Annotated in this window: 56 protein-coding genes and 1 riboswitch (2 of these 57 cut by a window edge); of the genes, 18 read left to right on the top strand and 38 right to left on the bottom strand. The window is 69.9% G+C overall.

All coding sequences use genetic code 11. The features are described from left to right. Positions 1 to 166 carry the start of a rhodanese-like domain-containing protein gene (locus E1P53_RS08960; RefSeq protein ID WP_131734077.1) on the bottom strand. 293 nt of this gene lie to the left of the window's left edge, so only the first 166 of its 459 coding nucleotides appear in the window; the start codon lies at positions 164 to 166; its stop codon lies off the left edge, out of view. A gap of 155 nt (positions 167 to 321) precedes the next feature. Next, positions 322 to 1,446, bottom strand: a complete 1,125-nt coding sequence (locus E1P53_RS08965; RefSeq protein WP_131734078.1) for an FAD-dependent monooxygenase — start codon at positions 1,444 to 1,446, stop codon at positions 322 to 324. Between the two features lie 62 nt (positions 1,447 to 1,508). Here E1P53_RS08965 and E1P53_RS08970 point away from each other — a divergent pair, with 62 nt between their 5' ends. Further along, positions 1,509 to 2,021 carry a TetR/AcrR family transcriptional regulator gene (locus E1P53_RS08970; protein ID WP_131734079.1) on the top strand — a complete coding sequence of 171 codons (513 nt, stop codon included), beginning with the start codon at positions 1,509 to 1,511 and terminating at the stop codon, positions 2,019 to 2,021. 58 nt (positions 2,022 to 2,079) lie between these two features. Here E1P53_RS08970 and E1P53_RS08975 read toward each other — a convergent pair whose 3' ends face one another. The 13 genes from E1P53_RS08975 to hpt all read right to left on the bottom strand — a co-directional run bounded on the left by E1P53_RS08975 (position 2,080) and on the right by hpt (position 14,084). After that, positions 2,080 to 2,880: a type III pantothenate kinase gene (locus tag E1P53_RS08975; protein ID WP_109238629.1), complete on the bottom strand. Its 801-nt coding sequence runs from the start codon at positions 2,878 to 2,880 to the stop codon at positions 2,080 to 2,082. A gap of 23 nt (positions 2,881 to 2,903) precedes the next feature. Further along, positions 2,904 to 3,341, bottom strand: coding sequence for an aspartate 1-decarboxylase (gene panD / locus E1P53_RS08980; RefSeq protein ID WP_006901654.1), 438 nt, complete (start codon positions 3,339 to 3,341; stop codon positions 2,904 to 2,906). Positions 3,342 to 3,344: 3 nt separating this feature from the next. Further along, complete coding sequence (panC, locus tag E1P53_RS08985; RefSeq protein WP_371830992.1) at positions 3,345 to 4,328, bottom strand: pantoate--beta-alanine ligase; 984 nt, start codon at positions 4,326 to 4,328, stop codon at positions 3,345 to 3,347. Then, on the bottom strand, positions 4,328 to 5,407 hold the full coding sequence (locus tag E1P53_RS08990; RefSeq protein ID WP_131734081.1) for a Rossmann-like and DUF2520 domain-containing protein: 1,080 nt from the start codon (positions 5,405 to 5,407) through the stop codon (positions 4,328 to 4,330). The genes panC and E1P53_RS08990 overlap by 1 nt, the downstream gene beginning before the upstream one ends. A 163-nt stretch (positions 5,408 to 5,570) precedes the next feature. Further along, positions 5,571 to 6,353: a hypothetical protein gene (locus tag E1P53_RS08995; protein ID WP_131734082.1), complete on the bottom strand. Its 783-nt coding sequence runs from the start codon at positions 6,351 to 6,353 to the stop codon at positions 5,571 to 5,573. 281 nt (positions 6,354 to 6,634) lie between these two features. Next, entirely contained in the window at positions 6,635 to 7,831 is a 1,197-nt protein-coding gene (locus tag E1P53_RS09000) for a DUF6779 domain-containing protein (protein WP_131734083.1), read from the bottom strand. Positions 7,832 to 7,995: 164 nt separating this feature from the next. Then, on the bottom strand, positions 7,996 to 8,514 hold the full coding sequence (locus tag E1P53_RS09005) for a DUF3180 domain-containing protein (protein WP_006901649.1): 519 nt from the start codon (positions 8,512 to 8,514) through the stop codon (positions 7,996 to 7,998). Next, positions 8,511 to 9,032: a 2-amino-4-hydroxy-6-hydroxymethyldihydropteridine diphosphokinase gene (folK, locus tag E1P53_RS09010; protein ID WP_131734084.1), complete on the bottom strand. Its 522-nt coding sequence runs from the start codon at positions 9,030 to 9,032 to the stop codon at positions 8,511 to 8,513. Before folK ends, E1P53_RS09005 begins: the two co-directional genes overlap by 4 nt. A 16-nt stretch (positions 9,033 to 9,048) precedes the next feature. Then, the gene (gene folB / locus E1P53_RS09015; RefSeq protein ID WP_131734085.1) at positions 9,049 to 9,420 is read right to left on the bottom strand and encodes a dihydroneopterin aldolase; all 372 of its coding nucleotides are present in this window, start codon (positions 9,418 to 9,420) and stop codon (positions 9,049 to 9,051) included. After that, positions 9,413 to 10,267, bottom strand: coding sequence for a dihydropteroate synthase (gene folP, locus E1P53_RS09020; RefSeq protein ID WP_131734531.1), 855 nt, complete (start codon positions 10,265 to 10,267; stop codon positions 9,413 to 9,415). The genes folB and folP overlap by 8 nt, the downstream gene beginning before the upstream one ends. Positions 10,268 to 10,317: 50 nt before the next feature. Continuing rightward, positions 10,318 to 10,929, bottom strand: a complete 612-nt coding sequence (folE, locus tag E1P53_RS09025) for a GTP cyclohydrolase I FolE (RefSeq protein WP_006902283.1) — start codon at positions 10,927 to 10,929, stop codon at positions 10,318 to 10,320. Between the two features lie 9 nt (positions 10,930 to 10,938). After that, positions 10,939 to 13,371 carry an ATP-dependent zinc metalloprotease FtsH gene (gene ftsH / locus E1P53_RS09030; RefSeq protein WP_131734086.1) on the bottom strand — a complete coding sequence of 811 codons (2,433 nt, stop codon included), beginning with the start codon at positions 13,369 to 13,371 and terminating at the stop codon, positions 10,939 to 10,941. Between the two features lie 149 nt (positions 13,372 to 13,520). Beyond that, complete coding sequence (gene hpt, locus E1P53_RS09035) at positions 13,521 to 14,084, bottom strand: hypoxanthine phosphoribosyltransferase (RefSeq protein ID WP_006902285.1); 564 nt, start codon at positions 14,082 to 14,084, stop codon at positions 13,521 to 13,523. 314 nt (positions 14,085 to 14,398) lie between these two features. Here hpt and E1P53_RS09040 point away from each other — a divergent pair, with 314 nt between their 5' ends. Continuing rightward, on the top strand, positions 14,399 to 15,124 hold the full coding sequence (locus E1P53_RS09040; RefSeq protein WP_131734087.1) for a DUF8020 domain-containing protein: 726 nt from the start codon (positions 14,399 to 14,401) through the stop codon (positions 15,122 to 15,124). Between the two features lie 31 nt (positions 15,125 to 15,155). Here the strand turns inward: E1P53_RS09040 and tilS are convergent, their stop codons facing one another. The 3 genes from tilS to dacB are packed head-to-tail and all read right to left on the bottom strand — an operon-like array spanning position 15,156 to position 18,588. After that, entirely contained in the window at positions 15,156 to 16,088 is a 933-nt protein-coding gene (gene tilS, locus E1P53_RS09045; RefSeq protein WP_131734532.1) for a tRNA lysidine(34) synthetase TilS, read from the bottom strand. Continuing rightward, a complete protein-coding gene (locus tag E1P53_RS09050) occupies positions 16,085 to 17,197 on the bottom strand; it encodes an Rv3626c family coenzyme F420 biosynthesis-associated protein (RefSeq protein ID WP_181954823.1) in 1,113 nt (370 codons plus the stop codon). Before E1P53_RS09050 ends, tilS begins: the two co-directional genes overlap by 4 nt. Further along, entirely contained in the window at positions 17,194 to 18,588 is a 1,395-nt protein-coding gene (dacB, locus tag E1P53_RS09055) for a D-alanyl-D-alanine carboxypeptidase/D-alanyl-D-alanine endopeptidase (RefSeq protein WP_371830993.1), read from the bottom strand. Before dacB ends, E1P53_RS09050 begins: the two co-directional genes overlap by 4 nt. Positions 18,589 to 18,760: 172 nt before the next feature. Here dacB and E1P53_RS09060 point away from each other — a divergent pair, with 172 nt between their 5' ends. Together E1P53_RS09060 and alc are read left to right on the top strand one after the other, a co-directional pair. Further along, complete coding sequence (locus E1P53_RS09060) at positions 18,761 to 19,273, top strand: inorganic diphosphatase (RefSeq protein ID WP_006902290.1); 513 nt, start codon at positions 18,761 to 18,763, stop codon at positions 19,271 to 19,273. A 112-nt stretch (positions 19,274 to 19,385) separates the two neighbouring features. Continuing rightward, on the top strand, positions 19,386 to 20,411 hold the full coding sequence (alc, locus tag E1P53_RS09065) for an allantoicase (protein ID WP_181954840.1): 1,026 nt from the start codon (positions 19,386 to 19,388) through the stop codon (positions 20,409 to 20,411). 37 nt (positions 20,412 to 20,448) lie between these two features. On the opposite strand, the gene E1P53_RS09070 is transcribed toward alc, so the two are convergent. Next, positions 20,449 to 20,928, bottom strand: coding sequence for a hypothetical protein (locus E1P53_RS09070; RefSeq protein WP_210754810.1), 480 nt, complete (start codon positions 20,926 to 20,928; stop codon positions 20,449 to 20,451). Next, the gene (locus E1P53_RS09075; RefSeq protein WP_131734090.1) at positions 20,925 to 22,295 is read right to left on the bottom strand and encodes an aminotransferase class V-fold PLP-dependent enzyme; all 1,371 of its coding nucleotides are present in this window, start codon (positions 22,293 to 22,295) and stop codon (positions 20,925 to 20,927) included. Before E1P53_RS09075 ends, E1P53_RS09070 begins: the two co-directional genes overlap by 4 nt. A gap of 19 nt (positions 22,296 to 22,314) precedes the next feature. Beyond that, positions 22,315 to 22,429, bottom strand: a riboswitch (SAM riboswitch). Between the two features lie 85 nt (positions 22,430 to 22,514). On the opposite strand from E1P53_RS09075, the gene E1P53_RS09080 reads away from it, so the two are divergent. Further along, positions 22,515 to 23,615 (top strand): isochorismate synthase, encoded by a 1,101-nt coding sequence (locus tag E1P53_RS09080; protein ID WP_006902294.1) that lies wholly within the window; start codon positions 22,515 to 22,517, stop codon positions 23,613 to 23,615. Between the two features lie 94 nt (positions 23,616 to 23,709). On the opposite strand, the gene E1P53_RS09085 is transcribed toward E1P53_RS09080, so the two are convergent. From E1P53_RS09085 to E1P53_RS09095, 3 genes are read right to left on the bottom strand one after another with little or no spacing between them, the layout of a single operon-like run. Beyond that, on the bottom strand, positions 23,710 to 24,927 hold the full coding sequence (locus tag E1P53_RS09085) for an O-succinylhomoserine sulfhydrylase (RefSeq protein ID WP_371830994.1): 1,218 nt from the start codon (positions 24,925 to 24,927) through the stop codon (positions 23,710 to 23,712). After that, on the bottom strand, positions 24,924 to 25,337 hold the full coding sequence (locus E1P53_RS09090; protein WP_006902296.1) for a rhodanese-like domain-containing protein: 414 nt from the start codon (positions 25,335 to 25,337) through the stop codon (positions 24,924 to 24,926). Before E1P53_RS09090 ends, E1P53_RS09085 begins: the two co-directional genes overlap by 4 nt. Continuing rightward, complete coding sequence (locus E1P53_RS09095) at positions 25,334 to 25,909, bottom strand: Rv0361 family membrane protein (RefSeq protein ID WP_006902297.1); 576 nt, start codon at positions 25,907 to 25,909, stop codon at positions 25,334 to 25,336. The genes E1P53_RS09090 and E1P53_RS09095 overlap by 4 nt, the downstream gene beginning before the upstream one ends. Before the next feature lie 238 nt (positions 25,910 to 26,147). On the opposite strand from E1P53_RS09095, the gene E1P53_RS09100 reads away from it, so the two are divergent. Both E1P53_RS09100 and E1P53_RS09105 read left to right on the top strand, forming a co-directional pair. After that, positions 26,148 to 27,155, top strand: coding sequence for an ABC transporter substrate-binding protein (locus E1P53_RS09100; RefSeq protein ID WP_131734091.1), 1,008 nt, complete (start codon positions 26,148 to 26,150; stop codon positions 27,153 to 27,155). Positions 27,156 to 27,350: 195 nt separating this feature from the next. Then, a complete protein-coding gene (locus tag E1P53_RS09105) occupies positions 27,351 to 28,748 on the top strand; it encodes an FAD-dependent oxidoreductase (protein WP_006902299.1) in 1,398 nt (465 codons plus the stop codon). 99 nt (positions 28,749 to 28,847) lie between these two features. Here the strand turns inward: E1P53_RS09105 and E1P53_RS09110 are convergent, their stop codons facing one another. Further along, positions 28,848 to 29,354 carry a hypothetical protein gene (locus E1P53_RS09110; protein WP_006902300.1) on the bottom strand — a complete coding sequence of 169 codons (507 nt, stop codon included), beginning with the start codon at positions 29,352 to 29,354 and terminating at the stop codon, positions 28,848 to 28,850. A gap of 177 nt (positions 29,355 to 29,531) precedes the next feature. Between E1P53_RS09110 and E1P53_RS09115 the strand changes: the two genes are divergently transcribed. From E1P53_RS09115 to E1P53_RS09125, 3 genes are read left to right on the top strand one after another with little or no spacing between them, the layout of a single operon-like run. Next, positions 29,532 to 30,575: a FecCD family ABC transporter permease gene (locus E1P53_RS09115; protein WP_006902301.1), complete on the top strand. Its 1,044-nt coding sequence runs from the start codon at positions 29,532 to 29,534 to the stop codon at positions 30,573 to 30,575. A gap of 20 nt (positions 30,576 to 30,595) precedes the next feature. Then, entirely contained in the window at positions 30,596 to 31,669 is a 1,074-nt protein-coding gene (locus E1P53_RS09120; RefSeq protein ID WP_131734092.1) for a FecCD family ABC transporter permease, read from the top strand. Continuing rightward, positions 31,666 to 32,496 (top strand): ABC transporter ATP-binding protein, encoded by an 831-nt coding sequence (locus tag E1P53_RS09125; protein ID WP_006902303.1) that lies wholly within the window; start codon positions 31,666 to 31,668, stop codon positions 32,494 to 32,496. Before E1P53_RS09120 ends, E1P53_RS09125 begins: the two co-directional genes overlap by 4 nt. A gap of 12 nt (positions 32,497 to 32,508) precedes the next feature. Here E1P53_RS09125 and E1P53_RS09130 read toward each other — a convergent pair whose 3' ends face one another. After that, positions 32,509 to 33,972, bottom strand: a complete 1,464-nt coding sequence (locus E1P53_RS09130) for a H(+)/Cl(-) exchange transporter ClcA (protein WP_131734093.1) — start codon at positions 33,970 to 33,972, stop codon at positions 32,509 to 32,511. Between the two features lie 59 nt (positions 33,973 to 34,031). Between E1P53_RS09130 and E1P53_RS09135 the strand changes: the two genes are divergently transcribed. Continuing rightward, the gene (locus E1P53_RS09135) at positions 34,032 to 35,018 is read left to right on the top strand and encodes an FUSC family protein (RefSeq protein ID WP_165484412.1); all 987 of its coding nucleotides are present in this window, start codon (positions 34,032 to 34,034) and stop codon (positions 35,016 to 35,018) included. A 10-nt stretch (positions 35,019 to 35,028) separates the two neighbouring features. Here the strand turns inward: E1P53_RS09135 and E1P53_RS09140 are convergent, their stop codons facing one another. The 4 genes from E1P53_RS09140 to E1P53_RS09155 all read right to left on the bottom strand — a co-directional run bounded on the left by E1P53_RS09140 (position 35,029) and on the right by E1P53_RS09155 (position 38,622). Then, positions 35,029 to 35,931: an LLM class flavin-dependent oxidoreductase gene (locus E1P53_RS09140; protein ID WP_230825336.1), complete on the bottom strand. Its 903-nt coding sequence runs from the start codon at positions 35,929 to 35,931 to the stop codon at positions 35,029 to 35,031. A gap of 61 nt (positions 35,932 to 35,992) precedes the next feature. After that, positions 35,993 to 36,472, bottom strand: coding sequence for a DUF456 domain-containing protein (locus E1P53_RS09145; RefSeq protein WP_006902309.1), 480 nt, complete (start codon positions 36,470 to 36,472; stop codon positions 35,993 to 35,995). Positions 36,473 to 36,487: 15 nt separating this feature from the next. Further along, complete coding sequence (gene purT / locus E1P53_RS09150) at positions 36,488 to 38,182, bottom strand: formate-dependent phosphoribosylglycinamide formyltransferase (protein ID WP_131734095.1); 1,695 nt, start codon at positions 38,180 to 38,182, stop codon at positions 36,488 to 36,490. 71 nt (positions 38,183 to 38,253) lie between these two features. Then, positions 38,254 to 38,622 (bottom strand): UBP-type zinc finger domain-containing protein, encoded by a 369-nt coding sequence (locus E1P53_RS09155; protein ID WP_006902586.1) that lies wholly within the window; start codon positions 38,620 to 38,622, stop codon positions 38,254 to 38,256. Positions 38,623 to 38,657: 35 nt separating this feature from the next. Between E1P53_RS09155 and E1P53_RS09160 the strand changes: the two genes are divergently transcribed. Together E1P53_RS09160 and E1P53_RS09165 are read left to right on the top strand one after the other, a co-directional pair. Next, positions 38,658 to 40,250, top strand: a complete 1,593-nt coding sequence (locus E1P53_RS09160; protein WP_131734096.1) for a Na+/H+ antiporter — start codon at positions 38,658 to 38,660, stop codon at positions 40,248 to 40,250. A gap of 77 nt (positions 40,251 to 40,327) precedes the next feature. Beyond that, the gene (locus tag E1P53_RS09165) at positions 40,328 to 40,723 is read left to right on the top strand and encodes a hypothetical protein (RefSeq protein ID WP_131734097.1); all 396 of its coding nucleotides are present in this window, start codon (positions 40,328 to 40,330) and stop codon (positions 40,721 to 40,723) included. Here the strand turns inward: E1P53_RS09165 and E1P53_RS09170 are convergent. Next, entirely contained in the window at positions 40,720 to 42,303 is a 1,584-nt protein-coding gene (locus E1P53_RS09170; protein WP_131734098.1) for an adenylate/guanylate cyclase domain-containing protein, read from the bottom strand. The two genes, E1P53_RS09165 and E1P53_RS09170, sit on opposite strands and share 4 nt — an antisense overlap. A 163-nt stretch (positions 42,304 to 42,466) precedes the next feature. On the opposite strand from E1P53_RS09170, the gene E1P53_RS09175 reads away from it, so the two are divergent. Then, positions 42,467 to 43,873, top strand: a complete 1,407-nt coding sequence (locus tag E1P53_RS09175) for a carotenoid oxygenase family protein (RefSeq protein ID WP_131734099.1) — start codon at positions 42,467 to 42,469, stop codon at positions 43,871 to 43,873. A gap of 27 nt (positions 43,874 to 43,900) precedes the next feature. On the opposite strand, the gene E1P53_RS09180 is transcribed toward E1P53_RS09175, so the two are convergent. Further along, complete coding sequence (locus tag E1P53_RS09180; RefSeq protein WP_131734100.1) at positions 43,901 to 45,187, bottom strand: adenylosuccinate synthase; 1,287 nt, start codon at positions 45,185 to 45,187, stop codon at positions 43,901 to 43,903. A gap of 91 nt (positions 45,188 to 45,278) precedes the next feature. Between E1P53_RS09180 and E1P53_RS09185 the strand changes: the two genes are divergently transcribed. Then, complete coding sequence (locus tag E1P53_RS09185; protein ID WP_131734101.1) at positions 45,279 to 45,935, top strand: hypothetical protein; 657 nt, start codon at positions 45,279 to 45,281, stop codon at positions 45,933 to 45,935. 27 nt (positions 45,936 to 45,962) lie between these two features. Here E1P53_RS09185 and E1P53_RS09190 read toward each other — a convergent pair whose 3' ends face one another. The 6 genes from E1P53_RS09190 to E1P53_RS09215 all read right to left on the bottom strand — a co-directional run bounded on the left by E1P53_RS09190 (position 45,963) and on the right by E1P53_RS09215 (position 52,082). Continuing rightward, entirely contained in the window at positions 45,963 to 47,387 is a 1,425-nt protein-coding gene (locus E1P53_RS09190; RefSeq protein WP_244941148.1) for an MFS transporter, read from the bottom strand. A 106-nt stretch (positions 47,388 to 47,493) separates the two neighbouring features. Next, positions 47,494 to 48,324 carry a polysaccharide deacetylase family protein gene (locus E1P53_RS09195; RefSeq protein ID WP_131734103.1) on the bottom strand — a complete coding sequence of 277 codons (831 nt, stop codon included), beginning with the start codon at positions 48,322 to 48,324 and terminating at the stop codon, positions 47,494 to 47,496. 49 nt (positions 48,325 to 48,373) lie between these two features. Continuing rightward, positions 48,374 to 49,294 carry a cation diffusion facilitator family transporter gene (locus tag E1P53_RS09200; RefSeq protein WP_131734104.1) on the bottom strand — a complete coding sequence of 307 codons (921 nt, stop codon included), beginning with the start codon at positions 49,292 to 49,294 and terminating at the stop codon, positions 48,374 to 48,376. Positions 49,295 to 49,367: 73 nt separating this feature from the next. Further along, positions 49,368 to 50,486: an FUSC family protein gene (locus E1P53_RS09205; protein WP_109238598.1), complete on the bottom strand. Its 1,119-nt coding sequence runs from the start codon at positions 50,484 to 50,486 to the stop codon at positions 49,368 to 49,370. 18 nt (positions 50,487 to 50,504) lie between these two features. Further along, positions 50,505 to 51,524, bottom strand: coding sequence for an IS481 family transposase (locus tag E1P53_RS09210; RefSeq protein ID WP_131734105.1), 1,020 nt, complete (start codon positions 51,522 to 51,524; stop codon positions 50,505 to 50,507). Positions 51,525 to 51,638: 114 nt separating this feature from the next. Continuing rightward, entirely contained in the window at positions 51,639 to 52,082 is a 444-nt protein-coding gene (locus E1P53_RS09215) for a DUF3151 domain-containing protein (protein ID WP_131734106.1), read from the bottom strand. Positions 52,083 to 52,501: 419 nt separating this feature from the next. Between E1P53_RS09215 and E1P53_RS09220 the strand changes: the two genes are divergently transcribed. From E1P53_RS09220 to E1P53_RS09230, 3 genes are read left to right on the top strand one after another with little or no spacing between them, the layout of a single operon-like run. Continuing rightward, positions 52,502 to 54,334 (top strand): Rv0361 family membrane protein, encoded by a 1,833-nt coding sequence (locus E1P53_RS09220; protein WP_308071154.1) that lies wholly within the window; start codon positions 52,502 to 52,504, stop codon positions 54,332 to 54,334. Continuing rightward, positions 54,331 to 54,648 (top strand): hypothetical protein, encoded by a 318-nt coding sequence (locus tag E1P53_RS09225; RefSeq protein WP_131734108.1) that lies wholly within the window; start codon positions 54,331 to 54,333, stop codon positions 54,646 to 54,648. Before E1P53_RS09220 ends, E1P53_RS09225 begins: the two co-directional genes overlap by 4 nt. A gap of 13 nt (positions 54,649 to 54,661) precedes the next feature. Then, complete coding sequence (locus tag E1P53_RS09230; RefSeq protein ID WP_131734109.1) at positions 54,662 to 55,252, top strand: hemerythrin domain-containing protein; 591 nt, start codon at positions 54,662 to 54,664, stop codon at positions 55,250 to 55,252. A 114-nt stretch (positions 55,253 to 55,366) separates the two neighbouring features. Here the strand turns inward: E1P53_RS09230 and fbaA are convergent, their stop codons facing one another. Further along, a protein-coding gene (gene fbaA / locus E1P53_RS09235) for a class II fructose-bisphosphate aldolase (protein WP_006900405.1) crosses the window boundary here: on the bottom strand, positions 55,367 to 56,043 show its 3' portion. 361 nt of this gene lie beyond the right edge of the window; 677 of the gene's 1,038 nt are visible here — the last part of the coding sequence; the start codon falls outside the window, past its right edge; it ends in the stop codon at positions 55,367 to 55,369.

A 56,043-nucleotide genomic window follows, 5' to 3' on the forward strand; every position in this document is an offset into this window, starting at 1 on the left:
GGCGGCGGTGCGAACGAACGTCGACCGGGATGGCACCGGCGGCGACGGCCTGCGCGTACTCGCTCACCTGAAGCGAGAGCGGGGCGGCCGGGGCGGGTGCGACGGTGGGCTCGGGGGCCGCGAAGACGGTGCCGGACAGGACGGGAGAGAGAACCGAAGCGGTCATGGTGAGGGATTCCTCGAATGATCGAAAACGAGCAGGGAGCGCGAAGGAGGGCTACCGCATAGTGCGGAACTAGCCCTGACAACACTCCTGACAGCTCTTGATCACGGCGACGAGTATGCCACAGGGCGCACCCCCTGACCAGACCGATGTGGGCGTCACCGCATCGGGGGTTGCCAATCCTGAACCCGACGCATCTGCGCGTCGGCCACGGCGTCGGGCACGACCTTCATGGCGGTGTCACGCAGCCACACCGCCGGCGCCGAGCGCCATTGCCCGACGCGCCCGATGGCCGCCGCCCGCCGGGCGATGCGCTGCGTGCGCGGCCGCCGCAACCGGTCGTACTCCCGCAAAGCCTCCTCCACACCGACCCCGGGACGTGCGAGCAGTGCGGTGAGGGTCGCGGCGTCCTCCATGGCCTGGTTCGCGCCCTGCCCCAGGTTCGGTGTCATCGCGTGCGCGGCGTCGCCGACGAGAACTCGGCGGCCGTCGGCGAAGGACCGCAGCGGGCGGGCGAGCTCCTCGATGGGCAGGACGCCGACGGCGACGGGGTCGGTGGCGTCGAGCACTTTCCCGACCGACCGATGCCATCCCGAAAACCGTTGCCGCACTTCGTCGATGCCGCCAGGAACCGCATCGCGCGGATAGTCGGCGGTAGCGAACCAATAGACGTGCCCGTCGGGTAGCGGCGCGATGCCGAAGCGCTGTCCACGACCCATGGACTCCCCCGCCCCGTCGAGCTCGACGGGGCGCGCGGTGATCGCCCGCCAGGCCACGTAGCCGCTGTAGGACGCCCCCGGGTCCTCGGTGACCGCCGGCCGCACCCGACTGCGCAGACCGTCCGCTCCGACGATCAGATCGCAGCCGTCGATCGACGTGCCGTCGTCGAGCACGACACCGCGGGCACCCACCTCGCGCACACCGGCTCCGGTGCGCACCTCGACACCCGATCCGAGCCCGTCCAGCAGCGCCTCGTGGAGGTCGCCACGACGCACCACTCGGAGGTCTGCGAGCGCCTCGGCGGAGAACCGGGAGAGCCAGGTTCCGTCGGCCCGACGGGTTCCACTCACCGTGGGCGAAACCCCGGGCGGGTCCGGCACGACACCACGCAGAAGCCCCAGCGATCCGAGGGCTCGCAACCCGTTGCCGAACAGGCTCAGACCCGAACCGCCGCCGCGGACCTCCGGCGCCCGCTCGAGGAGGATCACGTCCGCGCCGAGCGACTCGAGTCCGGCGGCCGTGCACAGGCCGGCGATACCCGCGCCCACGATGACCACTCTCATGCCCGACCTCCCGGCCTCGTCTTCTCCACTTGGAGAAGACGGTAGCAGATATACTTCTCCATGTGGAGAAATCGTCTACCGGACGTTCGACGCGCGAGGCACTCCTCGACGCCGGGGTCGAGCTGATCGGCGCGCGCGGGGCGCGACAGGCGTCGACGCGGGCCGTCGAGGACGCGGCCGGGGTTCCCCACGGCAGCATCCGCCACCACTTCGGCGGCCAGGCCGGGTTCCTCGCCGCCCTCGTCGAGCACGTCTTCGCCCTCGACGTCCCCGCGCCGGGCGAGTCTCCCCGCGAGGCGATCCGACGCTGGCTCGGCCCCGATCGGACGCGTACGCAGGCTCGTTACGAGCTGCTTTTGCTGGCCACGCGGGACCCCGAGCTGCGGGCGCGGATGGTCGCCGGGCGCGATCGCTTCGTCGCCCGGCTGGTCGACTCCGGGTTGCCGGAAACCGAGGCGCGGCAACTGGTTGCCGCGGTCGACGGTCTGGTCCTCGACGCACTGCTCCGCGACAAGGACGGGACCGGCGACGCATACGACCCCGCGCGGTTATTCGACGCGTTCCCCCGGGCCTGAGCGCCGACCGGCCGGTCGTGCCGTTACTGCGGCGCGGCGAGGTCCGCTGTCCCAGGACCTACTTCCGCCGCGGATTCGCCTTCGCGCGTTCGTACACCAACCGCAGGCCCTCGAGAGTGAGGTGCGGGTGGTGGTCGGTGAGCGACCGGCACTCGTCGAACATCAGCGGTGCCAGGTAGCCGGTGGCGACCACCGTGACGTCGTCGCCGTCGAATCCGGGGACGGTGTCGCAGACGCGGTCGACGAGGGCGTCGACCTGGCCGGCGAAGCCGTACAGGATGCCCGACTGCAGCGCTTCGACGGTGTTCTTGCCGAGCACGCTGCGTGGCGGCATCAACTCGACCTTGCGCACGGTCACGGTGTGCTCCGACAGCGCCTCGACCGCCAGGTTCACGCCGGGCGCGATGGCCCCGCCGAGGAACTCCCCCTTCGCCGACACCGCGTCGACGACGGTCGCGGTGCCGAACGCCACGACGATGCACGGCCCACCGAACTCGTGATGTGCGGCAAGGCAGTTGGAGACGCGGTCGGTGCCGACCTCCTTGGGGTTGTCCACCAGCAGCGGGACCCCGGTGCGCACCCCCGGCTCCAGGAGCACGTGCGGCCCGTCGCCGAAGTAGCGCGGCAGCATGACCCGCAGCTCGCGCAACAGCGACGGCACGGTCGACAGCGCACTGACGCCGGTGACCTGCTCGATGTCGGGGCCGAGCATGCCGCGGAAGACCCACGCCAGTTCGTCGGCGGTGTAGTGCGGGTCGGTGTGGATGCGCCAGTCCTGCACCAGCCGTGCATGATCCCCGGAGCCGGCGAAGGCGCCGATGTGGATGTTGGTGTTGCCGACGTCGACGGTGAGCAACATGGGGTGTCGTGCCTGCCCGTCCGTCAGGCCGTGGCGTCGGCGAGAACCGGCTCGGGATGACGCGGGTCGAGCAGACCCGATCCCTCCGGCGCGTGTGCCGGGTCGTCGCCCGATTCGAGGATGCGGTTGCGCTCGTCGACGAAGACCACGTTCGGCGAGTAGTCCTTCAGCTCCTCCTCGTTCAGCATCCCGTAGGCGATGATGATCACGAGGTCGCCGGGATGGACGAGATGTGCTGCGGCGCCGTTGATCCCGATGACGCCGGTACCGCGCTCGCCGGCGATCGCGTAGGTCACCAGCCGGTTGCCGTTGTCGATGTCGACGATCGTGACCTGCTCGCCCTCGAGGAGGCCCGCGGCGTCGAGGAGGTCCTGGTCGATGGTCACCGAGCCGACGTAGTGCAGGTCCGCCTGGGTCACGGTGGCGCGGTGGATCTTCGAGGTCATCATGGTTCGCAGCATTGACTACTGTCCCTTCTCGGACCCGGAGGCGGTTCCGGAGAGTTCTTCCTGGAGGGCGTCGAGGCCGCCGATCGTGACCCCGACGTTGTCGATGAGGCGTGCGGTGCCGAGCCGCGCGGCCACCAGGAGACGCCCCGGCCCCTTGACCGGAGGCTCTTCCAGGTTGCGTCCGCGCAGCACCAGGTATTCGACCTCGATCTCCGGCACGGTCGCCAGAACCGCCTGTGCCGCAGCGACGATCGCGTCGCGACCGCCCTCGGCGGCATGGGCGCCCGCGACGAGCGCAGCCGACAGCGTGGTGGCCAGCGCCCGCTGCTCGGACGTCAGGTAGCGGTTGCGCGAGCTCATCGCCAGCCCGTCGGCCTCGCGGACGGTCGGCACGCCGACGATCTCGACGTCGAGGTTGAGGTCGTTGACCATCTGGTTGATGAGGATGAGTTGCTGGTAGTCCTTCTCGCCGAAGTACGCCGCATTCGGTCCGACGATGTTGAGCAGCTTGAGGACCACGGTGAGCATCCCGGCGAAATGCCCTGGGCGAGAGACCCCGTCGAGGATCTCACCGGTATCGCCCGGGTGCACCATCGTCCGGCGGCCGTTGGGATACATGTCGGCCGCGGACGGGGCGAAGACGAGTTCGACGCCCTGCGGTTCGAGCAGGGCGAGATCGGCCTCGAGGGTGCGGGGATAGGCCTCGAGATCCTCGTTCGGGCCGAACTGCAGCGGGTTGACGAAGATCGACACCACCACGACCGTGTTGGCCTTCGCCTTGGCCATCTTGACCAGTTGCAGGTGTCCCTGGTGCAGCGCACCCATGGTCGGGACCAGCACGACCCGCTTGCCCGCGGACCGCAGGGCTCGAGTGACCCGCGACAGCGTCGCCGGGTCGTGGTGCACGGTCAGCTGACCGGACTTGAAGGAGGGTGCCTCCTGGGACGGGACACTCACGGCATCTCCTTTGATCGCTGGTGTCATCACGGGGTTGGTCATCACGCCGACCGTCCTTCGAGGAGGTCGAGCAGCGCACGGGGGGCATCGGTGGTCTCGGCGGCGCGACGCGCCATCGTCCGGTACGACTCGGCGATCCCGTGCTCGCCGTCGCCGCCGCGGATGGCCCGCAGGGCGTCGAGGTGGCGTCGGACCGCCGCGGAGTCGCCGCGCGCCACCGGACCGGTCAGCGCGGCCGGTCCGAGTTCGAGGACGTTGTTCAGCGACGCCTTCACCAGCGGGGCGAGGATGCGTTCGGCGAGTCGTGCGCCGTGTCCGTCGACGGTGGCGGCGTCGCGGCCGGAGTGATCGATGGCCGCGTTGAGTGCCGCGACCGCATCCGAGACCAGCGCGATCAGATGGTTGGCGCCGTGCGCGAGGGCGGCGTGGTACAGGGTGCGGTCGGACTCGGCGATCCGGACCGGTTCGCCGCCCATCTCGAGCACCAGAGACGACGCGATCGCCTCACCCACCGCATCCTCCGCCGTGACGGCGAAGCAGGCGGTGGTCAGGCGCGCGGTGTCCTCGGCGGTGCCGACGAACGTCATCGCGGGATGCAGGGCGAGCCCCAGCGCGCCGCGCGCCGTCAGCGGCGCCAGGATGCCGACGCCGTGCGCGCCGGCGGTGTGGGCGACGATCGTCCCCGGTCGCAGGGCACCGGAGTCGGCGATCTGGTCGATCACCCCTGGGAGCTCGGTGTCGGGGACGCTGAGGAGGAGCAGCTCCGATCGTGCGACGACGGCCCCGAGGCCGAGGATCTCCGAGTCGGGAAGACGTTCGGCGACGCGGCGGCGGGACGCGGTGGAGCGGGCGACGACGGCACCCACGACGTGCCCGGCCTTCTCGAGGGCCTCCCCCATCGCGGTGCCGACGCGGCCGGCGGAGACGATGCCGACCGTCAGTCGCGCGGGTGCGGGCAGATTGGACGTTCCGGGAAAGGGGTCGACGGGGCGTCGGAGGGTCGCGCCGGATTCGAGGTACACATCATCGCCGAACGCGTCTCCGGCATCTGCGCCGGAGGCGTCTCTGCCACCGGCCTGCCGTGCGAACGGCACGCCGGGGTCACCGGTCGGTGAGGTCACCGCTGTCCTCCGTGGGTTCGTTCCAGTCCCGTCGTTGCCGGGACCGCGCCACGGGAATCGAACTCTCCGAGGCGGCCGCCGGCACGGGTACCAGACGTTGCAGAGCAAGGGTAGGACTCAGGGGACCCCATGCGGCAAATCTGTGACAGGTGTCACTGGCACCTCAGGCCTGGCGTGCGGGCTCGCCTGCCTCGTCTCTGCCCTGCCGCGCCATCACCCGCAACACCGCGTCGACGAGCCACAGCGTGAGCACACCCGCGATGATGTCGACGATGTCGCCCAGCGGCGAACGGAATCGCGGCGAGAACGGGTCGAGAACCGGCGACGCGGGGACTCCGAGCCCCTGCCCGACGCCCTCGACGATGGTGTCGACCGGGCTGACCGCCCATCCCTCGTACGAATTGACCGCGAGCAGTCCGATGACCGGGACCGCGAGAATCCACCAGAATTGCCGGCGTCGGGCTATCGACCACGCGACGATCAACAGCACCACGAATGCGGGCATGTGATCGGAACAGAAATCGAGGATCTCGTATTCACCCGAACGAACCAGGACGGGAATCTGACCTCCCCAGAATCCGAGCGCCCCGACCGCGCCGATCGGGACGGCGAACGCCGCGCGGGCGATACTGCGCGACCAGAACGCGAGCACCAGCACCATGTAGACCGGCATCGCCGCGGTGAGGACCCAGATGGCGACGAGGCTCGTCGTCGGGCCGTTGGCCGCGTACTCCGCGTGGTATTCGGCGAACGAGGCATCGCTGTTCGGGTCGAAGGTGAAGAGCCACAACACCATTGGCCACCAAGCGAGCAGCGGGAGGAAGAATGCCGCGCTGATGAGGGTGCGCGTCAGAGGCGTGCCCCGCTCGGTGTGGCGGATCGCTGCGCGTGGTGAGCCGGCCCGGTCGGAGAGACCGGAAACACTGCCCGCCAACGCTCCGCCCATATGCCGCAGTGTAGGGCGATCGTCCAAGTCCCACGACCCGATTTCGGGTCAGGTCACAGGACTGGTCCGATCGGATGACGAAATGGGTGGATCACCCGGAATGACCTTGCAGACCGATGGCCGATCACAGATGGGAACAATTCGGAGATAACCGGCCCGAAACCGCATCGACGAGCCATTCAGAACGATACCCGGGCGCGGATCGTCATCCAGATGTGCTTCGGGCCGGGACCATCTTGGATGTTCCCGGCCCGCAAGGCGTCGTGCGTCGACGTCTGGCGTCAGTCCGCCCGGCGTCGACGACCACCACCGGAGTTCTCGGCCTGCTGACGCAACTGGTTCAGCAACTCCGACGCCGGCAGACCCGCCGAGTGCGCCGCCTCGGTGGAGTCGGCCGCACGACGGCGACGGCCGCCGCTGTACGCGCTCGCCGGACGCCCCGCCTCGTGCCGTCCGGCCGAGCTCAGGAACGGCGGCACCTCCACCTCGTCAGCGTCCGCGGACGACTGGTTCTCCGCGTCCCGGGTCGGCTGCTCCGAACCCGTGCCCGACGCCGCGGTGGTCACCCACTCGTCGGTGGGGGTCTCGTCGTCTGCGAGGTCATCCGACACCGACGCTGCGGACTCCTCCGGCCGGTGATCGGCGTCCTCGGTGTCGACGACCTCCGCGTCGGACACGTCCTCGGCGTCCACCTGCTCCGACGCCGGGGACGCATCGGTGGTCGAGATGTACGGGGTCGGTCCGGTGACCGGACGGTCCGCATCCTGCAGCGGGACCTCGGTCGCGATGCGTCCGGAGATCGGGTCGTCGGTGATGATCGGGATGACCTCGGTCATCTCGTTCGGGTCGACCGGCTCGGCATGGCGACCGTCGTCGGCCGCGGGTGCGGTCGCCGCGAAATCTCGCGCGGCCAGCACACCGTCGTCGTGGTAGCCCGGCTCGTAGGGCGGCACCCCGCCGAACGAGGTGCCGTGGGTGCTCGCACCGGTCCCCGACAATCCCGAGGCCAGCTCGCGCAGTTTCTCGTTGGACAGGGCCGCACGCTGATCCGGCAGCGGTTCGCCGATGAGCATCTCCAGACTCGATCGCAGCGCGAGGACCTGAGCCTTGAGCTCGGAGAGTTCCTCGTTGGCCTCGGCGGTGACCTCCTTGCGGATCGTGGTCTCGACGTCGAGTTCGTACTGGCGGCGGGCGGCGATCTCCCGCTCGAGCTGCAACTCGTACACCAGTCGGAGGTCCCGGCTCTTGGCCTCGGCGCTCTCGGCCTGACGGCGGAACTTGGTCACGAGGATCGCGCCGATCACGGCCGCCCACAACGCCGAGATGACCGCGAGTGACCCGGTGATCGACAGGCGATCGGTGAACACCATCAGGATGCTCGCGGCCAGCGAGAGCACGATCAACAATCCGAGCAGCCACTGCGCTGCCGACCGCCTGGAGCGTCGCGTGTCGGCGGAACGGCCGTTCGAGGTCGTCATGATCGTGAACTTACCCGTTGTGAGTGCATTCGGACGCCAACCGGGTGCGGAGTTTTGCAGATCGGCAACGTGTTATGCACTGCATTCGCGCCCTTTCCCGGCAACCGTCAGGACCCTCGGCACGGGAGTCGGCGGGATCGCACGCCATGGCCGGATCCGGGCGGTCAGGCCCCCTCGACCGGGGGCGGGTCGTCCGGTGCGCGGCAGCAGTATTCGAGCCACATCGCGGCGCCCACGAGCAGGACCCCGCCGATGAGTCCGACGATGGCGGCCGGCCGGTCGTGGTCGGCGGCGGCGACGTCCTGTTGCCCGAGCAGGAAGGTCAGCAGACCGGCCCACACGCCGACCGATATGGCGCCGAGGATGGCGGAGGCCTTGGCGAGCGCGAGAACCCGGGCGGCGGTCAGCGGATGGAGCTGGCCACGTGCCTGCCCGATCTGGTGGGACTCCACGCGCGACCGGACGACGAACGCGATCACGATCTCCAGCGCGGCGAGGACGTACAGCACGACGCCCGCCAGCAACGGCAGCGGCGGGAAGTCGGAGTAGTTGTAACGCACCAGAATCCAGGCGGCGATGCCCGTCACCACGGCGATCAGCAGCAGGTCGCGCAGGCGCGTCGGGCCGAGGCCGGTCTCCTCCTCGTCGCCCTGTCCCGGGGTGCGCGGATCGGGAGAGGTCATGCCCGCCCTCCCGTCTCGAGGCGTCCGACCACCCGGACCGCGTCGCGCTCGGCGGGGTCGAGCTCGGCGACGAGCTCGCGGACCGGACGTTCGCCGGCCGGCGTCCAGAGCGTGGCGTCGGGGTCGGCCTCGAGCCACGGCACGAGGACGAAAGCGCGTTCGGCTGCTCGCGGATGCGGCAGCGTGAGCGTCGGGTCATCGTCGACGACGACGCGTCCGTCGGTGACGACGCTGATCACGTCGACGTCGAGAGTGCGTGGACCCCAACGGATGTCGCGGGTGCGTTGCGCCGCCTGCTCGAGTTCCACGCCGCGTTCGAAAAAGTCCCGCGCGGTGCCCGGACCCTCGACGAGAAGCGTGACGTTGAGGAAGTCGTCCTGCTCGACGCCGCCCCACGGTGGCGTCGCGTACACCGACGACACCGCCACGAGCTCGTCGGCGAAGGCCTCGACGACCGACCTCAGATGCCCAAGGGAGTCACCGACATTCGATCCGGCCGACAGCACCGCGCGACTCATCGCATGCCCTCGCGTGTCATCTCATGCCCTTTCGCGACCGGCGGGTCACCACCGCGACGTCGTCGAAGGCCAACGGGATGGGCGCCGACGGCTTGTGCACCACGACCTCGCAGGCGGTGATGCGCTCGTCGTCCATGATCTTCTCCGCGATCTCCGCCCCCACCGTCTCGATGAGGTTCCGCGGCTCGCCCCCCACGATGTCGGCGGCGAGCTGGGCGAGCGCGCCGTAGTCGACCGTGTCGGCGAGATCGTCCGACGCGGCCGCGACCCGCAGGTCCAGCCACAGGGTGATGTCGATGAAGAAGTCCTGCCCGTCGGCACGCTCGTGGTCGAAGACCCCGTGGTTGCCGCGGACCCGGAGGCCGCGGAGCTCGATCCGGTCAGCCATGGTCGCCTCCTGCCGATGACGTCGTGCGGGAGCCGCCGGCCCGCCAGGCCGCGGCGACGGACACCGCGTCGTAGCTGCCGGCGACGTCGTGGACGCGCACGCCCCAGGCGCCGGCGGCGGCGGTGAGCGCCGAGATCGCGGCGGTGGCGACGTCGCGTCCGGCCGGCGGCCGGTCCTCGCCGTCGCGGGCCAGCAGGGTACCGAGGAACCGCTTGCGCGACGCCCCGACGAGGACCGGGAAACCCAGGCCGATGAAGGTGGGCAACGCATGCAGCAACGCCCAGTTGTGTTCGGCCGTCTTGGCGAATCCGAGCCCGGGGTCGAGGATCAGGCGATCGGGGTCGACCCCCGCGGACACCGCGGCGTCGACCTGCGCGAGCAGTTCTCCACTCACCTCGGCGACCACGTCGCGGTATCCGCCGACATCGCCGATGCGGTGGGTGAACCGGCGGTCGTCGCTGTCCCCGGTCGGACGCCAGTGCATGAGAATCCAGGGCACGCCGGCATCGGCGACGACCTTCGCCATGTCGGCGTCGGCGCGTCCGCCCGAGACGTCGTTGACGATCGCCGCGCCGGCCTCGATCGCGGCGGCGGCGACTCGCGCCCGCATGGTGTCGACGGAGACGACGATGCCGTGGTCGGCGAGCGCACGGATCACGGGCGCGACCCGTGCGGCCTCGACCTCCGGGTCGACGCGACTCGCGCCGGGCCGGGTCGATTCGCCGCCGACGTCGATGAGGTCCGCGCCCTGCTCGACGAGCCGTAGCCCGTGGGCCACCGCGGCGTCGGTGTCGAGGTAGCGACCGCCGTCGGAGAAGGAGTCGGCGGTGACGTTGATGACGCCCATGACGAGCGTCCGGTGGTCACCACCGCCGACCGGGACCACGTTCTCCGGACTCACCGGGTGATGAGGTCGAGGGCTTCGCCGCGGGACACCGCACTGGACTTGAAGATGCCGCGGACGGCCGAGGTCGTCGTTGTGGCGCCCGGCTTGCGGATGCCGCGCATGGCCATGCACAGGTGCTCGGCCTCGATGACGACGATGACGCCGCGCGGGTCGAGCCGGCGCATGATCGCGTCGGCGATCTGGCTGGTCAGGCGCTCCTGCACCTGCGGGCGCTTCGCGTAGAGATCGACGAGTCGGGCGAGCTTGGACAGGCCGGTCACCCGTCCCGACGCCCCCGGGATGTAGCCCACGTGCGCGACGCCGTGGAACGAGACCAGGTGGTGCTCGCACGTGGAGTACATCGGGATGTCCTTGACCAGGACCAACTCGTCGTGGTCCTCGTCGAAGGTGGTGGCGAGGACGTCGTCGGGGTCGGTGTAGAGGCCGGCGAACATCTCGCGGTAGGCGTTGGCCACGCGCGTCGGCGTACGACGCAGCCCCTCGCGGTCGGGGTCCTCGCCGACGGCCAGCAACAACTCACGCACGGCGGCTTCGGCACGGGCCTGGTCGAACTGCGATCGGTGCCCATCCACTACGGCGTCCTGCCGCTCACTGATCGTCATCCGTCAACCTTACGAGTTTCGTCCGTTCTGGCCGTCACCGGCACTGCCGCCAGATCCGGGCCCGCCATTTCCGGGCCCGCCGTTCCCGTGGCCCCCGTTCCCCGGACCGTTGTCCCCCCGGTGTCCCCAGCCGTTGGTCCCGTGGGAACCGGGGCGGTCGGCGGGCGACTGCTCGGGCGGCCAGCCGGGTGCCGACCAGTCGCGCGGGGCGCCGTAGTCGGGGCGGGTGCTGCCCGTGTAGGGGCCGCCGGGCGGCGGGGTCGCGTGACCCGGGTTCGGGTACGGCGCACCCGGATACGGCGACGCCTGGTGAGGCGGCTGCTGCGGGTTCGCGTACCCGGGGTTCGGGGCCTGGGGCGGATACGACGGGTACTGGGCGCCCGGCTCCGGGGAACCGTACTGGGGTCCCTTGCCGAGCGGTACCCGACCGGTCGACTCCGGACCCGACCGGCCGGTCGCCGGTGCGCCAGCGCCCACCGGCTCGGGGACCTTCTTCTCCTCCGGCGGCCACGGCTCCCCGCGCTCGGCGGCGAGCTCGCCCGGGGTCTTCACCGGCGGCTTGTCGCTGGGGGTCCGCTCGCCGAAGTCGTTGAACGCGGTGATCCGGGGGCGCTTCTCGACGTCGACGAAGATCTTCTCCAGATCCTTGCGCGTCAGCGTCTCCTTCTCGAGCAGCTGGCTGGCCAGCACGTCGAGGGTGTCGCGGTACTCGTTGAGGATCGCCCACGCCTCGGTGTGCGCGGCCTCGATGAGTCGCCGGACCTCGTCGTCGATCTCGCGGGCGATCTCGGCCGAGTACGCCGACTGGGTGCCCATCGAGCGGCCCAGGAACGGGTCGCCCTGCTCCTGGCCGTAGCGCACCGCCCCGAGCTTGGCGCTCATGCCGTACTCGGTCACCATGGCCCGCGCGATCTTGGTGGCCTGGTCGATGTCCGACGACGCGCCGGTCGTCGGCTCGTGGAACACCAGTTCCTCGGCGGCGCGGCCGCCCATCGCCATCACCAGGCGGGCGATCATCTCCGACCGCGTCAGCAGGTCCTTGTCCTGCTCGGGCACGGCCAGCGCGTGGCCGCCGGTGCGTCCGCGGGCGAGGATGGTGACCTTGTAGATCGGGTCGAGATCGGGCATCGCCCATGCGGCGAGCGTGTGACCGCCCTCGTGATAGGCGACGACCTTGCGCTCGTGCTCGCTGATGATGCGGCTCTTGCGGCGCGGGCCGCCGATCACGCGGTCGACCGCCTCTTCCAGGGCCTCGGCGGTGATGACCTGCTTGTTCTCGCGCGCGGTCAGCAGCGCGGCCTCGTTGATGACATTGGCCAGGTCGGCACCGGACATGCCGGGCGTGCGCTTGGCCAGGCCGTCGAGGTCGGCGTCGGGGCCGATCGGCTTGCCCTTGGCGTGCACCTTGAGGATTGCGCGACGCCCGGCCAGGTCCGGGTTGCCCACCGGGATCTGACGGTCGAAGCGGCCCGGGCGCAGCAGCGCGGGGTCGAGGATGTCGGGCCGGTTGGTGGCCGCGATGACGATGATGCCGGAGCGGTCGCCGAAGCCGTCCATCTCGACGAGCAGCTGGTTCAGCGTCTGCTCGCGTTCGTCGTGTCCGCCGCCGAGCCCGGCGCCGCGTTGACGGCCGACGGCGTCGATCTCGTCGACGAAGATGATGCACGGGGCGCTGTTCTTGGCCTGCTCGAACAGGTCGCGGACGCGCGAGGCGCCAACACCGACGAACATCTCCACGAAGTCCGAACCCGAGATCGTGAAGAACGGGACGCCGGCCTCACCGGCGACCGCACGCGCGAGCAGGGTCTTACCGGTTCCGGGCGGGCCGAACAGGAGGACGCCCTTGGGGATCTTGGCACCGAGCGCCTGGTACCGCGACGGGTTCTGCAGGAAGTCCTTGATCTCGTAGAGCTCCTCGACCGCCTCGTCCGCGCCGGCGACGTCGGCGAAGGTGGTCTTGGGCATGTCCTTGGTCAGCTGCTTGGCGCGAGACTTGCCGAAGCCCATCACGCCGCCGCGGCCTCCGCCCTGCATGCGGCTCATCACGAAGAAGAACAGGCCGAACAGCAGGATCATCGGCAGGACGAAGATGAGGATCTGCCACAGGATCGACTGCTCGTTGACGTTGGTGGTGTACGGCGCACCGGTGTTCTCGACCGCGTCGAAGATCTGCTCGCCGGCCTGCGCGGGGTATTTGGTGCTGATCTTGTCCGCGTCGGAGTCGCCGACCTTGACCGGGGACTTGAGCTCGATGCGCAGCTGCTGTTCGCGGTCGTCGATGCTGATGAACTTGGTGTTCTTCTTGTCCAACTGCTCCAGCGCGACGGAGGTGTCGACGCCCCGGTACTCGCGGTCGGAGTCGCTCATCACGCTCCAGCCCCACAGGGCGAGCAGGACGAGCGCCAGGATGGCGAGGTTGCGGAAGACTGTCTTACGGTTCATGCCAGTTGGTGGGGGCCGAGCCGGCACGCGAGAGGTCCTCCTGCGCGCCTACGCCGTTCCCATGTCCTTCCCATCGACGTACACATTGAGGCTACCGGTCAACGATCGCGCAGGTGAAACCGTTCCCGGCCGTGAGCAGGAGCGCAGCGTCAGCTCGAGTACACCGACGGCTTGAGCCGGCCGATGTAGGGCAGGTCGCGGTAGCGCTCGGCGTAGTCGAGGCCGTAACCGACGACGAACTCGTTGGGGATGTCGAACCCGACGTCGGCGACGCGGACCGGGGCCTTGACGGCCTCGGGCTTGCGCAGCAGGGTGCACACCTCGAGGCTGCGCGGGGACCGGGTGGCGAGGTTCTTCAGCAGCCACGACAGTGTGAGGCCGGAATCGATGATGTCCTCGACGATCAGCACGTCGCGTCCCTCGATGTCGCGGTCGAGGTCCTTGAGGATCCGCACGACACCCGACGAGGAGGTCGACGAGCCATAGCTCGAGACCGCCATGAACTCCAGCTGCGACGGGATGGGCAGTGCGCGGGCGAAGTCGGTCATGAACATGACCGCCCCCTTCAGCACTCCGACGAGGACCAGGTCCTCTTCGATGTCGGCGTAGCGGGAGGCGACGGACGCTGCGAGCTCGGCGGTGCGCTGCCGGATCTGCTCCTGTGTGATCAGAACAGCGTCGATGTCAGCGGCATAGGGGTCTGCGGACTGCACCGTTACAGCTTGTCATGCCCGGCCGTGCCGGATACCGACGGGTTGCGATTTCGTGGCATGAAAGGCACCTCCGCACGTAGTACGAACGGATCAATATCGGGTAACCGGAAGATCGTTTGTGGTATCGATTACATATCGAACCGAGAACAGAAGTCACACCCGTCGCAGAAACGCATCATTTCTGGATCGGTTCAATGCACGTTGTGATCGCTCGGTGATGACGCGGTTACCGCGGCGCGCACCACTGTGTAATCATCGACCCGATTCCCCGATCCCCCTCGGGGAACCCCCCTCCACGGAAAGATCCCCCTCAGATGCACCTTGATCCTCAGGGCGAGGCCATCCCGCGTTCCCGCATGCGCACCATGGTCCTCGCAGTCATTTCCCTTGCCGCAGTTGCGATCACGGCATTCTCCGGCGTTGCCCAGGCGGCCCCGAAGCAGCCCGCGACCCCGACATATGACGCTTCCTGGAATGCGTCGTCACTGACGCTCGCGCTCCACAACGCAAAGGCGAGCACCGACAACGGAACGCTGACCATCCGTGATTTCTCCGGCAAGGAGCTCTTCCGGATGCCGCTGGCATACCGCCTGGAGGACCGCCAGTTCCCGATCGACGCGCGTCAGGCCGGCAACAAGGTCACGCTGATCCCGTCGCGTGACGCCGCACGTTCGGTCAAGGTCGACGCGGCCGAGGTGGAGCAGCTGCGCGGTATCGCACGGCATCAGGTGGCGGCGCCGGAGACGCGGCAGGAACGGGATGATCAGGCGCTGGCTCGCTTCCAGCAGCAGCTCAGTACAGGTACCTCGATCTCGTCGCTGGTTGGCACTGCCATCGGCGCGATCGTTGGCGGCGTGCTCGCCTGCACCGTGTTCCAAATTGTTGCACCCGTCGTCGGTTGCCTGGTCGGAGTTGCACCCGCCGCAGCTGTGGGCAGCCTCGTCGGTCTCGTCTTGGGAGGCGGCGGCACCTTGATCGGCGCCGCGATCCAGTACTTCAACACGATCAACTCGCCCTTCAAGGCACCCAAGAAGAAGTAGGGCCACTCAAGCCCGGTCTCGACGGTCCGTCTCACCTCTCGGTGAGGCGGACCGTCAGCGTTTGGCCGCTTCTCTCCACGACGCTCCGCACGTCCGGGTCGCCGCCGATCGCGACCTGCCCGGCGCCCGAACCGGTCACGAGCCGATCGACCGCAGCGATCACCCGCTGGGTCGGCTCGGTCGCCCCGACCTCGCGCAGCCAGAGGCGGACGACCCGGGTGCGGATCGCGGCGGGCACGTCGTCGAGCGCCACGCAATCCAGACCTTCAGGCCGGATCGCGACCTTCGCTGCGGCCTCCGCCCACCCGTCGAGCGCGTCGAGATCGTCCTGCAGCGCCGCGGCGGTCCGGCCGAGGGCGTCGACGACCCCGCCCTGCAGGACGTCGTCGAGCAGCGGGATCACCTCCGAGCGCAGCCGCACGCGGGTGAACCGAGGGTCCCGGTTGTGCGGGTCGTGATGCACCTCCAGCCCGAGTTCGGTGCACACGGCGAGGGTCCGCACCCGACGCACGCCGAGCAGCGGCCGCCCCCACGGCTCGCGCCACGGGCGCATCCCCGCGATCGACCGGGCGCCCGATCCGCGGGCCAGCCCCAGGAGAACGGTTTCGGCCTGGTCGTCGGCGGTGTGGCCGAGCAGCACTGGGCGACCTTCCCGCGCGGCGTCGAGGGCCTCGTAGCGGGCCGCGCGCGCGGCGGCCTCGAGTCCTCCGCGCGAACCGACCTCGACGGGCAACACTCGGGCCTGCGCACCGAGGCGCCGGGCGGCGTCGGCGGCGCGGGCCGCGACCGCCGCCGATCCACGCTGGAGCCCGTGGTCGACGACGAGGGCGGTGACGTCGAGTCCCGCCCGTACCGCGCACGCGGTCAGGGCGAGCGAATCGGGACCTCCGGAGAGTCCGACGCAGACCGGCGTCGCCGGACCGTCGAGGTGGGTGGCCGCGAAGTCCGCGACCGCCCGGGTCACAACACTCGTCGAATCCATGCCTGCGGGGTGTCGATCTCCTCCGGGAGCGGCATCGTCTCCGGCGAGGTCCACACGGTGTTGAACCGCTCCATGCCGACCGTCGACACCACCTCGTCGACGAAGGCCTTGCCCCGGATGTACTGCGCCAGTTTGGCGTCCATTCCGATGAGGGCCCGGATGATGCGCTGCACCGGTTTCTGGGGAGCCTTGCGCCGCTTGTCGAAGGCGGCGCGGATACCGACCACGGTGGGGACGTGTGCGGGGCCGACGGCGTCCATGACGTGATCGGCGTGGCCCTCGAGCAGGGTGCCCAGGACCATCATCCGCTGGAACGCCCGGTACTGCTCGGGGCTCTGCAGCATCTGCATCGCGCCCAGGATCCCCTTTTCCCGCGGCTCGTCGCTCTTGAGCGACTTGGTCAGCCGCGTGACGATCTCGGTCGTCGACTCCCCGGTCTCCGACGTCAGGACCGCGACGTTGTCCTGCATGTAATTGCGCAGCCAGGGATTGGCCGAGAACTGCACACGATGGGTCACCTCGTGCAGGCAGACCCACAGCCGGAAGTCCGACGGGACCACCCTGAGCTGGCGTTCGACGTTGATGATGTTCGGGGTCACCACCATCAGCACGCCCGGTTCGCCGGTTTCCGGATCCGGGGTGAAGGGGTCGTACTGACCGAGGATGGCGGTGGAGAGGAAGGCCAGCAGTCCCCCGGCCTGCACCCCGCCGAACTTCGCGGCCAGACCCGAGGCGACCGGAGCGGACGCGAGCTCCTCCGCGCCGAGCATCGACCGCATCGACGTGGCGGCCGCGTCGATCCAGCCCGGCCGGTCCAGGACGCGGGTGGTGGGAATGCGCAGGCCGTCGGCGAGGCCGGTCACCTCGCGGACGGGGGCCTCGGCGCGCGTCGCGGCGTCGGCGAGCTCGGCCTGCGCTGCGTCGTAGGTGTAGGCGGTGGTCTTGGGGCCCGGCCGGACGAAGCGCTTGGCGGTCGACGCCGCGAGCGACCAGTCGATCTGCGACCCGATGGAGAGTCGCTGCTCGGCCTTCTGGGCCTCGGCCTCGACCGTCCCCGCGAGGGGCGTGCTGTCGGTTCCTGGCATGGTCATCGGCACCCGCATTCTCTGAGTTCACCCACCACCGCGTCGAGGGCGGGTCGAGCATCGGCCGGCGAGGTGCCGCCCGACATCAGGGCGAACGACAGCACGCGGCCGTCGATCGTCTGCACTATGCCCGTCAACGAACTCACCCCGGTCAGTGTTCCGGTCTTCGCCCGCACCCACCCCGCGCCGGGGTTGGTGGCGACCGGGAAGCGGTCAGCGAGGGTGCCCGTGCCGGCGGCGATCGGCAGCCCCTCCAGCATCGGCCGCAGCTTCGGATTCGACGGCCCGGCCGCGGCGTTCATCACCGCGTCGAGCAGGTCGGGCGTGGTGCGGTTGGCGTAGGAGATCCCCGAGGCGTCGGCGAGCGTGGTGCCCGGCCACTGTTCGGGGAACGTCGACGACAGCACGTCCTCGATGGCGTCGACCCCGCCGGCCAGGGTCGCGGGCCCGCCGCGGTACACCGACAGCTCGATCGACAGCGCCTCGGCGAGGACGTTGTCGCTGTGACGCAGCATGTCGTTGACGCGCGTCACCAGCGGCGCGGACTCGACCTCGGCGATGACGCGATCACCCGCCGGAGCGGTCGCCTCGGTGACCGGGGCGTCCACGCCGAGAGCGGCCGCGAGGGCTTCGCCGGCCATGATCCCCGGCGTCGCCGAGCGCGGCGAGTACTCGTCCAGCGGATCGAGGCGGGCGCCGTCGACCATCAGCGACTCGATCGGGGCGATGTCGCCGCCGGCGATGTCGCGGCGGTCCCAGGTCTTGTCCATGGTCGGACCGGAGAACGCGCTGAGATCGACGGCGACCGAGGTGACCGGCACCCCGGACCGTTTGATCTGCTCGGCGAGGTCGGCGATGCGCGCGGGCTCGCTGTAGAAGGTGTCGCGGCCGGCCGGCTGGGCCGACAGCGTCGGGTCACCGGCGCCCTTGAGGATCACCTGGCCATCGGCACCGGCGACGACCGTCGTCGTCAGCCGCGCGTCGTGCGGCATCGCCTGCAGGACCGCCGCGGCCGAGAGCACCTTGTCGTTCGATGCCGGGATGCGCGGCCGGTCGGGATTGCGCGTCCACAGGACCTCGCCGGTCAGCGGATCGGAGATTTTACCGGTCAGCACGCCGAGCGCGGGATTGCGCACCGCGGCCGCGATCGCGCGCTGCACACCGGCGGGGGTCGGTGCGGGGGCGGTCGCCGCGACCGGGTCGATCTGCGGGTCGAACGCGACCGCCGGCGGCTGCGGCGGGATGCCCGGGGGGAGTTCGTCGTCGGAGTCCAGGCGCAGCGCCACGACGACGGCCGCGGTCGACGCCAGGGCCAGGACCACGACCGCGGCGATCGTCCACCAGAGGAGTCTGCGGCTCCGGGTCGGTCCCTCACCGGGTCTGGCGGATGCGCCCACGAAGCCTCCGGATCTCTCTAGCTGTGCCTACCGACTGCGACCACCGCGAACCCTCCGCGCACCCGAAACCCGGGGTGCGAAGTCCGAGGTCGTCGGACTAACAGTATCGTTGTTGCGGCGTGCGGCCGTCCCGGCCCGGCGCCCCACCCCGACCAGACTGCCAGGAGGAACAGTGGAATTCGATGTGACCATCGAGATCCCCAAAGGTGGCCGTAACAAGTACGAGGTCGACCACGAGACGGGCAAGGTCTACCTCGACCGCTACCTGTACACCTCGATGGGCTACCCGGCCGACTACGGCTACATCGACGGCACCCTCGGCGAGGACGGCGACCCGCTCGACGCGATGGTCCTGCTGCCCGAGTCCGTGTTCCCCGGCGTGATCGTCCGCGCCCGGATCGTCGGCATGTACACGATGACCGACGAGGCCGGCGGCGACGACAAGCTGCTGTGCGTGCCCGCCGGCGACGTGCGCTGGGATCACATCCAGGACATCACCGACGTCTCGGAGTACGAGCTGGGCCCGATCGCCCACTTCTTCGAGCACTACAAGGACCTCGAGCCGGGCAAGGAGGTCCAGCCCGGTGGTTGGGTCGGCCGCGAAGAGGCCGAGAAGGTCGCGAAGGCGGCCGTCGAGCGCCTCGAGAAGCACGCCGAAGAGGCCAACGAGCCCTCGCGCGGCTGAGGCCGAACGACTCACGACACGGACCGCCGGCGACCACTCGCCGGCGGTCCGCTCGTCTTCGCACGAAGTGCGCGAACCGGCCTCGCCGATAGGATCGGGTGTCGTGACCCCGATGCCGCCGCCGAACGCCCCAGGAACCCGCCCGCACTTCACCTCGATGCCCGACCTGGCGTTGCGAGACCTCGGCGGCGCGGTCGTCTGGACCAACGACGACCTGTTCGCGGAGGCGCAGAACCTCATCCAGACCCCGCCCGCGGAGTACCAACCGGCGACGTTCGGCCACAAGGGCCAGATCTACGACGGCTGGGAGACGCGTCGCCGACGCGAGCCGGGCGTCGACCAGGCGATCATCCGTCTCGGCGCCCCCGGCGTCATCTACGGCGTCGTCGTCGACACGTCGTGGTTCAAGGGCAACTACCCGCCCTTCGTCTCCGTCGAGGCGGCAGCGGTCGAGGGCATCGTCTCCGCCGAGGAACTCGCCCACGAGACCGAGTGGGTGACGATCGTCGAGAAGAGCCCGGTCGACGGCGACACCCGCAACCCGTTCAAGGTCGACGCGAAGAACCGCTTCACCCATGTCCGGCTGACGATGCACCCCGACGGCGGTGTCGCGCGTTTCCGCGTGCACGGCCGGGGCGTCCCCGATCCGCACTTCTTCCGTTACGGGCACTTCGATCTCGCCGCGCTGGAGAACGGCGGCCTGATCACGGCCTGCTCCAACATGTTCTACAGCTCGCCCAACAACCTGCTGATGCCCGGGCGCGCCCGCAACATGGGCGAGGGCTGGGAGACCTCACGTCGTCGCGATGACGGCAACGACTGGGTTCAGGTCCGTCTCGCCGGGCAGGCCCGGGTGAGCCTCGTCGAACTCGACACCAGCTACTTCATCGGCAATGCCCCGGGCGCGGCGATGGTGCGCGGCCGAGACGGCGACGGCGAGTGGTTCGAGGTGCTTCCCCGCACGCGGCTGCAGCCCGACACCCGCCACCGCTACGTCATCGACCTCGATCGGCCGATGACCGAGGCACGCGTGGACATCTACCCCGACGGCGGCATGGCCCGCCTGCGCCTCTACGGGCAACTGACCGACGAGGCGGAGAGGGAACTCATCGAACAATGGGAGCGCGGCGAGGCCTGAGGCCCCCTCCGCCCCGGGGTTCGTTCGCGACGTCCGACTACGCCACGCGGTGACGCACGTCCGCGAAGTGGGGCAGAACCTGTTCGCGGATGTGTCGCTCGGTGGCCGCCCCGTCGAGCGGGACGAGGATGACGGCATCGGCGACCTCGGCCGCGTAGACGTCGCGCAGCAACGTGATCAGGCCGTGCGTGGTGCCCACGTAGCGGATCGTCTCCGGCTCCCCGGGGGCGGCCTCGGCCACGGCGGCCCGCGCCGACGCCGCCGACGGCGCGATGGCGACCTCGATCTCGAGGGCCACCGTGAAACGCGCCTGATCGTGGGTGCCGGACCGCAGCAGCGACCGTGCACGCTGCGCCTCGCGGAGGGTCTCCCGCCGCACGACGATCGGGAAGGTCTGGGCGACCGCGTCACCGGCGACCGCGACTCGGAATCCGGGACGTCCGATGCTCACGGTGCCCTGCGGGACGTCGACCGCGGTGGCCGAGCCGATGCGCGTGGTGTCGAGTTCGATGGTCATGCCGGGTACCCCTCGTCGAGTGCTGGTCGGGACGTTGTCGTGGTGCGGGCGGCGTTGCCACACAGGGTCGTCAGCGCGTCGAGCAGGCGGTCGACGTCGTCGGAGGTCGTGCCCGCGCCGAAGCTGGCGCGCACCGTGCCCTCCGGGTGCCCGAGCCGCTTGAGCAGCGGGTGGGCGCAGAACTTGCCGTCGCGGACGCCGATTCCGTGCTCGCTGCTGAGGTATTCGGCGACGGCGCGCGGGGCGTGGCCGTCGACGGTGAACCCGGCGATGCCGACGCGGTCGGTGGAGTCGGAGAAGATCCGCAGCGGGCGGACGCCTTCGATCGCGGCCAGCCCGGCGTCGAGGCGTTCGCACAGCGCGGCCTCGTGATGGCCGATGTACTCCGGGCCGAGGTCGGCGAGGGCCTCGCACGCCTTGGCGATCGAGATGGCGCCCAGCACGTTCGGCGAACCGGCCTCGTGACGCGCTGCGCCGGAGTGCCAGGTGGTGCCCTCGTCACCGAGGTCGACGTCGGCGGTCGCTCCCCCGCCGGCGAGGTAGGGGTCGGCGGCGTCGAACCAGTCCGAGCGCCCGATGAGCACGCCGGCGCCGAACGGCGCGTAGGCCTTGTGCCCGGAGAACGCCAGGTAGTCGATGCCGTGGCTGACGATCGAGATCGGCCGGTGCGCGACGAGCTGCGCCGCGTCGACGAGGATGCGGGCGCCGTGGCGGTGGGCGATCGAGGCGAGCTTGCCGATCGGCAGCACCTCGCCGGTGACGTTCGAGGCCGCGGTGACCGCGAGCAGCGACGCCGGCTTCGAGGCCAGTTCGGCCTCGAGCACGACGAGCGTGTCCTCGATGGTGTCGCAGGCGGTCACGATCCGGGCGCGGCTGCGGCCCTCCTTCGGCGCGCACCACGGCAGCAGGTTGGCATGGTGCTCGATGTCGAGGACGACCACGTCGCCCGGGGTGATGTGGGCGGCGAGGTTGATCGCATCGGTGGTGTTGCGGGTGAAGACGACGGTGTCGTCGGCGCGGCCGCGGACGAAGGCGCGCACGGTCTCGCGGGCCGCCTCGTACCGGCGGGTGGTGACCTGCGACAGGCGGCCGGCGCCGCGATGAACGCTGGCGTACTCGCCGAGCGCGCCCGCCACGTCGGAGGCGACCGTTGCGAGCGCGGGCGCGCTCGCCGCGTAGTCGAGGTTGGCGTAGGCGACGGACCCGCCGGTGACCGGGACCCGGGTGTCGGCGCCGACGACCGGGGCCAGCGCCGGGATGAAGGGGCCTCGGTCGGCGACGGCCGAGGACCGGCCGTCGCAGACGGGGGCGGTGCCGAGAGCAGGACGAACGGACCGGGAAACAGGTGCCGAGAGAACAGCAGTCATCGGAAGAGAACTCCTCGAGAATCCACACTTGCCTCGCTCGGGTTCGAGCGCGGCCAGGTCGTCACCCGGAGCACCCCACCGTGGAGGAGGGTTGCCGACCAGCTAGCCGGGGCTTGTCGCTGGCACTCATGACCTGCGTCAAGATTCGCTGAAACCCCCGAGAGGTGTCAATTTGGAATCACCGTGATTCGAAGTTAGGGCAGGCTTACCTGTATCCTGGTGGTCGTGTCTTCGAACAGCGAGGTCTTTGTCCTGTCGCGCCCGCACGGCACGGTGCGCGGCGGGGGGATCGCCCGGACGTACACCGATGTCGACGAGGCCTCGGCCGCTCTACGCGCCGGCGAGATCCGATCCCTGACCGGCGCGATCCCGTTCGACGTCCGCGACCGCGCGGCGCTGGTCGCACCCGCCCGCCTCGCGTTCGACCCGTCTCCCCTGGCCGGAAGCGCTCCCCTGACGCGCCGCGCCATCTCCACGGTCCTGCACCCCGACGCCGACGAACACCGCGAACGCATCGCCCACGCGATCAAGCGCATCGTCGCCGGGGATGTGGAGAAGGTGGTGCTCGCGCGCAGCGTCGACCTGCTCCTGGATCAGAAGGTGCAGCCGCTCGAACTGCTCGACGCCCTCGCGGGTGGCAACGTCGAGCACAACGCGTTTGCCGTGGACCTCGACGCCGCGACGGGCTCCGGCTCGTGGTTGCTGGGCGCTAGTCCCGAGGTGTTGCTGCGGAAGTCGGGCTCGACCGTGCTCTGCCACCCGTATGCCGGCTCGGCGCCGCGGTCGGCGGACCCCGCCGAGGACGAGGCGACCGCGAAGCGGCTGGCGGCCTCTGCGAAGGATCTCGCCGAACACGCCTTCGTCGTCGACCATCTGCGCGAACGGCTGTCCCACCTGTGCGACGACGTCGACGCACCGTCGACCCCCCGGTTGCAGTCCACCGGCGAGGTCTGGCACCTGGCCACCCCGATCCGCGCCACGCTGCGCGATCCGTCGACCACCGCCCTGGACCTGGCTCTGCTGCTCGGGCCGACCCCCGCGGTCTGCGGGACCCCGAGCGACGTCGCGGGCCAGATCATCCGCGACGTCGAGGGCGAACGCGGCTTCTACGCGGGCTCGGTCGGCTGGTGCGACGCCGCGGGCGACGGCGAGTGGATGGTCGCCATCCGGTGCCTGGAGCTCGCCGGGGATCGACGCAACCTGCGCACCTGGGCCGGCGGCGGCATCGTCGAGGGCTCCGATCCCCAGGCCGAGCTGGACGAGACCGGCTTCAAGCTCCGTACGGTGCTCAACGCGCTGGGGATCGCCGAACTCCCCTGAAACAGCTCCACCACTCTTCCGTGAATCCGCCACCCGAGCGGGTGGCGGCTCTACGGAAAAGTGGTGGAGCCGCGGAGATCCGGTTGAACGGCGGTCAGCCCAGGGCCTGGTCGAGGTCGCCGAGCAGGTCGTCGATGCCCTCGAGCCCGACCGACAGCCGGACCACCGAATCGCTCAGGCCGATGGCCGCACGGCCCTCCGGCCCCATCGCGCGGTGGGTGGTGGTCGCGGGGTGTGTGATGAGCGACTTCGAGTCGCCGAGGTTGTTCGAGATGTCGATGACGCGCAGCCCGTTGAGCACCTCGAAGGCGCGCTTCTTGCCGTCGACCCCGTCGCGGTCGTTGAGTTCGAAGGTCACCACGGTGCCGCCGCCGGACATCTGGCTCGTGGCCAGCTCGTACTGCGGATGCGACTTCAGGAACGGGTACTTGACCCAGCGGACGCGCGGATCGGCTTCGAGGAACTCCGCGATGCGCAGAGCCGAGGAGACCGACGCGTCGACGCGCAGGCGCAGCGTCTCGAGTCCCTTGACCAGCGTCCAGGCGTTGAACGGGCTGAGCGCCGGACCGGTGTGGCGCATCAGCTGCTGCACCGGGCCGTCGATGTACTCCTTGGTGCCGAGCACGGCGCCGCCCATGACGCGACCCTGGCCGTCGATGTGCTTGGTGCCCGAGTAGACGATGACGTCGGCGCCGAGGTCGAGTCCGCGCTGCAGCAGCGGCGTGGCGAAGACGTTGTCCAGCACCACCTTCGCGCCCGCGGCGTGGGCGAGCTCGGACACCTTGCGGACGTCGACGAGGGTCTGCAGCGGATTCGACGGGGTCTCGAAGAACACCGCGGTGGCGGGCTTGGACAGCGCCCGCTCCCACTGCTCGAGGTCCTCGCCGTCGACGAACTCTGTCTCCACACCCCAGCGGGGCAGGATCTCGTTGCACACGACGAAGCACGAACCGAAGAGGCTGCGGGCGGCGACGAGACGGTCACCGGCCTTGAGGAGAGCGCCGAGTGCCACGAAGACCGCGGCCATGCCGCTGGCGGTCGCGAAGCACGCCTCGGCGCCCTCGATCTGCCGCAGGCGCTCCTGGAACATGTGCACGGTCGGGTTGCCGTAGCGGGAGTAGACGAACCGCTCGTCCTCGCCGGTGAAGGCACGCTCGGCCGCCTCCGCCGAGTCGTAGACGTAGCCGCTGGTCAGATACAGCGCCTCGGCCGTCTCGTAGAAACCGGAACGGGCCAGGCCGCCGCGCACCGCGATGGTGTCGGCGGAGACGCCCTCCGGCAGTTCGCGGCCCACGGGCACGTCGATACTCACGATTGCCTCCACGGCAGGTTCTCGGCGCGCCATCCGGTCGCGCCACGATGGTCGTTCTCGTCGAGGGCGCCCTCGAATCCGTCGAGCACGTTGTAGGCCTTCTTGATGCCGTCGGCGGTCGCCGCCTCGGCGGCGCCCATCGAACGGTGGCCCGAACGACAGATGAAGATGACCTCGGTGTCGTCGGTGACACCGGCGGCGCGGACCTCGGCGAGGAAGTCGGGATTGGGCAGCCCGTCGGGGTAGGTCGTCCACTCGGCGAAAACGGTCCGCTTGCCGAGGATCTCGAGATCCGGGACGCCCACGAACGCCCATTCCGCCCGGGTGCGACAGTCCACCAGGACCGCGTCGGGGTTGTTCTCGAGCTTCTCCCACGCCTCACGCGGGGTCAGGTCGCCGGCATAGGTCATGAGGTGCACACCTTCCATTCGCCGTTCTCGCGGACCACGATCGTGTCGTCGACATGCTTGTCGTCGGACGACTTCTCATAGTGCCAATGAACCTTTGCGGTCGCCCGGTCCCCGTCGACCACCAGGTCGGTGATCTCGGGGATCTCGATGGGACCGTTCTTCTCCGTGACCGCCTTGTTGTCCTCCACGAACCGCTCGCGGGTCGGGAAGTCCGGCTTGGCGAGATCCGCGGCGCAGGTGCTGTCGCGGTACTCGTCGTAGTCGGCCGCGTTCATCGCGGTGTAGAGGTCGTTGATCGCGTACTGGACGCGCGCGTCGTCGCTGACGCGGTCCTCTGCGGGCCGCGAGATGTTGGACAGCACGATGCCGAGCACGAACAGCGCGACGACTCCGGCCGCGACGTAGAACGGCCAGGCGTTCTTCCAGTTGGGCGGGCCGCTGTCGTCGACGAGGGCGGCGTTCACGTCCTCGTCCGACGAGTCGGACGCAGGCCGCCCGGACGGCGCGCCCTTGGACGCGCCGTTCTTCCCGCCGCGCCTGCCGTCGGGGCTGCCGCCTGCAGTTTTGGCCATGGCGCGCAGTGTATCGCCAGGCCAGGTGTGATCTCCGTCCGGCTTCTGCCGGCACATCGACACCGTCCGGCTCCTGCCGGCACATCGACACCGTCCGGCTCCTGCCGGCACATCGACACCGTCCGGCTCCTGCCGCCACATCGACACCGTCCGGCTTTGCGGAGCGCAGGCGGCCCTCCCCCCCCTGCCGCTGGATCCGTATCATGAACACGAACTGCTGTCGACGGCGAGGATGCCCATGCGCCTGCACACACATCAGCTGTTCGGATTCCTTTCGGCCATCATCGCGGCGACGATCATCGTCACGTCGTGCTCGGCGCCGGATGAGTCCGTAGGCGACGCCGCGCGGGTTCCCGCACCGGAGCCGGGCGCCTTCCCGGTCACCGTGCAGCAGGCCTATGCGCCCGCGGTCGTCGACCGCGCCCCGACCCGGATCGCCGCGATGGGCGTCGGGGACGGGGACACGCTCCTGGCCCTCGGCGTCATCCCGACGACGATCGCGCCGTTCGCCGATCCGGACCAGGCGAAGGCGCCGTGGAATGCCGAGCTCATCGGCGACACGTCGCCGGTGGTGCTGTCCAACGTGTCCTCGGCGTTCGGCGACGAGATCCCCAAGGCGCTGGCCACGAATCCGGACCTCGTCACCGCGGTCGGCGCCGATCCGACCCGCGACCAGTTCGACCTGCTCGCCAAGACCGCGCCGACGATCCTGCGCCCCGCCCAGTACCAGCCGTGGCGGGTGCCGTGGGACGCCCAGACGATCCAGATCGGCACCGCGATCGGACAACCGGACGCGGCGCGACGCAAGGTCGAGGAGACCGAGGCCTTCCTCGCCGGCGTCCGGGAACGGAACCCTGTTCTCGCCGGCAAGACGGCCGTGGTGGTGACCGGCGGCGTGTCGGTGTACGGACCCGGGGACGGGCGGGCACAGGCCGTGGCCGGATACGGCCTGCGCTTCCCGCCGGCACTGGAGGACGTGATCACCAGCGGCTTCTACGGGGAACTTCCTGCCGAGAGCCTCGATCGGCTCGACGCCGCGGACCTGGTGATAGCGGTCGACTGGGAGGGCGCCAACGACAGGTTGCGGGCCAACCAGGCGTTCTCGCGACTGCAGGTCGCACGGACGGGCCGCGTGGTGTACCTGCCGCAGGACGTCGGGACCGCGATGTCGGTGCCGACTGTGCTGACCATCCCGTGGGTCGCGGACCGGGCCGTGGGACCGATCGTCGAGGCCGCCTCGCGCTGAACCGTGCCCGCCGGCCGCGAGGGCGCCCATGTCATCACGGGTGACCTCGAAAAGTGAGGATTACCTCACAGGCAATTTTGGTCGGGGACACCTAACGCCTACCGTAGAAGAGATAGGCCACACCCAAGCGTGCCGACTTGCGAATCCGTCGGGTTTCGTGTCTGCGCGCGCCGAGCAACGGAAGACACCTACTCCATGAGCGACAACAGCCGCCCGCTTCGGGTTGCGATCGTCGGTGCCGGTCCCGCCGGGATCTACGCCGCCGACGCGTTGATGAAGTCCGACACCGCGAAGGATCGCGGCGTCAGCATCGACCTCTTCGAGCGCATGCCGGCTCCGTTCGGACTGATCCGTTACGGCGTGGCGCCCGACCATCCGCGCATCAAGGGCATCATCACCGCGCTGCACAAGGTCCTCGACAAGCCGCAGGTCCGCCTGCTCGGCAACGTCGACTACGGCACCGACATCACGCTGGCCGACCTGAAGAAGCACTACGACGCCGTCATCTTCTCCACCGGCGCCACCGATGACCGCTCGCTCGACATCCCCGGCATCGACCTCGAGGGCAGCTACGGCGCCGCGCAGTTCGTCGCCTGGTACGACGGCCATCCCGACTTCCCGCGCACGTGGCCGCTCGACGCGGAGAAGGTCGCCGTCATCGGCGTCGGCAACGTCGCGCTCGACGTCGCCCGCGTGCTCGCCAAGACCGGCGACGAGCTGCTGCCGACGGAGATCCCGGACAACGTCTACCAGGGCCTGAAGGCCAACAAGGCCGTCGAGGTGCACGTCTTCGGACGCCGCGGCCCCGCCCAGGCGAAGTTCACCCCGCTCGAGCTCAAGGAGCTCGACCACTCGCCGAACATCGAGGTCATCGTCAACCCCGAGGACATCGAGTACGACGAGGGTTCGGCCGTCGCCCGCCGCGGCTCGAAGATCACCGACCAGGTCGCGACGATCATCGAGAACTACGCGATCCGCGAGCCCAAGCAGGGTGCGATCCACAAGCTGTTCCTGCACTTCTTCGAGAGCCCGGTCGAGATCCTCGGCGAGAACGGCAAGGTCGTGGGCCTGCGCACCGAGCGCACCGAGCTCGACGGCACCGGCAACGTGAAACCGACCGGCAAGTTCACCGACTGGGAGGTCGGCGCGGTCTACCGTGCGGTCGGCTATCTGTCGGACAACCTGCCCGAGATCCCCTTCGACGCCCAGGCCGGCGTCATCCCGAACGAGGCCGGGCGGGTCTTCGACGAGGGTGAGCAGCTGATCGGCATCTACACCACCGGCTGGATCAAGCGCGGCCCGGTCGGCCTCATCGGCCACACCAAGGGCGACGCCAACGAGACGGTCGACTGCATCCTCAAGGACATGGAGGCCGGCAAGCTCAACGAGCCGGCTGAGCCGGGCGAGGACGCCGTCGTCGAGCTGCTCGAGTCCAAGAACATCCCCTACACCACCTGGGACGGCTGGTACCGACTCGACGAGCACGAGCGCGCCCTGGGTGCCGCGGAGGGTCGCGAGCGCATCAAGGTCGTCGAGCGCGAGGACATGCTCGCCGCGTCCGAGCCGCACAAGGTCGCCCGCCCGTCCGCCTAGCGGTCGACGCGACCCCACGAACACGAAGAGGGCGACCGGTTTCGACCGGTCGCCCTCTTTCTGTCCTTCGGTGGTGCTGCTTGCGCCGCTACCGTGCCGTCAGCGGCCCGGGATGGCGGGGCTGCCGGCGACGTTGACGCCGCCACCGGTGGACGAGCCGCCCGCCGATCCGGTGCTGGGCGAGAACCGGTTGAACGGGTTCTCGATGCGCCGCAGGTTCCACCAGAAGCCTGCGTTGTCGGTCAGGTTCTCGGCGTAGTCGGAGATCGTGTACCCGGAGATCGACGACGGGAAGCAACCGAACCAGGTGGTCCGGATCTCCAGGAACTGGCCCCTCTTGAGGGTCTTGGCGAACTTCCGCGCGCCGTTGATCTCCTGCAGCGTCACGTTCGGGAAATCGGCGCCGTACGCGGTGACGCGGATGTGCCGGGTCATGCTCCACGCGTTCTTCCACTCCGTGCCTGCAGCACCGAACTGGCAGGCGACGTTGCCGGTCAGCCGGAGGTTGGGGACTTCGGCCTGCGCCGGAGCCGTGCCCACCAGCGACCCAGCTGCCACGCCTGCGGCGACCAGCACCCCGACCACGGTTCGCTTGAACGATTTCATCGATCCTCCTTGTGTGAAGCACTGACGTCATGCGGTCTATCGACCCGTACCGAGCGCAGTGTTACCGCCCACACTGGCCAGGCTGCCCCGGTCGGGCGCTTTCGTTATGCGAAATTGATGTCGACAGGCCGGGTGCCGCCTCCACGACGACCAAGCAGGTAGGTAAGGTTTACCTTCGTGCGTCGCCCCATCCGTGTCCTCGGTATCCCCGTGCTGATCGCGGTCCTCGCGGCGCTGGTCATCGCCTCGGTCATGTTCGGGACCCGGCCGGTCCCGCTCGGCGAGGTGTGGACGAGCTTCGCGGGCGGCGTCGCCGAGATCTGGACAGCGATGCTCGACCTGCGGATGCCCCGCATCGACAAGGACTCCGACGCGTCCGGGATCGTGTGGGACCTGCGGGTTCCGCGCACGCTCCTGGGGCTGTCCGTAGGCCTGGCGGTCGGCGCCGCGGGGGCCATCACCCAGGGGCACACCCGTAACCCGATCGCCGATCCCGGCATCCTCGGGGTCAACGCGGGCGCGGCCTGCGCGGTCGTGAGCGGCATCTTCCTCTTCGGCATCACCAGCCCGGTCGCCTTCATGGTCTTCGGCCTCCTCGGCGCGATCATCGCGGCGACGGTCGTCTTCGGCCTGTCGGCGTTGAGCGGATCGAGCCCGCTCACCCTGGTTCTCGCCGGCACCGGCCTCACCGCGATGCTCACCGCCGTCACGTCGTCGATCGTGCTCGTCGACACCAACTCGCTCGACCAATGGCGGTTCTGGAGCGTCGGTTCGACGGCCGGACGCGGCCTCGACGTCTTCTGGGCGAGCCTGCCGTTCATCGCCGTCGGCCTGGTCCTGGCGCTGGCCGGCGGCTTCTTCCTCAACGTCCTGAGCCTGGGCGACGACATGACCAAGGCGCTCGGCTCGCGGGTCGCGCTCATCCGGGGGCTCGGCATCCTGACGATCACCCTGCTCGTCGGCGCCGCCACCGCGGCCTGCGGCCCCATCGTGTTCCTCGGCCTGGTCGTCCCGCACGTCGCCCGCGCCGTCGTCGGCGCCGACTACCGGTGGATCATCCCCTACTCGGCACTGCTCGGGGCGATCCTCCTCATCGGCTGCGACATCCTCGGCCGGGTGGTTGCTCGTCCCGGCGAGATCCAGGTGGGCGTGATGCTGGCGATCGTGGGCGCGCCGTTCCTGATCGCGTTGGTCCGCCGTCGGCGATTGGCGTCGGTGTGAGCGCGTCCGAGAGCCCGATCATGGCACCGCACCCCGGCGGCTACCGCATCGCGGTCGGTCCCGCGTCCTTCGTCGTCCGTCCGCGCATGCTCGTCGTCACGCTCGCGGCCGCGGCCCTCGCGGTCGTGCTCTTCCTCACCGGGGTCGGCGTCAGCGACTACCCGCTCACCCCGGTCGACGTCGCGCGCATCCTGCTCGGCGGCGGCACCCGCGTGGAGAACGTGGTGGTCTTCGACGTCGCGCTGCCCCGCGCACTCGTCGGCCTCCTGGTCGGCATCGGGCTGGGCATGTCGGGTTCACTCACCCAGCTGATCTCCCAGAATCCCCTGGCCACCCCCGACATGCTGGGCATCACGGCCGGCGCGAGCGCGGCAGCGGTCTCGGCGATCGCCTTCTCGACCACCGGTTGGGGCGCCTGGCTCGGCGATCTGGGCGTCCCGGCGTCGGCGATGCTGGGCGGAGTGCTGACCGCTGCGGTCATGTACGTCCTCGCCTGGCCGGGCCGCGCGGCCAACCACGGCATCAACCCGTTCCGTCTGGTGCTGATCGGCGTGGGCATGACGTGGATGCTGCAGGCGATCACCAACTTCCTGCTCACCCGCGCCGACATCCGCGACGTCGGCCGGGCACAGGTGTGGCTGGTCGGCTCCGTTGCCAACGTCGGGTGGTCGAACGTGTGGCCCGTGGTGGGCGGGGTCGCGGTCGGCGTCGTCGTGGTGATCGTCCTGTCCCGGCAGATCGGGATGCTCGGCCTCGGTCCCGACCTCGCGCGGGGCCTGGGCGTCCGCACCGGTGCGGTGTCGACGACGCTGCTGCTGACGGCGGTCCTCGTCAGCGCGCTGTGCGTGTCGGCGGCCGGCCCCATCGCCTTCGTCGCCCTGCTCGCACCGCAGATCGCCCTGCGCCTGGCCGGCACCGCCGTGCCCACCCCGCTGCTGTCCGGCCTGATCGGCGCGTCGCTGGTCCTCGGCGGAGACCTGTTGTGCCGCACCGTGTTGCCCGGCGGTCTTCCCGTCGGGATCGTGACCGCGGCGATCGGCGGACCGTTCCTCATCTACCTGATGATCATGATGTCCCGGAAGGCGACCGTATGACCTCGTCCCCCACCGAAGCCGCCGGCACACGGACCGCGCGCCTGCGCGGCGTCGGCCTGACCGTCGGCTATGACCAGCGCGTGGTGATCGACGACCTCGACATCGAGATCCCCGACGGCGAGGTCACCACCATCATCGGCTCCAACGGGTGCGGCAAGTCGACGCTCCTGCGGTGCCTGGCCCGACTCCTGCCGCCCAGGGCCGGCACCGTGTATCTCGACGGCGAGGACATCACGCAGATCCGTCCGAGGCAGGTGGCCCGGACGCTGGCGATCCTGCCGCAGAACCCGATCGCCCCGGAGGGCCTGACCGTCGCGGACCTCGTCGCCCGCGGACGCCACCCGCATCAGCGCTGGTACCAGCAGGCCACCGCCGACGACGAGGCCGCGATCGCCGAGGCGATGGCGATGACCGACACCCTCGAACTCGCCGACCGCACGCTCGACGCGCTCTCGGGCGGCCAGCGGCAGCGGGTGTGGATCGCGCTGACCCTCGCCCAGGGCACCGACCTCATCCTGCTCGACGAGCCGACCACCTACCTCGACCTCGCGCACTCCATCGACGTCCTCGACCTCGTCCGCAGGTTGCGCGACGACCACGGCAAGACCGTCGTGATGGTCTTGCACGATCTCAATCTCGCCGCCCGCTACAGCGATTCGCTGGTCGTCATGAAGGATGGCGCGATCGTCATGTCCGGCTCGCCGTCGAAGGTCATCGGCCCCGAACTCCTCGACGAGGCGTTCGGGTTGCGCGCGCACGTGATGACCGACCCGGTGTCGGGCGGACCGCTCATCGTCCCCCTCGACGCGCACACGCGGGGTCGGTGAGACGACCACGTCTCAGGGGGTCGAGTCGCCGTCGTGCGAATCCTTCTCGTCCGAATCCCTCTCGTCCGCGTTCTTTTCTCCCGGCCCCTTCGCCCCCGGCGCCTTCTCACCCGGGTCCTGCTCCCCGGAACCCTTCGGCCCGGAACCCTTCGGCCCGGGATCGTTCTCCGACGCCTTCTTGCGCGCGGCGTCGTCGGCGAGCATCAACTCCCGCAGCGAGTCGTAGACCGGCGGCGTGCCCGACAGCTGGGCCACGAGCACCGCGGCCGCGGTCGCGGCCAGCATGGGTATGACCACGGCCGTCGTCGCGCTCATCTCCATGACCACCACCATGCCGGTCAGCGGCGCCCGAACCACCGCGCCGAACAGCGCGGCCATGCCGGTGAGGATCAACGCGTCACGCAGGGTCGGATCCGTCTGCGGCAGGAACACTTCGAACCCCGCCGCGAACAACACGCCCCACAGGGCACCGAGTGCGAGCATCGGCGCGAACAGACCGCCCGGAGTGCCCGCCGCATATGACAAGGGCCCGGCGAAGAAGCGCACGACCAGCAGCAGGACGACGATCGGAAGAACGACCGAACCGTCGAAGATGCTCTGCGCCAGTCCCTCCCCGCCGCCGGCGGCACCCGAGTCGATGACCATCAGGGCGCCGATGAACCCGCCGATGATCGCGGCCTTCGCGATCCGGGGTATGTGGGTGAATCGTCGCACCAGCGCGATGGCGCCGAGGACGGTCCGGCCGTAGGCGATGCCGATCACCCCGCTGATGAGCCCGAACACCACGAAGACCGGCAGCAGGGTGATGGACGGTGACTCGACCGCCTCGACGATGAAATCCGGCCGGTCGCCGAGGATGACGCGCGCGACCGCCACGGCGACGGCCACCGCGAACACGGTGGGGATCACCAGTCGCATCCGGAACGTCTTGGCGACCTCTTCGAGCGCGAACAGCGCACCGGCCAGCGGAGCGGTGAACGCGACGGCCAGTCCCGCGCCGCTGAGGGCGGTCTGCATGACGCGGGCGTCGTGGTCGTCGAGGTGGACCCGCCGCGCGGTCCCCGACCCGACCACGGCGCCCATGTGGACGGTCGGCCCCTCGCGGCCGAGGATGAGGCCCGACCCGATCGCGACCAGACCGCCGAAGAACCGGGCCGGGATCACGCGGAGCGGTGCAGGTCCGGTCTCCCCGCGGTCGACCGCCTCGACGTGCTGGATTCCGCTACCGGCCGACACCGGCACGAGTTTCGCGACGAATGCACCGATTGCCGCCCCGGTGGCCGTCACCGCAACGGGAACGAACCAGCCCGGGATTCCGAGTCCGAGTGACCAGTCGAGCATCTCCAGGCGCCAGCGCGTGAGGTGGTCGAGGCACCAGCGGAAGGCCCCGCCCAGGACACCGGTCACGCACCCCGCGACAACCGCCAGGACGCAGAGCCGGATGAGCCCGTTGTCTCCGGTCTTCGGTGAGGTCACAGATGAAAACTACCGTGCCCGTCCCGCTCCAGGATGAGTGCACACCGGAAGGAGTGGCTGTGGCACGAAACCGTCCACCGCTACGCCGCCTCACGTGGCCGGGCAACGAACTCATCGGATCCGCCGGACGCTTCGCACTGTGCATCTGCGTCGCCTACGTCGCCTGCTTCTCCATGCCGGTCGGCCATCCGTACTGGGTCCCGCTGACCGTCGCCATGGTGATGAAACCCGATCTCGGGTCGATCTTCTCCCGGGCGGTCAACCGCTGCATCGGAACGATCCTCGGCGCGCTCGGTGTGACCATGCTCGGCGTCGTCATCGACCGCCCGATCGAGATCGCCTGCGCGCTGGGTGTCTTCGCCGCTCGTATGCCGTGGGCGATGGGGCGCTCCTACCTCTACCAGACGCTCTTCCTCACCCCGGTCATCCTGTTCACGCTCGATCTGGTGCGCACCCACGACACGTCGGTCCTCGATCTCGCGGCCGAACGCATGATCAACACGGGCGTCGGCGCGCTCGTCGTCGTCGTGCTCGGTTACCTCCCGTGGCCGTCGGCGCGCCACGCGCGGATCGGACCGATCTTCGTCGCGGTGCTCGGGTCGCTGGCCGGCTATGCCCGCGACGTCGCGGCGCAGGCGCCCGAGGAGACCGTCTCCGCACGGCGACTGCAGACCTACCACCAGTTGTCGGATGCCCGGGTGACGCTGCAGCGTGCACTCTCCGAGCCTCCGCCCGCGGGCGCCGAGTCGTGGGCGTGGATTCCGGTGATGGCGACGGCGGAGAGCATCGCCGACGCGATCACCGCCGCCTCGGCCATGCCGCTGGATTCCACGGCGGCGGGGCGCCTTTCGGAGCTCGCCAGGGAACTCGAGGAACTGGGTCGTGGGGAATCCACGCGAGCCGGCGACGGTGAACGCCGTCAGCACGCCCCCACGGATCCGTCGTCCCTGTCGGACGATCCCGCGGTGAACCGACTCGACGACGCCATCCGGCACCTGCGTTCGACGCTGCGCCCCGCCGAGGCCGAGGAGTCGCCGGCCCGGTAGGCGGCAGGAATCAGGTGAACTCCGCCGCGACGTCCGCGGCCCGCCGGAGCTGCTCGAGATCGGTGCTCGTCGGGATGAGATGCACCTCGTCGGTGCCGATGTCGGCGAATCGGCGCAGGACCTCGGCCAGTTCGGAGTCGGTGCCCGCCCACCCGGTCGTCGGCGCGATGGCGTCGACGAACTCCGACGGAATCCAGTTCATGTAGTGGTGCAGGTGGCGGGTGACCTGGGCGCGCGGGGCGTCGCCCTCCCCGATGGCGAACCAGAACGACGTCGCGAGATGTGGTGCCTCGCGGCCCGCCTCGGCCCACGCCGACCGCGCGACGTCGAACAGCTCCGACTGCTTGCGCAGGTCGAGATCGAGGGTGACACCGGCGACGCCGTCCGCCCACCGCGCGGCGCTGCGGATCGTCTTGGGCCCGGTGGTCCCGATGTGCAGCGACGGTCCGCCGTCCCGGAACGGCGGGGGTCCCACGGGGAGCACCGATTCGGTGAGTTTCTCCCCCGCCCACACCCGTTTCATGGTCTCGGCCCGCTCGGCGAGTTGCCGCATGGTCTGCGTCGACGGATCGGCGCCCACCGCGTGGTAGTCCTCATGGCGCCCGCCGACGCCGAGCGCCACCGTCAAGCGCCCCTGCGACAACAGGTCTCCGGTCGCGAGCGACTTCGCCAGCATCACCGGATCGTGGAGCTGCGGCACGACGACGGTCATCACCAGCGGCACCCGCCGCGTCCACGCGGCCAGCGCGCCCAGGAAGGTCAGGCACTCGGGGTTGTCGAACGCGATGCGCTCACCCCAGCACAGGGAGCTGAACGGGCCGTCGTCGATGGTGGTGGCCCAAGCGTGGAGCGTCTCGGCGTCGAGGCCGGGCTCCATCACGGGCATCGTCATCCCGATGCGCACGGCCGCCATTCTCGCACGAGATCGGATGCGGTGAAGCCACTTTCGCGCAGATCTGCCGAACGCGGCGGTCTCACCAGGCGAAGGCGCCGCCGATCCAGATCGCGGTCGCGACGAGGGCAAAGAGCAACTCGATGCCGATGGTCTTCACCGCCGCCCTGAGAGCCGCGACCGCACCACGCCATGCCTGCCCGGCGCTCTGGGTGCGCACGAGCTCTGCGGCAAGGGCGCCCACGACGAAACCGAGCAGCAGGCCGATGACGGGTACCACGAAGAAGCCGACGATGCCGACGAGCCCGCCGACCATCACCGTCCGGTTGGGGATCCCGTCCGACCGCAGCGATCGGCCCGCCACGAGGTACTTGACGACCTCGCCGACAGCCAGCGCCAGCAGTGCGACCGCGAACACCGACCATGCCCAGCCCCCGACCACCAGCGCCCACACGAACAGGGCGACCGCGATGAGCAGCGTCCCGGGCAGGACGGGGACGACGATTCCGATCAGGCCGACGAGAACGACGGCCGCGACGAGCAGCTCCCCCCAGAACGGCACCGGCGCCGGTGCCCGTCAGCCGTCGGAGCCGGGCGCGCCGGCTCCGGACGCATCGGATGTCCCGGCGTCGGGGTCCGCGGACTTGGTGAGGGAGGTCATGACCGGAGCAGGACGCGCCGGGGCCGCGGGTCGGGGCGGGGGCGGCACGCCGGGTCCCGGACGGGGACCGGGCGCAGCGGGCCCGCCCATCGGGCCGCCGGCAGGGCGAGGCCCGGGGGCCGGGCGCGGGCCGGGCGGGGGCGGCGGCACGGGACGCCCGGGCGGGGGCGGCGGCACGGGACGCCCGGGCGGGGGCGGCGGCACGGGACGCCCGGGCGGGGGCATCGCCGGACCGCCGACGGGCGGCGGACCCGCCGGAGCACCGGGCAGGGGTCCGGGTCGACGCGGCGGCGCGGGCGGCGGGGGCAGGACCGTCGCCTTGCGGACCGCCGGGCGGCCGGACACCGGCGTCACCAGCGAGGCGGCGCGCACCGCACGCTCGCGGGCGGTGGGCACGTCGTCGGCGGTCGCCGTGACCACGCCCATCCGTCGACGATGGAAGCTCTCGGGCTTGCCGAACAGGCGGATGTCGGTCTCGGGCACCGCGAGTGCCGCGGCCACGTTCTCGAAGCCGATCGCCTTCTCGTCGAGCTGTCCGTAGATGACCGCGGATGCGCCGGGCGAGGCCAGCGTGACGTCGACGGGCAAACCGAGAATGGCACGGGCGTGCATCTCGAACTCGGACAAGCGCTGCGTCGCCATCGTGACCAGCCCGGTGTCGTGCGGTCGCGGACTGACTTCGGAGAAGTAGACGTCGTCACCCTTGACGAACAACTCCACACCGAAGATGCCTCGCCCGGCGAGGTTTCCGTCGCCGAGGGCGGTGGCGATGCGGGCCGCGATCGAGGTCGCGGCGGCATGCGCGTCGGGACTCATCTCGTGCGGCTGCCAGCTCTCCACATAGTCGCCGTTGACCTGACGATGACCGATGGGCGCACAGAAGTGCGACGTCAACCGGCCGGTTCGGGGGTCGACCGCTCGGACGGTGAGAAGCGTTATCTCGTAGTCGAATTCGATGAAGCCCTCGACGATGACGCGCGTACCCTGCACGCGGCCGCCGGTGTTCGCGGTCTCCCAGGCGGCGGCGACGTCCTCGGGGCCGCGCACCACCGACTGACCCTTGCCCGACGACGACATGACCGGCTTGACCACGCACGGGAACCCGATCTGACGGGCCGCGACGGTCAGCTCCTCGAGAGAGTCGGCGAACAGGTAGGGCGAGGTGGGCAGGCCCAGCTCCTCGTCGGCGAGGCGCCGGATGCCCTCGCGGTTCATCGTCGCGACCACCGCGCTCGCGGTCGGGATGACCTCCGCGATACCGCGTTCGGCGACCTCGACCAGGGCCTCGGTGGCGATGGCCTCGATCTCGGGGACCACGTAGGCGGGCTGGTGCTTGTCGATGACGGCCAGCAACGCCTCGCGGTCGGTCATGTCGATGACCTCGGCATGGTGGGCGACCTGCTGGCCGGGAGCGTCCGCGTAGCGGTCGACGGCGATGACCTCGACGCCGAGCCGTTGGAAGGCGATGACGACCTCTTTGCCGAGTTCGCCCGCACCGAGGACCATCACCTTCGTCGCGGTCGGGCTCAGCGGCGTACCGATGATGTCCGGCGGGCCGATCGTCGGCGCCGGCTGATCTGCGCTGGTCACGCTCTCGCTGTTCGACGTCATTCCCAAATCCTACTTGTCGTCAGTGCACGTTCTTGCATGCCTCGCACGCGGCCGCCGGCGGTGTCGGCGCATCAACCGACCACGTGGTGGACGTAGCACCAGCGCCAGCTCTCGCCGGGTTCGGCCGAGCGCATCACCGGGTGCCCGGACTCGTGGAAATGGGCGGTCGCGTGCCGCCGGGGGCTGGAGTCGCAGCAGCCGATGTACCCGCAGTCCAGGCACATCCGCAGGTGCGCCCAGTTGCGTTCGCCCAGCGCCGTGCAGCCCTCGCAGCAGAGCCGGTCGCCGTGCGGACCCGGCAGCGGCCGGGCGTCGAGCGGGAACGAGGCGAGCTCGGGGCATCGTGCGCCCGCATCGGTCGTCGGTTGCCCGGTCGTCGGGGTTCGCGACGACCTGCGCCCGAGCCCGGTCACCCTGCGGAAGAGCTGCACGTCGACCATTATCAACCGGTTCTCCGGCGATTACAGTCGCACGGATGAGTGCATCGCTCCTGATCGTCGCAGTGGTCGCGATCGCGGTGTCCGCGCTGTGCCGCCGGTACGGCCTGTCCTCGCCCCTCGTGCTGGTCACCGTCGGCCTGGCGATGGGGTGGATTCCCGGGCTGCCCACGCCCGAGCTGGAACCCGAGCTCGTGCTCTACCTGATCCTGCCGCCGCTGTTGTACTCGGCCGCTCAGGAGAGCTCCTACCAGGCGATCCGCGACCGCTGGCGCGGCATCGCGACGCTCGCGGTCGCGTTGCCGCTGGTGACGACGGCCGTGGTCGGCTATGTCGCGTATCTGACCGTCCCCGGTCTCACGCTGCCGGCCGCGCTCGTCCTCGGCGCGGTCGTCGCGCCTCCGGATGCGGTGTCGGCGCAGGCCATCGGCCGCCGTCTCGGACTGCCGCGCCCGGTGATGACCCTGCTCGGCGGCGAGAGCCTGCTCAACGACGCGACGTCGCTGACCGCCTACCGGATCGCGCTGGGCGCGGCGGTCGGCGTCACCTCGTCGCTCGGGGAGGGACTCCTGACCTTCGCGGTCGCCGCGCTCGGCGGTCTGGTGATCGGCCTGGTGGTCGGAGCAATCGTGTCCCGGGTCCGCGTCTGGCTGACCGATCCGCCGATGGAGACCGCCATCGGGATGCTCGTCCCCTTCGTGACCTACTTCGTCGCCGAGATACTCGACGCCTCCGGCGTCATCGCCGTGGTGACGGCCGGGTTGTTCCTGGGACATCGTTCGGTGCGCCTGGGCTACGCGACACGCCTTCAGGACGAGGCGGTGCGCAAGTCGATCGACGTCCTTCTCGAGGCCTTCGTCTTCCTGCTGATCGGCGTGCAGATGCCGTTCATCATCTCCGGCGTCGAGAGCGAGTCGTGGGGCCATGTCGCGATCGACGCGGCGGCGGTCCTCGCCGCGACCATCCTTGTGCGCATCGTGTGGATGTACCCGGTGGCGTACCTGCCCCGCATGTTCCTGCCCAGGGTCCGGCGCACCGAGCCGGCGCCCTCCGCGGCGGCGGTGTTCGTGGTCTCGTGGGCCGGGATGCGCGGCGTGGTCTCCCTGGCCGCCGCCTTCGCCATCCCGCTCACCACCGACTCCGGAGATCCGTTCCCGGCCCGCGCCGAGATCCTGTTCCTGACGTTCGTGGTCGTGATCGGCACCCTGCTCATCCAGGGCACGACGCTGCCCTGGGTGATCCGCACGCTGGGGGTCACCGGCGACGACGAGGTGCAGGACAGGCTCGCCTATGCCGCCGCCCAGGAGCGGGCGTCTCGGGAGGCCGAACGTCGACTCGACGAGATGGCCGAAGCGTGGGCCGACGACGATCCGATGCGTTCACAGGTCGCCCTGATGCGCAAGTGGATCGCCTCGCAGCGCAACGTGGCGTGGGAGGAGCTCGGCCGCGGACCCGACGCCATCGGCGAGAGCCCGACCGCGCGGGCCGCCCGTATCCGGACCGAGCTCCTGCAGGTCCAGCGTGCGGTGTTCATCGAGGAGCGCGACGCCGGCCGCATCGACGACGAGGTGCTCCGCACGGCGTTGCGGCGCCTCGACTTCGCCGAGGGGCAGGGTGACCGTGAGGCGTGATCGGCCTCATCCGCCCGAACGATGGCGGGGAGTTCTGCCCATGGTGCAGGCGACGACCGGGTCCTAGCGTCGATGTCATGACCACCACGAAGATCCGCCTCGCCGCTGCCGGCGCGTCGCTCGCCATCGCCGCCGGCGCCCTCGCAGCGGCCGGGGCCACCCAGGCCACCGCATCGTCTGTCGCCCCGTCGTGCAACGCGCACCAGCAGCACGTCACCTCGGTCGTCACCGCGAACTCTGCGGCGACGATCTGCCGGTGGGGCGACGGCGACCTCGAGTACCGGGGACTGGCACGCAGCACCGGCGACACCATCCGCCTTCCGGTGTCGGAGGTCCACGAGCAGGAGAACGGCAGCGGCCGTCTCGTCTACGTCGCCCACAACAACGGCTACCGCTACCTGCTCTTCGACGGTCTGGGGCTGAGCATCGTAGGCCCGGACGGCCTGTTGATCAGTTCCGAGGACGCGATCTAGCGAGTCGGCTGCCCGCGGTCGGCAGAACCCGCAGCGCCGGTGGGCATCGCGGCGTAGACCACGGTCTCGGCCGTGCGACCGCGGAGGGTCAGCGTCTCCATCCGGTCCCAGTGTCTCGCCTCGCCGGCCGCCGCGGCGTCGACCGCGCGGCCCGCGGCGAGCGGACGGGACGGGTCCCGCTTCGCCAGCTCCGACAGCCGGGCGCTCTCGTTGACCGGGTCGCCGATCACGGTGTACTCGAAGCGCTCGATGGCACCGACGTTCCCGGCGACCACCGAGCCGAAGCTCACCCCCACGCCGGCGTTCAGCTCCGGCACCTCGTCGGCCAGGCCGGCGACGATCCGCCGTGCCGCGGCGAGCGCGGCCCCGGCGGGATCGGCGAGTTCGATCGGTGCTCCGAAGATCGCCAGCACCGCATCGCCCTCGAACTTGTTGACCAGTCCGTCCTGCGCCTCGACCTCCCGCACGATGACGGCGAAGAACTTGTTGAGGATCTCGACCACCTCGGTCGGGCGCCGCTCGGCGGCGAGCGTGGTCGACCCGATCACGTCGACGAACAGCGCCGCGGCGACCCGTTCGGTGCCGCCGAGTTCGGGGTTCGACGCCAACGCCGCCTCGGCGACCTCCCGGCCCACGTGGCGGCCGAAGAGATCCCGCATCCGTTCCCGCTCGCGCAGACCCGAGACCATCGCGTTGAACCCCACCTGCAGATCGCCGAGCTCGGTGCCGTCGTAGACGACGAGGTCGGCGTCGAGGCGCCCCGCCTGCACGCGGTTCATCCCCTCGCGCACCGACCTGATCGGCCCGGTGATGCTCATCGACGACAACAGGGTCAGCAGCAGTCCGGTGAACAACGCGGTGAGTGCGAGCACCGTGACCCCCACGAAGAGATCGAGTTTCGACGTCTCGTCGCGCGCCACCCCGAACGCCACCACCAGCAGGATGCCGATGACCGGTATCGCCGAGCCGGCGATCCAGGACACCACCGACCGCGACATCACACCGGATCGATTCCGGCGGTGGAACCCGGCCGAGATCAGTTCGGCGACAACGGGTCGCAGCGTGAACTCGATGAACAGATACGAGATCGCCACCACCACAACGCCACTGAGGCCCACCACGAAGAGGGTCTTGGGGATGAGTTGCGGGTCGAGGACGCCGTACATGATCGTCAGCATCACGGTGGCGCCCGCCCAGAGCAGGCCCTGCACCAGCGACAGCCGCCACGGGAGTCGCATCGTCCGTCGCGCATCGCGTTTCGACGGTGTCTCGTCGCGGATGGCCCAGCGCAGCACGCGGACGCCGACGAGCGTCCCCCACCCGATGCCGATCACGAACGCCGCGACGATGTACACCGGCACGGCGATGAAGTTGACCCACCAGAGTTCCGCGGTGAACACCGTGGGCTCCGGGATGCCGACGGCGGCGAGAGCGGCGGCCACCAGGGCACCGAAGACGTTCGCGGCGACGATCGAGGCGGTCAGCAGCGTCTGGATCCGCACGCGCTGCTTGAGTGAACTCTCCCCGGCGGAGCCGAGCAGGATCGAGCCGTAGTCGCGGCTCCCCCGTCTCGCAAGCATGCCCAATCCAATCACGCCCGGGACCGGAAGCACCGCACCCGCCGACGCGCCCCCGACCGGCCGACACCGAAACGGCATTCATGACCTGCGTGTTCGTCCTACGCTGTGGGCAGGCTCGCGTCACGATCCCGCAGTCGAACCCATCCGACACCGAAGGCCCATCATGACCGCTTCCGAGCGCCCGGCCCGGCCCGCGCCGGTGGACATGCACACCCACCCGTTCCTGACCGGCGTGTTCGCACCCCAGCGCGAGGAGGTCGACGTCGCCGACCTGTCCGTTGCCGGCGAGATCCCCGACGACCTCGCCGGCAGCTACCTGCGCAACGGGCCCAATCCCCGGTTCGATCCGATCGGCTCCTACGTGTACCCGCTCGACGGAGACGCGATGGTGCACCGCATCCGCGTCGAGGACGGCCGGGTGTCGTACTCCAACCGTTTCGTCCGCACCCCGATGGTGGTCGCCGAAGAGGCTGCCGGACATGCGATCTGGTCGGGCATCACCGACGGGTACACCCCACCGGCGTCAGAGGTCGGCGACGAGCTGGCCGGCACCATGCGCGACCTGCCGGACATCAACATCGTCCGGCACGGCGGGCGTCTGCTCGCGATGGCCGAGGCCGACCGCCCGTACGAGATCTCCCCTGCCGACCTCGCGACCGTCGCCAAGACCGACTGCGACGGCGCCATGCTGGTCGGTAGCACCGCGCACCCCAAGATCGACCCGGCGACCGGGGAGATGGTGCTGTTCAACTACGCGCTCGAGGCGCCGTATCTGACGTGGGCGGTGGTCGGGCCCGACGGCCACACCACGCGCAAACCCACGCCCGTCGACGGTCTCGACGCGCCGATCATGATCCACGACATGGCGTTGACCTCGCGGTTCATCGTGCTGTTCGTGTGCCCCCTGGTGTTCGACATCGCCGCGATGCTCCGCGGCGGGTCGCTGCTGGCATGGCAGCCGGACCGCGGCACCCGGATCGCGCTCATCCCACGCAACGGCGATCCGGTGCGCTGGGTCGACACCGACCCGTTCTGGGTGTGGCATGTCGCCAACGCCTTCGACAACCCGGACGGCACCGTCACCGTCGACTACGTCGAGTGGACATATCCGGGCGGCTTCGCCGATCAGCCGCGGCCCGCGTCGTCGGAACTGGTCCGCGCGGTCGTCGATCCCGACGCCGGGATCGGCAAGACGGTGGTGAGCGACGCCGTCGTCGACATGGAGTTCCCGCGCGTCGACGACCGGCTGCTCACCCGCGACCACCGTCGCATCGCGTCCGTCGCCCGGGCCGCGGGGGACACCGGTCAGCGCGAGAGCCTGTGGTTCCACGACCTCGCAGCCGGAACCGAGACCGTCTGGACACCGGGGGTGGCGGTCGGCGAGCCGATCTTCATCCCCGGCGCGGGGCGCGACTACTGGGGGACCATCGGGACCGATCCCGCCGACCTGCGGTCGCGGTTCTACCTGCTCGACGCGGACGCCCCCGCCGACGGGCCGATCGCGACGGTGGATCTGCCGATCCGCGTGCCCGCCGGGCTGCACGGGGCCTGGCTACCCGCAGAACCCTGAGCGAGCAGCGCCCCGAGAGCCGAGTCGTCAGACGATCGCGCGACGCACGATCGTCTGATCGCGGCCGGGGCCGACGCCGATGCACGACATGTACGCGCCGGAGAGCTCCTCGAGCCGCAGGATGTAGTCCTGCGCGTTCTTCGGGAGCTCCTCGAAGGTCTTGCACCCGGAGATGTCCTCGGACCAGCCGGGCAGTTCCTCGTAGACGGGCTTGCCGTGATGGAAGCCGGTCTGTGTCATCGGCATCTCCTCGACGCGCTCGCCGTCGACCTCGTAGGCCACGCAGATCGGCACGGTCTTCAGGCCCGACAGCACGTCGAGCTTGGTGAGGAAGTAATCGGTGATGCCGTTGACGCGGGTCGCGTAGCGGGCGATCACGGCGTCGAACCAGCCGCAGCGACGGGCTCGTCCGGTGGTGACACCGACCTCGCCGCCGGTCTTGGCCAGGTACTCGCCCCACTCGTCGAACAGCTCCGTCGGGAACGGACCCGAGCCGACGCGGGTGGTGTAGGCCTTCAGGATGCCCAGGACCGTGGTGATCTTGTTCGGGCCGATGCCCGCGCCCACCGCCGCGCCGCCGGCAGTCGGGTTCGACGAGGTCACGTACGGGTAGGTGCCGTGGTCGACGTCGAGAAGGGTGCCCTGCGAGCCCTCGAGGAGCACGGTCTCGCCGCGCTCGAGGGCCTCGTTGAGCAGCAGGCGGGTGTCGGCGATGCGGTGCCTGAAGCCTTCGGCCAGGCCGAGGACCTCGTCGACGACCTGCGCCGGCTCGAGGGCGCGGCGGTTGTAGATCTTGACCAGGATCTGGTTCTTCAGTTCGAGCGCGGCCTCGACCTTCTGGGTGAGGATCTTCTCGTCGAGGACGTCGGCGACGCGCACGCCGACGCGCGCGATCTTGTCCTGGTAGCAGGGGCCGATGCCCCGGCCGGTGGTGCCGATCTTCTTGTTGCCGAGGAACCGCTCGGTGACCTTGTCGATCGCCACGTGGTAGGGCATCAGCAGGTGCGCGTCGGCCGAGATCAGCAGTCCGCTGGTGTCGACACCGCGCTCCTCGAGGCCGCCGAGTTCGGTGAGCAGCACGCCCGGGTCGACGACGACGCCGTTGCCGATCACGTTCTTCACACCGGGGGTGAGGATGCCCGACGGGATGAGGTGCAGGGCGAACTTGTCGCCGTTCGGGAGTACGACCGTGTGGCCGGCGTTGTTACCGCCCTGGTATCGGACAACCCAGTTGATCTGGCCGCCGAGCAGGTCGGTGGCCTTCCCTTTGCCCTCGTCGCCCCACTGGGCTCCGATAAGCACGATCGCGGCCATGATTCGGGTACTCCTTCGTGTGGCGCGCTTGAACTGATCAGAACAAACCTCACCAACACTACTGTGTCGAGCGCCCGGATACCCTATCCCCGTGTCTTTCGCCCTGATCACCCAGTCAAGTCGCTCCGACGACAAACAAGCCGCCCGCGCGGCGGTCGCCGACGCGCTGTCCGATTCCGAGGTCACCCGGATCATCGTCGAACCCCGTGTCTCCGAACGGTTCGCGCCGACGATCGCCGAGGAGAACGACACCTTCCTGGACGCGGTCGTGGCCGCACTCATGGCCGCCGAGCGCCTCGACGTCGAAGTGGCGTATGTCTCGCCCGAGCCGACCGCCGCGACCCGCCGGTACCGCCTGCCGCACGGCCCGCAGGCACGCCAGTTGGCCGAGACCGGCACCGCGACACCCGTGCCGCTGATCCGCGACGACGCCGCGACGGTCGTCTTCGGCAGCGCCCGGCACCTGGGCGCGAACGGCGAGAAGTTGCACGGCGAGTGCTATGTCGACAACGAGCGCCTCTTCGACGGGAATGTCCGCTCGGTCCTCATCGAGCCGACGCTGGAAGCCCCCGGGCTGCGGGCGCAGGTCGAGCGGTGGCTGCTGCCGGGCAAATGGATCCACGGCCGGGCGGTCCAGACCGGGGGCACCAACATCGTGGTCGAGCGGGAGGGCGTGGTGAACGAGCGCGTGCTCAAGCGCTCGACGTTCTACCGCCACGTCACCGATCTGCTGCTGGTCCGCCCCTGAATCCGCGGGTTCGAGCGCCGGTGCCCGTCAGCCGACGGGCACCGGTTCTGTCTCCGTCACCGGAGCCGACGCCCGCGGTTCGCGCTCGGCCTCGACGGCGCTGACGCCGGTCGCCAGGTACAGCTCGTCGCGTCGGATCAGCGTGGTAGCGACCACGCTGATCACCGCGGTGAGCGCGAGGTATCCGGCGGCGAGCCACGGCGAGCCCGACGCCGCCCCGATGAGCGCGGTGAGGATGAGCGGCGTCAGGCCCGAGGCGTAGATGCCGGAGAACTGGTAGACGACCGACAGCCCCGTGTACCGCACGCGCGTCGGGTACAGACTCGCGAACAGCGTCCCCTGCGCGCCGTAGAACAGCGCGTGGACCACGCCGAACACGATCACCAGCGCAACCGTGAACCAGACGAGGTTCTCGGTCCCGAACAGGGCGAACACCGGGTACACCGACACCCCGTAGACGGCCATGCCGGCGAGGTAGACGGGCTTCGCGCCGAACCGGTCGGTGAGCAGCCCCGACACCGGGAGCAGCGCGGCCATCACGACCGAGGCGATCGTCACCGCCACCAGGACCGGGACCTTCTCCATGTCGAGTTCGCTGGTGGCGTAGGCGATCGCGAACACGCCCCAGGTGTTGAAGGCCGAACCCTCGCCCCAGCGGGCGAGCAGGCCGAGGACGGTGTTGCGGGTGTTGGGCGGCGTCACGACCTCGCGGATCGGCGCCGACGACTGCTGCGCGAGTTCGGTCACCTCGGCGAAGGCCGGCGTCTCGTCGACCTTCAGGCGGACGACGAAGCCGATGACCACGAGCACGATGCTGACCAGGAACGCGATGCGCCAGCCGTAGGTGAGGAACGCGTCGTCGTCGAGGGCCACCTGCAGCAACGCGAACACGCCGGTGCCCAGAGCGAGGCCGAGCGCGAGTCCGATCTGCGGGATCGAGCCGAAGAGACCGCGGCGGCGCTCGGGGCTGTGCTCGACCGACAGCAGCACCGCGCCCGCCCATTCGCCGCCGAGCGCAAAGCCCTGCACGATGCGCAGCAGGAGCAGGAGGATCGGTGCGACGACGCCGACCGACGCGGCGGTCGGCAGCACGCCCATCAAGGCGGTGGCGACGCCCATCATCACCATCGTGATCGCGAGGGTGCGCTTGCGGCCGATCCGGTCGCCGATGTGCCCGAAGATCACCCCGCCGATGGGGCGGACCACGAATCCGACGGCGAACGTCGCGAACGACAGCAGCGTGCCCACGAACGAGCTCTGGTCCGGGAAGAACAGCGTGTTGAACACGAGACTCGCGGCCGTTGCGTAGAGGAAGAAGTCATACCACTCGACCGTGGTGCCGAGGAGGCTCGCGGCCACGACCGTGCGGAGTCGCTTGCGGCGCTCGGCGTCGGTCTCGCCGACGGTCGCAGGGCGGACAGGGGACGCGGGAGTCTGCAGGGTGCTGGCCATGACCGGCACACGGTATCGGCGTCACGCCGTTCGTCGCGCGAATGGAATCAGCGTGAGCGAAAACCCCGCGTGCGGTTGCGCGCGGGAGGCCGCCGGGCTCCGGTTCCTAGGTGCTCTGGAAGTAGTCGTCGAGCGTCACCATGCGGAGGTTGCGCCGTTTGATGATGTCGACCAGCTTCGGATAGACCTTCGTCACCGGGTCGTGGTTGGCGTGGCCGATCACGACCGACTGCGGCTGGAAGTACTTGCGGGCGCACTGCACCAGATACTTCTCGGTGATCAGGCCGGAGTCCGACAGGGAGCCGTACCAGAGCGTCGGCATCGTGTAGCCGAGGTCGGCGGCCACCGCGTCCACCGCGGCGTTGTGGTAGCCGAACGGCGGACGGTAGTACGGGGTGCCGTCGACGCCGTAGGTGTTCTTCAGGAAGCGCTTGGTCCGGCCCAGTTCGTCGGCGATCTGCTTGCCCGACAACTCGGTGAGCGCGGGATGCGTCCAGGTGTGGTTGCCGAGCTGGATCTGCCCCGACTCGACGAGCGGCCGCAGTTCGTCACGATGATCGGTCCAGCCGTCGAACGACCCGGTCACGAAGAACGTGAACCGCGCGCCGGTGTCCTGCGCGAACTTCACGTAGGCGCCGACGACCTCGGAACTCGCGCCGTCGTCCACGGTCAGCGCGATGTGCCGCCCTTTGCCCGGCAGCGCCGTGATCGGTTCGTCCGGGAGCGGGTGCTTGGCACCGACCGCGGGCGGCAACAGACCTGCCGGCGTGGTCGAGAGTGAGGCCGGGGTGCTCGGCGTCGGCGGCGTGGAGGGGGTGGGCGGGGCGGAGGTGACCTCGGCGGCCGGGACCTCCGAAGCACATCCGGCCACCGAGGCCGCGGTCAGGGCGCCCACGGTTCCCGCGGCCAGCACCGCGAGGAATTCGCGTCGATCCATGCCGAAAATCTAAGACATAACCGACATCACCGGCGAGATGAACCACCGTTCACCAGGTGAGTTCGTCCCGGCATCGTCTGTCCTCGCCCTCGGGGTCCACCTGCACGGTGGCGTGGTCGAGGCCGTGTTTCGCCAGGATCGCCTGCGCGGCGGGCAGCACCTCGGAGTTCGGGTGCCGGCTGCCGAGGTGCACCGTGGCGACGTCCATGCCGGTGGTCAGGGTCCACACGTGCAGGTCGTGGACGTCGTCGACGGCGGGGATCTCCGCGAGGTCGGTCCGCAGCGCCTCGACGTCGATGTGGGCCGGCGCCTGCTGGTTGAGGATGCGCAGGGCGTCGATGGCCAGCCGCAACGCCCGCGGGACCACCCAGAGGGCGATCAGGACCGCGGCCACCACGTCCGCGTAGCCCCAGCCGGTGGTCAGCGCGACGATGCCCGCCACCAACACTCCGACACTGCCGACCGCGTCCGCGAGCACCTCCAGGTAGGCGCCCCGCACCGCGATGGACTCGCGTGAGTCCGCGCGCAGCAACAGCATCACGACGAGGTTCACCGCCAGGCCCAGGATCGCGACGACGATCAGCGTCAGGCCCGGGACCTCGGGGTCCTTCCCGATCCTCTCGACCGCCTCGACGAACACGAAGACCGCGACGCCGATCAGCAGGAGCGCGTTGGCCACCGCGGTGAACACCTCGGCCCGGTACCAGCCGAAGCTGCGGGAGTCGGTGATGCGCCCGTGTCGTCCGAGGAGCAGCGCGGTCAGGCCCATCATCAGCGCGACGACGTCGGTGAGCATGTGGCCGGCGTCGGCGATCAGCGCCAGCGAGTCGACCAGGATGCCGGTGACGAGTTCGACGACGAAGAAGCCGCCGATGAGGAACACCGCGAGGGTCATCGGCCACAGGCGTCGCCGTCCCGCTTCCCCGGCGACGGGGGTGTGGGAGTGCGCGTGCGAATGAGAGTGCCCCATGGTCGGGCCAATATATGCGTAGTTACGCATATATGGCAACCGCCCTCGTCCCGGTCTCGCCGGTCGCCCCGGGTCAGCCTCGCAGGGTCGCGAGTGCGGACGAGCGCCGGAGGCCGGCAACCATCAGCAGGTCGACGAGGAGCGACCTGATCTCGGCCAGGAGCGCGGCCTCGGACAGCTCGCTGTTCTCGGCCAGGTCCTTGCGCGCCTTGCGCACGATCGACCGGATCACCCGCGCGGCCTCCACCGGGTCGGGGTCCTCCCCGGGGTCGGCGAGCATCATCTGACGCAGCACCTCGAAGGCGCCGCCGATGTCGTCGATGATCTCGATCAGCTCTGGCCGGACCCGTTCACCGCGCTGCGTGATGGCCAGCGACCTGCGGGCGATGATCCGGAAGTTGCGGACCGCGTTGTCGATGGGATCTGCGGTGCGCATCAGCCGGTCGAGGCGGTCGCGGGAACTCCAGTAGAGCGGCGATATCCGGGTGACCTCCCGGCCTCCGGTCATGTCGGTCCGCATCTTGTTGATCGCGGCCTGGGTTCCGCGCGCCTTCTCCAGGGCGGCGGCGATCGGCTCGGTGTCGGCGGCCCGCAGACCCTCGGCGACCGTGCGTGCCGCGTCGCGGACCGTGGTGAGCACGGCGGCCGCGTCCTCTCGCGCCCGATTGGCCGGATTGACCGGGAACAGCGCGGCGACGAGTATGCCCACGACCCCGCCGATGAGCGCGTCGAGCGCGCGGTGGAAACCTGCGACGCCTCCCGGCGGGAGCAGGGTCGCGACCAGCACGGCCGAGGACGCCGCCTGCATCGGGATGAGCAGGCCGTCGTCGAGGATCACGGCCAGGGACATCGCGAGGATGACCACGACCATGATCTGCCACGCGCCCTCGCCGACCGCGCCGATGAACAGGTCGCCGACGAAGATGCCGATGGCGACGCCGCCGACGAGTTCGACCGACCGGCGCCAGCGGCGTCCGAGACCGAGCCCGAGGGAGATGACGGCCGCGATCGGCGCGAAGAACGGATCGGGGTGGGCGAAGACATGCGTCGCGATCCACCATGCGATCCCGGCCGCCAACGCGCACTGGACGATCGGGACCAGCGAGATCTTCAGTCTGCGAAGCCGTCGCTTCAGCCCGTCGGGCAACGAGTCGAACACGCGACGCGGAAGGGTGCCGATCGCAGATGCCATCCGAGGTGGGACAGCCCGCTAGGTGTACTGACCCGACAGGTTGGGTACGCGGTCGGCGGGTGAGTTGCCTCGGAGTGCGGTGTGGCCGCGTTCGTGATTGTAGATGCGAAGGAACTCGGGGAAGGCCGCGACGCGTTCGGTTTCACTGAGGTAGGGACGGGCGTAGGCCCATTCCTCCTGCAGGGTCCGGTTGAATCGTTCGACCTTGCCGTTGGTTTGCGGCCGGTACGGTCTGGTCCGCTTGTGCTTGATCTTGTTGTCGTGCAACAAGTCCCGAAATATGCGGGACCGGTAACACGACCCGTTGTCGGTCATCACTCGCGCGGTGGTGACACCGATCGAGGCGAAGTGCGCCAACGCCCGAGTCATGAACGCGGTCGCGGTTTCCTTCTTCTCATCAGCGAGGATCTCGGAGTAGGCGTAGCGGGAGTGGTCGTCGACGGCGTGATGCAGATACGCGTACCCCAGGTTGGGGCGGCCAGCAACTTTGCGGGTTCGTCCAGGCTCGCGGTGGGCACTGGAGTTGCGGGTGCCCTGGGCGCGGCCGTGTACGCGATGTCCACCGCCGTCGGGGATTCTGCCGAGCTTTTTGATGTCGACGTGGATCAAGTCTCCGGGCGCTTGGTGTTCGTACCGGCGGATCTCGCGTCTGCGGGCACGTACCGGCGCCCCGGTTGCCGGGTCGATCCACGACAGTCGTAGGCAGCCGTAGCGGGTGAGGATGCGGTGCACCGTGGAGACGTTCAACCCCAGGTGGTATCCGATCCGGGCTGGCCCCCAGCGGCGGGAGACGCGTAACCCGACGACCCGGCGTTCCCGGCGCCGGCTGGTGCGATGCGGACACGATCGGGGCCGGCTGGACCGGTCGACCATTCCGGCCGGCCCGTGGTCGCGGTAGCGATCCGCCCATCGCTTGGCCGTGGTGACTGAGACGTTGAACCGGTCAGCTGCGCGGCGCAGTGGCCACCGGTCGTCCACAACACACCGAGCCAGACGCAACCGGCCAGTCGGGGACAGCGGTGAATTACGGTGGGACATGAAGACCTCCGGGTTGAGGAGCGGTTCTTAGACAGCTCCACACCTCACTCGGAGGTCTTCCCTATGTCACGTCGACTCGCCGAACTCTGTACCTAACGTTCCGGGTCAGTACAGCTAGGCGAGGCCGAGCTCGGCCGCGGCCTGCGGATCGGAGTCGTTGAGCAGGTCGAGGCAGCGCACGTGCTCGTCCTCCTCGCCGATGATCTCGGCGGCACGTGCCAGCGCGCCGACGCAACGCAGGAACCCGCGGTTGGGTTCGTGGCTCCACGGCACCGGGCCGAAGCCCTTCCACCCGTGGCGGCGCAGCTGGTCCAGTCCGCGGTGGTAACCGGTGCGGGCGAACGCGTAGGCGGTCACGACACCCGCGGTGTCGGGGGCGTCGCCGGCGGTCGCCGCATCGAGGGCGGCCTCGGCGAGGTACGCCCAGGCGATCGACGCGGTGGGATGCGCCGCCGCGACCTCGGCCGGGGCGGCACCGTTGAGCAGGTCCGACTCCGCTTCGTCGTCACCGGTGAGGAGTACCGGCTGCGGTCCGAGGAGATCTCCGAAAGACGTCATGCTCATATTCAAGCACCGACGCCGAGACCGCCGTCGTATCCATCGAATGCCGTAGTGCTGGACCTGCGGTGGATTCGCTAGGGTGAATGGCGCAATCGGTCCGGTCGCCGGAGCTTCCGGTGTCCGGACCGAAACCATGCGATGGGCGGAATGCGGGGTGATCGTCGATGGCTCGATCAGACGGGCCGAGGACAGCGGTCACAAGGGCGCTCACGTCGCTGCGCCAGGTCCGTGACGAACGTCGCATTCGACGCGCCGCCACCCGGGGCACCGACCCCCGGGGCACTGCCGGGCCGACGACGGATGCCGACCTGGGGGCTCGACCACGCCAGGACATCGCAGACAAGACCACGGATACTGTTCCGACCGGCGCCGACGCCGTGACCGAGAGCACCAGCAGAGAGGGCCACGAGCCAGCTGTGGATGATCGCACCCGCAACGAGACCCCAGAGGACCGGGCGACTGATCCCGTCGACGCCGGCACCGACGCCTCTGCCGCCGAGACCGCCGAGATCTCCGATGCCCCCGAGACTCCCGATGCCCCCGAGCGGAGGGGTCCGAAGCCCAAGGGCGGACGCGGCATCGACGGCGCCACGCAGGTGATCAGTCGCGACAACCTGCCCTCGCCGGAGGACCTCGAGGACCTCGACTCCATCGACCCTCTCGCCGCAGACGACGAGACCTCCGACGCCGAGACCTCCGACGACGCGGTCGCCTCGTCCGAGGACGCCGACGCAGCCGCTGCGGCGCCGCCGAAGCGCCTGGGCCCGAGCGATTCCAAGACCACGGTGATCCGCCGGGAGGACCTCCCGGATGCGAGCGAGCTCGAGGATCTCGACTCGATCGACCCGACCTCGGATGAGAGCGATGCCGGCGAGACCGACGGGGCCGTGACCGCCCAGGCCGACGCCGAGGGCTCCGACTCCGAGAGCTCCGACGCCGAGGCGGTCGAGCCCGCCGCGGAAGGCGACTCGGAGTCTGACTCGGAGTCCGCTGCCGCGACCGAGCCGATCGAGAGTGCGGCCGCGGATGCCGAGGCGTCGGGAGACGCCGACGACGAGGCGCCCGAGGTGGCCGAGTCGGGCGACACCGCGACCGATGCGGACGCCGACCCCGCTGACGCCGAGGAAGGCGAAGAAGGCGACGACTCCGACGGCGCGGCGGTGGCGGCTGCCGCCGGAGCCGGTGCAGCCGCCGCAGCGGTGGTTGCCGCCGCCGACGACGGACCGGAGACCGCAGCGGCCGATGACGAATCGGCCGAGACGGACGGAACCGGGGGCGACGCCGAGGACACCGACGAGGCCGCTGCGGAGGAGTCCGCTGCCGAGGAAGCCGTCGCCGAGGAAGCCGACCCCGAAGAAGCCGACCCCGAAGAGGCCGACGAGGCGCAGGCCGACGGCGACGAGCACGCCGAGGCCGACGAGGCTGGCGAGGAGCCGGAGAGCCCGCAAGAAGGAGAGCCCGACGAGGCCGGCCAGACGGTCGCCGACGAGGCCGACGCAGACGAGGACGAGTCCACCGGGACCGACTCCCCGGAGGCCGCGGCATCCGAGGCCACCGACCCCGACACCGACGAGTCCACCGAGCCGGCCACCGAGGCCATCCCGGTCGATCTCGAAAAGGCATCCGACGATGCCGCCACCAAGGTCATCCCGGCCGCCGGGGCAGGCACTGCCACCGCGGGTGATGCCGCCTCCGCCGACCGCGCCGACACCCTCCCCGCGCCCGCGGTCGACGATCCCTCGACCGGCGAGTGGACGACCGTCGCGCACCAGCCGCAGGTCATCCCAGGCGACAAGCCGGCGTCCAAGCCGACGAAGAAACGTGGCAAGGGCCTGCTCGTCGCGGTGGCCGCCCTCGTCGTGGTCGCCGCAGTCGTGGTCGGCATCGTCCTCGCCTACACCATGCGCACGCCCGCGCCGGCCGACGAGGCCGCCGAGGTGGCGCTCGACTACACCACCGCGCTCTACGAGGGAGACCTCTCGACGCTGCGATCGGTGACCTGCGGGGAGCTCAACGCCTTCTACACCGACTTCGACGACGCGGCCTACCAGAAGACCTACGAGGCGCAGAAGGCACGCAACGAGTTGGTCCAGACCCAGTCCATCAACGCCGTGCGCGTGGTCGAGGGCGGCGATCAGGCCGTGGTCGAGGTGGTGGCGGTGCACACCAGCACGCCGGACCAGCCCGAGACGGTGACACTGAACCTGCAGCGCGAGGGCGACACCTGGAAGGTGTGCAACCCCACGTGACCTCCGGTCACGGGCACGAGGCGATCGTCGGCCCGCGCCGGCAGGCCACCGCTGCTCCCGTACCGGGACCGGGCCACCGCGAACCGAGAACACCTGCGTACTTCGCTCCCCCGCCCCCGGCGATCCCACCGGTGGAGCCGGCGTCTCGTCGCCCTCCGGCGCCACCGCGTCGGATCGCCGACGCACACCTGCGATCGGCGACCGCAGGCAACGGAAGCGACCGCGGCAACCGCATGGACCCTGCCGTCGTGATCTCCGCACTCGTGATGATCGGGCTGGCCGTCGCGGTGATCGTGGGTCTGCTCACCAACTGACCCCGGTTCGGCGGTGCTCAACGACCTCTGCCGGCTGGTCTTCCCGCACGCCTTCGCCGAGGAAGTGGTGCTGTGGCCCGCTCTGCGGCGGCGCCTGGCCGACGGAGAGCAACTGACTCTCGAGGTCGAGAAGGAACACCAGGCGATCAACGAGCTGTTCACGTCGCTGGAGAAGCTCGGCGTCGACTCCCCCGAACACCATCGGCTGTTCGACGAGATCGTCCACCTGCTGCGCGAGGACGTCCGCGACGAGGAGGACGTCCTCCTCCCGCGGCTGCAGCAAGCGTGTACCCGTGAGGATCTCATCCGGCTCGGGACCTACTGGCAGGCGGTGCGATCCACCGCCCCGACACGTCCGCACCCGGTCGTCGCCCGCCGCCCGCCCGGCAACGCGCTGTCCGCACTCCCCCTCACCGTCCTCGACCGGTCGCGAGACCTGCTCGACGCGGCGGCACGCACCGAAGGACGCTGGTCTGCTCCGGCCCGCCGGACGAGCGGGCTCCTCGCGGCCGTCGCCGGAGCCGTCGAGCACCTACCTCCCCTGACTCGCGGGGAGCGCAAGGCCACGCGGATCTCCGGAGACTGGCGGACCTCCGGAAACTGACTGCGGCCGCTCGGCGGACAGCGCCGGCCAGGCCCTGCAGGGTGTCCGCCCACCTGCGAAAACAATTCTGCCCGCACCCTTTTCGGGTGCGGGCAGAATCAGGCGATCAGCAGGTCAGGCCTTCAGCGACTTACCGGCCGACTTGAGGTCGTTGCACGCCTCGACGACGCGCTCGGACATGCTGGCCTCGGCCTTCTTGGTCCAGCTGCGCGGGTCGTAGACCTTCTTGTTGCCCACCTCGCCGTCGACCTTCAGCACACCGTCGTAGTTGGTGAACATGTGGCCGGCGACCGGACGGGTGTAGGCGTACTGGGTGTCGGTGTCGACGTTCATCTTGACGACGCCGTAGCTCAGGGCCTCGTCGATCTCGCTCTTCAGCGAGCCCGAGCCGCCGTGGAAGACGAAGTCGAACGGCTTGGTCCCCTCGGGGAGGCCCAGCTTCTTGGCGGCGGCCTCCTGGCCCTCCTTCAGCACGGACGGACGCAGCTTGACGTTGCCCGGCTTGTAGACGCCGTGGACGTTGCCGAAGGTGGCGGCCAGCAGGTAGCGGCTGCCCGAGTCGCTGGCACCCAGGGCCTCGATGGTCTTCTCGAAGTCCTCGACGCTGGTGAACAGCTTCTCGTTGATCTCGTTCTCGACGCCGTCCTCTTCACCGCCGACGACGCCGATCTCGATCTCCAGGATGATGTTCGCGGCGGCGGCCTTGGCCAGGAGCTCCTTGGCGATCTCGAGGTTCTCGTCGATCGGCACGGCGCTGCCGTCCCACATGTGCGACTGGAACAGCGGGTTGC

This window comes from Gordonia paraffinivorans, assembly GCF_900683595.1.
Taxonomy (GTDB): domain Bacteria; phylum Actinomycetota; class Actinomycetes; order Mycobacteriales; family Mycobacteriaceae; genus Gordonia; species Gordonia paraffinivorans.

Bases quoted from the DNA above. Each gene is read 5' to 3' on its own strand.
- E1P53_RS09110 (WP_006902300.1), bottom strand. From the start codon at position 29,354: ATGAAATCGTTCAAGCGAACCGTGGTCGGGGTGCTGGTCGCCGCAGGC.
- folP (WP_131734531.1), bottom strand. From the start codon at position 10,267: ATGGGCGTCATCAACGTCACCGCCGACTCCTTCTCCGACGGCGGTCGC.
- E1P53_RS08995 (WP_131734082.1), bottom strand. From the start codon at position 6,353: ATGGGCGGAGCGTTGGCGGGCAGTGTTTCCGGTCTCTCCGACCGGGCC.
- purT (WP_131734095.1), bottom strand. From the start codon at position 38,182: ATGACGTCGAACAGCGAGAGCGTGACCAGCGCAGATCAGCCGGCGCCG.
- E1P53_RS09175 (WP_131734099.1), top strand. From the start codon at position 42,467: ATGACCGCTTCCGAGCGCCCGGCCCGGCCCGCGCCGGTGGACATGCAC.
- E1P53_RS09215 (WP_131734106.1), bottom strand. From the start codon at position 52,082: ATGACGTCTTTCGGAGATCTCCTCGGACCGCAGCCGGTACTCCTCACC.
- E1P53_RS09170 (WP_131734098.1), bottom strand. From the start codon at position 42,303: ATGCTTGCGAGACGGGGGAGCCGCGACTACGGCTCGATCCTGCTCGGC.
- E1P53_RS09090 (WP_006902296.1), bottom strand. From the start codon at position 25,337: ATGACCTATGCCGGCGACCTGACCCCGCGTGAGGCGTGGGAGAAGCTC.
- E1P53_RS09050 (WP_181954823.1), bottom strand. From the start codon at position 17,197: ATGACCATGCCAGGAACCGACAGCACGCCCCTCGCGGGGACGGTCGAG.
- E1P53_RS09075 (WP_131734090.1), bottom strand. From the start codon at position 22,295: ATGACTGCTGTTCTCTCGGCACCTGTTTCCCGGTCCGTTCGTCCTGCT.
- E1P53_RS09165 (WP_131734097.1), top strand. From the start codon at position 40,328: ATGACCACCACGAAGATCCGCCTCGCCGCTGCCGGCGCGTCGCTCGCC.
- E1P53_RS09120 (WP_131734092.1), top strand. From the start codon at position 30,596: ATGGCACCGCACCCCGGCGGCTACCGCATCGCGGTCGGTCCCGCGTCC.
- E1P53_RS09180 (WP_131734100.1), bottom strand. From the start codon at position 45,187: ATGGCCGCGATCGTGCTTATCGGAGCCCAGTGGGGCGACGAGGGCAAA.
- E1P53_RS08965 (WP_131734078.1), bottom strand. From the start codon at position 1,446: ATGAGAGTGGTCATCGTGGGCGCGGGTATCGCCGGCCTGTGCACGGCC.
- E1P53_RS09040 (WP_131734087.1), top strand. From the start codon at position 14,399: ATGCACCTTGATCCTCAGGGCGAGGCCATCCCGCGTTCCCGCATGCGC.
- E1P53_RS08975 (WP_109238629.1), bottom strand. From the start codon at position 2,880: ATGTTGCTCACCGTCGACGTCGGCAACACCAACATCCACATCGGCGCC.
- E1P53_RS09210 (WP_131734105.1), bottom strand. From the start codon at position 51,524: ATGTCCCACCGTAATTCACCGCTGTCCCCGACTGGCCGGTTGCGTCTG.
- E1P53_RS09095 (WP_006902297.1), bottom strand. From the start codon at position 25,909: ATGGCCAAAACTGCAGGCGGCAGCCCCGACGGCAGGCGCGGCGGGAAG.
- E1P53_RS09070 (WP_210754810.1), bottom strand. From the start codon at position 20,928: ATGACCATCGAACTCGACACCACGCGCATCGGCTCGGCCACCGCGGTC.
- panD (WP_006901654.1), bottom strand. From the start codon at position 3,341: ATGCTGCGAACCATGATGACCTCGAAGATCCACCGCGCCACCGTGACC.
- E1P53_RS09105 (WP_006902299.1), top strand. From the start codon at position 27,351: ATGAGCGACAACAGCCGCCCGCTTCGGGTTGCGATCGTCGGTGCCGGT.
- ftsH (WP_131734086.1), bottom strand. From the start codon at position 13,371: ATGAACCGTAAGACAGTCTTCCGCAACCTCGCCATCCTGGCGCTCGTC.
- E1P53_RS09200 (WP_131734104.1), bottom strand. From the start codon at position 49,294: ATGGGGCACTCTCATTCGCACGCGCACTCCCACACCCCCGTCGCCGGG.
- E1P53_RS09140 (WP_230825336.1), bottom strand. From the start codon at position 35,931: ATGGCGGCCGTGCGCATCGGGATGACGATGCCCGTGATGGAGCCCGGC.
- E1P53_RS09005 (WP_006901649.1), bottom strand. From the start codon at position 8,514: ATGACCTCTCCCGATCCGCGCACCCCGGGACAGGGCGACGAGGAGGAG.
- panC (WP_371830992.1), bottom strand. From the start codon at position 4,328: ATGACCAACCCCGTGATGACACCAGCGATCAAAGGAGATGCCGTGAGT.
- E1P53_RS09000 (WP_131734083.1), bottom strand. From the start codon at position 7,831: ATGACGACCTCGAACGGCCGTTCCGCCGACACGCGACGCTCCAGGCGG.
- folB (WP_131734085.1), bottom strand. From the start codon at position 9,420: ATGGCTGACCGGATCGAGCTCCGCGGCCTCCGGGTCCGCGGCAACCAC.
- folE (WP_006902283.1), bottom strand. From the start codon at position 10,929: ATGACGATCAGTGAGCGGCAGGACGCCGTAGTGGATGGGCACCGATCG.
- E1P53_RS09195 (WP_131734103.1), bottom strand. From the start codon at position 48,324: ATGGATCGACGCGAATTCCTCGCGGTGCTGGCCGCGGGAACCGTGGGC.
- folK (WP_131734084.1), bottom strand. From the start codon at position 9,032: ATGAGTCGCGCGGTGCTGTCGGCCGGATCGAATGTCGGTGACTCCCTT.
- E1P53_RS09100 (WP_131734091.1), top strand. From the start codon at position 26,148: ATGCGCCTGCACACACATCAGCTGTTCGGATTCCTTTCGGCCATCATC.
- E1P53_RS09155 (WP_006902586.1), bottom strand. From the start codon at position 38,622: ATGGTCGACGTGCAGCTCTTCCGCAGGGTGACCGGGCTCGGGCGCAGG.
- alc (WP_181954840.1), top strand. From the start codon at position 19,386: ATGCCGCCGCCGAACGCCCCAGGAACCCGCCCGCACTTCACCTCGATG.
- E1P53_RS09125 (WP_006902303.1), top strand. From the start codon at position 31,666: ATGACCTCGTCCCCCACCGAAGCCGCCGGCACACGGACCGCGCGCCTG.
- E1P53_RS09190 (WP_244941148.1), bottom strand. From the start codon at position 47,387: ATGGCCAGCACCCTGCAGACTCCCGCGTCCCCTGTCCGCCCTGCGACC.
- E1P53_RS09160 (WP_131734096.1), top strand. From the start codon at position 38,658: ATGAGTGCATCGCTCCTGATCGTCGCAGTGGTCGCGATCGCGGTGTCC.
- E1P53_RS09205 (WP_109238598.1), bottom strand. From the start codon at position 50,486: ATGGCATCTGCGATCGGCACCCTTCCGCGTCGCGTGTTCGACTCGTTG.